General features: G+C 37.3%; 53 protein-coding genes and 1 riboswitch (1 of these 54 running past the window's edge). Of the genes, 13 read left to right on the forward strand and 40 right to left on the reverse strand.

The features are described from left to right. Positions 1-164 precede the first annotated feature (164 nt). The 4 genes from speE to rpe form a co-directional block, all read right to left on the reverse strand. Positions 165-1,016: a polyamine aminopropyltransferase gene (gene speE, locus ACTS4L_RS04245; RefSeq protein ID WP_440615523.1), complete on the reverse strand. Its 852-nt coding sequence runs from the start codon at positions 1,014-1,016 to the stop codon at positions 165-167. Further along, positions 1,016-1,483 carry an adenosylmethionine decarboxylase gene (gene speD / locus ACTS4L_RS04250; protein ID WP_440615524.1) on the reverse strand — a complete coding sequence of 156 codons (468 nt, stop codon included), beginning with the start codon at positions 1,481-1,483 and terminating at the stop codon, positions 1,016-1,018. Before speD ends, speE begins: the two co-directional genes overlap by 1 nt. A 266-nt stretch (positions 1,484-1,749) precedes the next feature. Continuing rightward, on the reverse strand, positions 1,750-3,135 hold the full coding sequence (locus ACTS4L_RS04255) for an amino acid permease (RefSeq protein WP_440615525.1): 1,386 nt from the start codon (positions 3,133-3,135) through the stop codon (positions 1,750-1,752). Positions 3,136-3,272: 137 nt separating this feature from the next. Continuing rightward, positions 3,273-3,932 carry a ribulose-phosphate 3-epimerase gene (rpe, locus tag ACTS4L_RS04260; RefSeq protein WP_440615526.1) on the reverse strand — a complete coding sequence of 220 codons (660 nt, stop codon included), beginning with the start codon at positions 3,930-3,932 and terminating at the stop codon, positions 3,273-3,275. Positions 3,933-4,108: 176 nt separating this feature from the next. On the opposite strand from rpe, the gene ACTS4L_RS04265 reads away from it, so the two are divergent. Continuing rightward, on the forward strand, positions 4,109-5,437 hold the full coding sequence (locus ACTS4L_RS04265; RefSeq protein WP_440615527.1) for an NCS2 family permease: 1,329 nt from the start codon (positions 4,109-4,111) through the stop codon (positions 5,435-5,437). 1 nt (position 5,438) lies between these two features. Here the strand turns inward: ACTS4L_RS04265 and ACTS4L_RS04270 are convergent, their stop codons facing one another. The 10 genes from ACTS4L_RS04270 to ACTS4L_RS04315 all read right to left on the reverse strand — a co-directional run bounded on the left by ACTS4L_RS04270 (position 5,439) and on the right by ACTS4L_RS04315 (position 17,367). Next, the gene (locus tag ACTS4L_RS04270) at positions 5,439-6,737 is read right to left on the reverse strand and encodes an ABC transporter ATP-binding protein (RefSeq protein ID WP_440615593.1); all 1,299 of its coding nucleotides are present in this window, start codon (positions 6,735-6,737) and stop codon (positions 5,439-5,441) included. A gap of 68 nt (positions 6,738-6,805) precedes the next feature. After that, a complete protein-coding gene (locus ACTS4L_RS04275; protein ID WP_440615528.1) occupies positions 6,806-7,183 on the reverse strand; it encodes a hypothetical protein in 378 nt (125 codons plus the stop codon). After that, positions 7,180-8,889, reverse strand: coding sequence for an Hsp70 family protein (locus tag ACTS4L_RS04280; protein WP_440615529.1), 1,710 nt, complete (start codon positions 8,887-8,889; stop codon positions 7,180-7,182). The genes ACTS4L_RS04275 and ACTS4L_RS04280 overlap by 4 nt, the downstream gene beginning before the upstream one ends. Before the next feature lie 23 nt (positions 8,890-8,912). Next, positions 8,913-9,560, reverse strand: coding sequence for a nucleotide exchange factor GrpE (gene grpE, locus ACTS4L_RS04285; protein WP_440615530.1), 648 nt, complete (start codon positions 9,558-9,560; stop codon positions 8,913-8,915). Continuing rightward, positions 9,550-9,855: a J domain-containing protein gene (locus tag ACTS4L_RS04290; RefSeq protein WP_440615531.1), complete on the reverse strand. Its 306-nt coding sequence runs from the start codon at positions 9,853-9,855 to the stop codon at positions 9,550-9,552. The genes grpE and ACTS4L_RS04290 overlap by 11 nt, the downstream gene beginning before the upstream one ends. Before the next feature lie 15 nt (positions 9,856-9,870). Then, positions 9,871-12,135, reverse strand: a complete 2,265-nt coding sequence (locus ACTS4L_RS04295) for a hypothetical protein (protein ID WP_440615532.1) — start codon at positions 12,133-12,135, stop codon at positions 9,871-9,873. A 74-nt stretch (positions 12,136-12,209) separates the two neighbouring features. Beyond that, positions 12,210-14,012: an ABC transporter permease gene (locus tag ACTS4L_RS04300; RefSeq protein WP_440651741.1), complete on the reverse strand. Its 1,803-nt coding sequence runs from the start codon at positions 14,010-14,012 to the stop codon at positions 12,210-12,212. Between the two features lie 74 nt (positions 14,013-14,086). After that, on the reverse strand, positions 14,087-14,629 hold the full coding sequence (ampD, locus tag ACTS4L_RS04305) for a 1,6-anhydro-N-acetylmuramyl-L-alanine amidase AmpD (protein WP_440615534.1): 543 nt from the start codon (positions 14,627-14,629) through the stop codon (positions 14,087-14,089). Between the two features lie 71 nt (positions 14,630-14,700). After that, positions 14,701-16,119, reverse strand: a complete 1,419-nt coding sequence (locus tag ACTS4L_RS04310; protein ID WP_440615535.1) for an exonuclease domain-containing protein — start codon at positions 16,117-16,119, stop codon at positions 14,701-14,703. Between the two features lie 57 nt (positions 16,120-16,176). Further along, positions 16,177-17,367, reverse strand: a complete 1,191-nt coding sequence (locus tag ACTS4L_RS04315) for a YihY family inner membrane protein (RefSeq protein WP_440615536.1) — start codon at positions 17,365-17,367, stop codon at positions 16,177-16,179. 13 nt (positions 17,368-17,380) lie between these two features. Between ACTS4L_RS04315 and wrbA the strand changes: the two genes are divergently transcribed. The 3 genes from wrbA (at position 17,381) to feoB (ending at position 20,571) form a co-directional block, all read left to right on the forward strand. Further along, positions 17,381-17,965 carry an NAD(P)H:quinone oxidoreductase gene (gene wrbA / locus ACTS4L_RS04320; protein WP_440615537.1) on the forward strand — a complete coding sequence of 195 codons (585 nt, stop codon included), beginning with the start codon at positions 17,381-17,383 and terminating at the stop codon, positions 17,963-17,965. 78 nt (positions 17,966-18,043) lie between these two features. Continuing rightward, on the forward strand, positions 18,044-18,265 hold the full coding sequence (locus ACTS4L_RS04325; protein ID WP_192484387.1) for a FeoA domain-containing protein: 222 nt from the start codon (positions 18,044-18,046) through the stop codon (positions 18,263-18,265). Next, a complete protein-coding gene (gene feoB / locus ACTS4L_RS04330; RefSeq protein WP_440615538.1) occupies positions 18,262-20,571 on the forward strand; it encodes a Fe(2+) transporter permease subunit FeoB in 2,310 nt (769 codons plus the stop codon). Before ACTS4L_RS04325 ends, feoB begins: the two co-directional genes overlap by 4 nt. A 77-nt stretch (positions 20,572-20,648) precedes the next feature. Here feoB and ACTS4L_RS04335 read toward each other — a convergent pair whose 3' ends face one another. Further along, the gene (locus tag ACTS4L_RS04335; RefSeq protein ID WP_440651743.1) at positions 20,649-21,566 is read right to left on the reverse strand and encodes a LysR family transcriptional regulator; all 918 of its coding nucleotides are present in this window, start codon (positions 21,564-21,566) and stop codon (positions 20,649-20,651) included. 277 nt (positions 21,567-21,843) lie between these two features. On the opposite strand from ACTS4L_RS04335, the gene ACTS4L_RS04340 reads away from it, so the two are divergent. After that, the gene (locus ACTS4L_RS04340) at positions 21,844-24,066 is read left to right on the forward strand and encodes an NADH-quinone oxidoreductase subunit 5 family protein (RefSeq protein ID WP_440615540.1); all 2,223 of its coding nucleotides are present in this window, start codon (positions 21,844-21,846) and stop codon (positions 24,064-24,066) included. A gap of 11 nt (positions 24,067-24,077) precedes the next feature. Beyond that, positions 24,078-26,282 carry a putative inorganic carbon transporter subunit DabA gene (locus ACTS4L_RS04345; RefSeq protein WP_440615541.1) on the forward strand — a complete coding sequence of 735 codons (2,205 nt, stop codon included), beginning with the start codon at positions 24,078-24,080 and terminating at the stop codon, positions 26,280-26,282. Positions 26,283-26,297: 15 nt separating this feature from the next. On the opposite strand, the gene mnhG is transcribed toward ACTS4L_RS04345, so the two are convergent. The 7 genes from mnhG to mbhE are packed head-to-tail and all read right to left on the reverse strand — an operon-like array spanning position 26,298 to position 31,618. After that, positions 26,298-26,594 carry a monovalent cation/H(+) antiporter subunit G gene (mnhG, locus tag ACTS4L_RS04350; protein WP_440615542.1) on the reverse strand — a complete coding sequence of 99 codons (297 nt, stop codon included), beginning with the start codon at positions 26,592-26,594 and terminating at the stop codon, positions 26,298-26,300. Continuing rightward, positions 26,594-26,866 (reverse strand): monovalent cation/H+ antiporter complex subunit F, encoded by a 273-nt coding sequence (locus tag ACTS4L_RS04355; protein WP_440615543.1) that lies wholly within the window; start codon positions 26,864-26,866, stop codon positions 26,594-26,596. The genes mnhG and ACTS4L_RS04355 overlap by 1 nt, the downstream gene beginning before the upstream one ends. After that, the gene (locus tag ACTS4L_RS04360; RefSeq protein WP_440615544.1) at positions 26,850-27,341 is read right to left on the reverse strand and encodes a Na+/H+ antiporter subunit E; all 492 of its coding nucleotides are present in this window, start codon (positions 27,339-27,341) and stop codon (positions 26,850-26,852) included. Before ACTS4L_RS04360 ends, ACTS4L_RS04355 begins: the two co-directional genes overlap by 17 nt. Positions 27,342-27,347: 6 nt before the next feature. Beyond that, positions 27,348-28,823, reverse strand: coding sequence for a complex I subunit 5 family protein (locus ACTS4L_RS04365; protein ID WP_440615545.1), 1,476 nt, complete (start codon positions 28,821-28,823; stop codon positions 27,348-27,350). Beyond that, entirely contained in the window at positions 28,816-29,109 is a 294-nt protein-coding gene (locus tag ACTS4L_RS04370; protein ID WP_440615546.1) for an NADH-quinone oxidoreductase subunit K, read from the reverse strand. Before ACTS4L_RS04370 ends, ACTS4L_RS04365 begins: the two co-directional genes overlap by 8 nt. Further along, positions 29,106-29,513: an MnhB domain-containing protein gene (locus ACTS4L_RS04375; protein WP_440615547.1), complete on the reverse strand. Its 408-nt coding sequence runs from the start codon at positions 29,511-29,513 to the stop codon at positions 29,106-29,108. The genes ACTS4L_RS04370 and ACTS4L_RS04375 overlap by 4 nt, the downstream gene beginning before the upstream one ends. Beyond that, on the reverse strand, positions 29,513-31,618 hold the full coding sequence (mbhE, locus tag ACTS4L_RS04380; RefSeq protein ID WP_440615548.1) for a hydrogen gas-evolving membrane-bound hydrogenase subunit E: 2,106 nt from the start codon (positions 31,616-31,618) through the stop codon (positions 29,513-29,515). Before mbhE ends, ACTS4L_RS04375 begins: the two co-directional genes overlap by 1 nt. 391 nt (positions 31,619-32,009) lie before the next feature. On the opposite strand from mbhE, the gene ACTS4L_RS04385 reads away from it, so the two are divergent. Beyond that, the gene (locus ACTS4L_RS04385; protein WP_440615549.1) at positions 32,010-32,954 is read left to right on the forward strand and encodes a calcium/sodium antiporter; all 945 of its coding nucleotides are present in this window, start codon (positions 32,010-32,012) and stop codon (positions 32,952-32,954) included. A gap of 51 nt (positions 32,955-33,005) precedes the next feature. On the opposite strand, the gene ACTS4L_RS04390 is transcribed toward ACTS4L_RS04385, so the two are convergent. From ACTS4L_RS04390 to dgt, 9 genes are all read right to left on the reverse strand, one after another. Then, positions 33,006-33,893 (reverse strand): universal stress protein, encoded by an 888-nt coding sequence (locus ACTS4L_RS04390; RefSeq protein ID WP_440615550.1) that lies wholly within the window; start codon positions 33,891-33,893, stop codon positions 33,006-33,008. Between the two features lie 96 nt (positions 33,894-33,989). Then, a complete protein-coding gene (locus tag ACTS4L_RS04395) occupies positions 33,990-35,156 on the reverse strand; it encodes a cation:proton antiporter domain-containing protein (protein ID WP_440615551.1) in 1,167 nt (388 codons plus the stop codon). 114 nt (positions 35,157-35,270) lie between these two features. Then, positions 35,271-36,410, reverse strand: a complete 1,140-nt coding sequence (locus ACTS4L_RS04400; protein ID WP_440615552.1) for a cation diffusion facilitator family transporter — start codon at positions 36,408-36,410, stop codon at positions 35,271-35,273. A 97-nt stretch (positions 36,411-36,507) separates the two neighbouring features. After that, positions 36,508-37,215 (reverse strand): PQ-loop repeat-containing protein, encoded by a 708-nt coding sequence (locus ACTS4L_RS04405; RefSeq protein ID WP_440651745.1) that lies wholly within the window; start codon positions 37,213-37,215, stop codon positions 36,508-36,510. Then, positions 37,212-37,308: riboswitch (TPP riboswitch) on the reverse strand. It overlaps the preceding gene by 4 nt. A 39-nt stretch (positions 37,309-37,347) precedes the next feature. Further along, positions 37,348-37,632, reverse strand: a complete 285-nt coding sequence (locus ACTS4L_RS04410) for a chaperone modulator CbpM (RefSeq protein WP_440615554.1) — start codon at positions 37,630-37,632, stop codon at positions 37,348-37,350. 2 nt (positions 37,633-37,634) lie between these two features. Continuing rightward, on the reverse strand, positions 37,635-38,579 hold the full coding sequence (locus ACTS4L_RS04415; RefSeq protein ID WP_440615555.1) for a DnaJ C-terminal domain-containing protein: 945 nt from the start codon (positions 38,577-38,579) through the stop codon (positions 37,635-37,637). A gap of 56 nt (positions 38,580-38,635) precedes the next feature. Beyond that, positions 38,636-39,694 (reverse strand): ThiF family adenylyltransferase, encoded by a 1,059-nt coding sequence (locus ACTS4L_RS04420; RefSeq protein ID WP_440615556.1) that lies wholly within the window; start codon positions 39,692-39,694, stop codon positions 38,636-38,638. A 140-nt stretch (positions 39,695-39,834) separates the two neighbouring features. Continuing rightward, on the reverse strand, positions 39,835-40,932 hold the full coding sequence (recF, locus tag ACTS4L_RS04425) for a DNA replication/repair protein RecF (RefSeq protein ID WP_440615557.1): 1,098 nt from the start codon (positions 40,930-40,932) through the stop codon (positions 39,835-39,837). Positions 40,933-40,945: 13 nt separating this feature from the next. Beyond that, entirely contained in the window at positions 40,946-42,322 is a 1,377-nt protein-coding gene (gene dgt / locus ACTS4L_RS04430) for a dGTP triphosphohydrolase (RefSeq protein ID WP_440615558.1), read from the reverse strand. A 257-nt stretch (positions 42,323-42,579) separates the two neighbouring features. Here dgt and ACTS4L_RS04435 point away from each other — a divergent pair, with 257 nt between their 5' ends. From ACTS4L_RS04435 to ACTS4L_RS04450, 4 genes are all read left to right on the forward strand, one after another. Next, complete coding sequence (locus tag ACTS4L_RS04435; protein ID WP_440615559.1) at positions 42,580-43,062, forward strand: hypothetical protein; 483 nt, start codon at positions 42,580-42,582, stop codon at positions 43,060-43,062. Between the two features lie 95 nt (positions 43,063-43,157). Beyond that, the gene (locus ACTS4L_RS04440) at positions 43,158-43,619 is read left to right on the forward strand and encodes a hypothetical protein (RefSeq protein WP_440615560.1); all 462 of its coding nucleotides are present in this window, start codon (positions 43,158-43,160) and stop codon (positions 43,617-43,619) included. Between the two features lie 28 nt (positions 43,620-43,647). Further along, the gene (locus tag ACTS4L_RS04445) at positions 43,648-44,163 is read left to right on the forward strand and encodes a hypothetical protein (protein WP_440615561.1); all 516 of its coding nucleotides are present in this window, start codon (positions 43,648-43,650) and stop codon (positions 44,161-44,163) included. Between the two features lie 3 nt (positions 44,164-44,166). Continuing rightward, entirely contained in the window at positions 44,167-46,638 is a 2,472-nt protein-coding gene (locus ACTS4L_RS04450) for a TcfC E-set like domain-containing protein (RefSeq protein ID WP_440615562.1), read from the forward strand. Between the two features lie 4 nt (positions 46,639-46,642). Here the strand turns inward: ACTS4L_RS04450 and ACTS4L_RS04455 are convergent, their stop codons facing one another. Together ACTS4L_RS04455 and ACTS4L_RS04460 are read right to left on the reverse strand one after the other, a co-directional pair. Beyond that, positions 46,643-47,404, reverse strand: a complete 762-nt coding sequence (locus ACTS4L_RS04455) for a hypothetical protein (protein WP_440615563.1) — start codon at positions 47,402-47,404, stop codon at positions 46,643-46,645. A 102-nt stretch (positions 47,405-47,506) separates the two neighbouring features. Next, positions 47,507-48,841, reverse strand: a complete 1,335-nt coding sequence (locus ACTS4L_RS04460) for a chloride channel protein (RefSeq protein ID WP_440615564.1) — start codon at positions 48,839-48,841, stop codon at positions 47,507-47,509. 111 nt (positions 48,842-48,952) lie between these two features. On the opposite strand from ACTS4L_RS04460, the gene ACTS4L_RS04465 reads away from it, so the two are divergent. Continuing rightward, on the forward strand, positions 48,953-49,264 hold the full coding sequence (locus tag ACTS4L_RS04465; protein WP_440651747.1) for a YciI family protein: 312 nt from the start codon (positions 48,953-48,955) through the stop codon (positions 49,262-49,264). Here the strand turns inward: ACTS4L_RS04465 and sufD are convergent. The 4 genes from sufD to ACTS4L_RS04485 all read right to left on the reverse strand — a co-directional run bounded on the left by sufD (position 49,261) and on the right by ACTS4L_RS04485 (position 53,269). Further along, positions 49,261-50,499 carry a Fe-S cluster assembly protein SufD gene (gene sufD / locus ACTS4L_RS04470; protein ID WP_440615566.1) on the reverse strand — a complete coding sequence of 413 codons (1,239 nt, stop codon included), beginning with the start codon at positions 50,497-50,499 and terminating at the stop codon, positions 49,261-49,263. The genes ACTS4L_RS04465 and sufD overlap by 4 nt on opposite strands. A gap of 10 nt (positions 50,500-50,509) precedes the next feature. After that, complete coding sequence (sufC, locus tag ACTS4L_RS04475) at positions 50,510-51,253, reverse strand: Fe-S cluster assembly ATPase SufC (protein WP_440615567.1); 744 nt, start codon at positions 51,251-51,253, stop codon at positions 50,510-50,512. Positions 51,254-51,331: 78 nt separating this feature from the next. Then, positions 51,332-52,774 carry a Fe-S cluster assembly protein SufB gene (sufB, locus tag ACTS4L_RS04480; RefSeq protein ID WP_440615568.1) on the reverse strand — a complete coding sequence of 481 codons (1,443 nt, stop codon included), beginning with the start codon at positions 52,772-52,774 and terminating at the stop codon, positions 51,332-51,334. Positions 52,775-52,813: 39 nt separating this feature from the next. Beyond that, entirely contained in the window at positions 52,814-53,269 is a 456-nt protein-coding gene (locus ACTS4L_RS04485; RefSeq protein WP_440615569.1) for an SUF system Fe-S cluster assembly regulator, read from the reverse strand. Positions 53,270-53,982: 713 nt separating this feature from the next. Here ACTS4L_RS04485 and ACTS4L_RS04490 point away from each other — a divergent pair. Further along, a complete protein-coding gene (locus tag ACTS4L_RS04490) occupies positions 53,983-55,194 on the forward strand; it encodes an MFS transporter (RefSeq protein ID WP_440615570.1) in 1,212 nt (403 codons plus the stop codon). On the opposite strand, the gene ACTS4L_RS04495 is transcribed toward ACTS4L_RS04490, so the two are convergent. The 3 genes from ACTS4L_RS04495 to bioD all read right to left on the reverse strand — a co-directional run. Then, positions 55,191-55,361, reverse strand: a complete 171-nt coding sequence (locus ACTS4L_RS04495; protein ID WP_440615571.1) for a hypothetical protein — start codon at positions 55,359-55,361, stop codon at positions 55,191-55,193. The two genes, ACTS4L_RS04490 and ACTS4L_RS04495, sit on opposite strands and share 4 nt — an antisense overlap. Position 55,362: 1 nt before the next feature. After that, positions 55,363-56,826, reverse strand: a complete 1,464-nt coding sequence (locus ACTS4L_RS04500; protein WP_440615572.1) for an amino acid permease — start codon at positions 56,824-56,826, stop codon at positions 55,363-55,365. A 252-nt stretch (positions 56,827-57,078) separates the two neighbouring features. After that, positions 57,079-57,671, reverse strand: the 3' portion of a protein-coding gene (bioD, locus tag ACTS4L_RS04505; RefSeq protein WP_440615573.1) for a dethiobiotin synthase. Its footprint extends 61 nt past the window's final position; only the last 593 of its 654 coding nucleotides appear in the window; the start codon falls outside the window, past its right edge — the gene reads right to left on this strand; the stop codon is at positions 57,079-57,081.

The following is a 57,671-nucleotide window of genomic DNA, read 5'->3' on the forward strand; positions in this document are numbered from 1 at the left end:
TCAGTTTTATTTATTTCACTCATAATCTGTGGTCGTATTTCTTAAATTCAAACATCAAAAGTGCGTAACTTCAGTTAAATGAAAATATATTGCTCATAGAAAATCTCCTTCTATGAAAATTTTTTGGCAAACCAAAAAGGTCATATTAACAGTTCATTGCGTGATTAATCGCACAATGCATCAATAACGTACTGTGGTAATGCAAATGCGCCAAGATGAAGCTCAGGCGTATAATAACGCGTTTTAATACCACTTTCGTCAAAACGTTTCGTCAATGTTTCAAATGTCTGCATTCGATGGTTTAACTCATCAGTCCCCCAACCGAATGCCATATCTCCACCAACATATGTGGGCACTGCTGCCTTATAAAAGGTATAGTCTTGGTATAATTTTTCAAAACTTTGCTTGGTATTTCGCAATTGCTCAAGTTGAAAATACATCACACCATTTTGAGTAACCATAATCCCTTTATCATTTAAAGCTGCTTTACATGCACTATAAAATGGTGTCTGGAATAAAACTTCAGCACACCCCATAGGGTCCGTGCTATCACAAATAATCAAGTCATATTTCTGTATTGTTTGCTCGATAAATTTAGCGCCATCGTCAATGACTATATTCACACGTTTATCATCAAAAGCACCCTGTGAATGCATAGGGAAGTAGCATTGACACATCTCAATCACTGCTTGATCAATCTCAACCAATGTTACGGATTCAACAGTTTTATGATGCAATACTTCACGCAACATGCCACCATCACCGCCACCGATAATTAAGACACGCTTAATCCCACCATGCGCAAACATGGGCACATGTACGAGCATTTCATGATAAATAAATTCATCTGCTTCAGTTGTTTGCACGACACCATCTAATGTCATTACACGCCCAAACAGAGGATTGTTAAAAATCATTAGATGTTGATGCGATGTATTATGCTCAAACAATACATTTTGTACCTCTAAACTTTGTCCATAGCCTTTATGTAAGGTCTCTTGAAATACATGAGACATCAGATCAATCCCTCATTGCCACGCTGTAACTCATCAACCAAAACATTTTGCGGATTAAATGCTGATTTAAGCACTTTAATCGCCTCATGGGGTTTGGCATCACCACACATAAAAATATCAAATGCCGCAAAGCCAAACTCAGGCCATGTGTGCACACTAATATGTGACTCTGCTAAAACCGCAACACCTGAAACACCTCCATTAGGCGTAAAATGATGCAGATGAATATGCAATAAAGTTGCACCTGCTGCAATCACTGCATCGCGCATTGCTTGCTCCATTAAATCAAGATCATTGATTTTACTGCATCCCCAAAAATCAGCAATCAAATGATAGCCTGCAAAGCGCATACCATCTTTGGTAATAAAATGATCTTTGGGAAGTGCATCTTGAGCGGTTTGATGCTTTGGCAAATTGCCGGCTGCCAGATTTGGCAACTCAGTAGACTGGGTTGTCTCTATAAACATAAGGTTTCTCCTGTATATTTCTAAAGCGCACGCTAAGTAATCAACTCATGTGCGCCTTACTCACTAAAGGCCATGTAAACTCCCGTTTTGTGCCAATTAAACAATGTCTGACCTTCGTCAGACGTATTTAATTTCAAGCGCTGAATTCATGTTTGAATCAGTGTTTGAAATCAAGACTGCTAAAAATTTTGCATAAAGTAACAGCAAGTTATTTCACTGTAAATAAATATTTTTGCTAAAAAAATAAAAAGATTATTTGCAAGATACTATTTCACACAGGTTGTGCTCATACTGCATTTTTTATAAACCCAATAAACAACCATTGGCAACAATACCGCAGGCACCCCAAAATAAAAGGCGGGTCTTAATTCTTCATTGAAAAACAGTAGCACCAAACAAGCTACTTGCAACCAGATTCCTAAGAGTGGCACCAACGGATAAAATGGCGTACGGAACTTGCCTTTTAATTCAATTTTATGCTTTTTACAATGTTTCCTGAAATTGTACTGTGACCAGCAAATTGATATCCAGCAAACAGCACCGGTAAATCCTGAAATACTTAAAAGATAAGAAAATGCCGTACTTGAAGCAAAAAAATATGACAAAATTAGAAATATCCAAATGCAAATCAAAGTAAATACCGCTGCAGGCATGGGCACTTGATGACGATTTAATCTTGAGAAAATTTTAGGTGCCATATTTTGATTGGACAAACCATAAAGTGCGCGCACTGTTGCATACATGCCACTATTAGCGCACGAAAAAGCCGCTGTTAAAATGACAAAAGTAAACACGCCAGCAACCCAATGAAAACCATACTGCTGTAGCGCTAACACAAATACAGATGTATCACTTTCCATTTTATTCCAAGGAAATATCAGCACTAAAAGCAAAACCGGAACAAGGTAAAGTAAGACAATACGAATAGCGATATTGCGTGAAGCCCGTGGAATTGCCACATCCGTATCCGTCGATTCAGCTGCTGCCAAACATACAATTTCAGAACCTTGGAAATTGACAAGTAACATAACCATCAAACTAATCACTACAAGTTTTCCATGTGGGAAAAATCCGCCATTCCCAAGTAAATGCTCAGTACCGATTATCGGCATTTTACCACCGCTTTTATACAAGCCAAAAAAGATAAAAATTGCTAATACACTAAACATGACAATCGCGGCAATTTTAACAATCGACAGCCAAAACTCCATCTCACCAAAAATACGCACTTTGGATAAATTAATGATAGTAATCATCAATCCAAATATCATCGCCCAAGTAAACGCCGACACACTCGAGATAATATAGTGCATAATAATACCAGCTGCCGTACACTCTGCTGGAATATAAGCGATCCAATTAAGCCAATAAGACCAACCTGTGCCACATGCCCATGTTGGCGAGATATAATCACTTGCATACTGAATGAATGAGCTTGAACTGGGCATTGCCACCGTTAACTCACACAGACAAAGCATCACTAAAAACACAATTAAGCCACCTAAGGCATAAGATATTAAAACCGCGGGTCCCCCTTGGGCAATAATATATCCTGTTCCAAGGAAAAAAGCTGATCCGATGATACCACCTAAAGAAATTAATTCTAAATGGCGCAGTTTAAGGTCTTTTCTTAATGTTTTTACTTCCGTCATTGTGATCATGCCTTAAGTTAGAGAGCGACAGAAAGTGCGAATATTAGAACCAATTTTTTTACGGGTCAATCAAAAAATAAAGGGTAAAAAATATTTTTTTCATCAATGCTTTTTCATCCATTTTCACTACGGGTTACTCAGCCTAATTGTTGGCGCATTTTATCAATAACTTCCTTATAGTTTTGCGCATTAAAAATAGCAGATCCAGCGACAAATGCCTTGGCACCACAACGCGCGATTTTGGCAATATTATCGACTTTTACACCACCATCAACTTCTAGCAAAATATCGCTTTTATATTCTTTAATCCATTTTGCTGTTGTGCTGATCTTATCATACATCGCATCGATAAAACTTTGTCCGCCAAACCCTGGATTCACCGTCATGATCAGTAGTCTATCAATCTTTTCAAGCACATGTTCACACACATTGACAGACGTTGCCGGATTTAAAGCAAGACCTGCATCAATACCAAAGGACTTGATCAAACCAAGACTTCTATCGATATGCTTTGATGCCTCAGGGTGAAAGACAATACTCGTTGCGCCTGCTTTGGCAAAATGCTCAATCATCGAATCAACGGGCTCAACCATTAGATGCACATCCATGCCAGCATTGATACCATCATCGCGCAATGCCTTTAATACCATTGAACCAAATGTTAAGTTAGGGACATAATGATTATCCATCACATCAAAATGAATATTATCAGCGCCTGCTTTTAATACTTTTCTAACATCATCACTTAAATGCGCAAGGTTTGCTGATAAAATAGATGGATTAATTTGAAAATGCATTTTAATAATTACTCCTTATAACAACGCAATAATGAGTAAGATTGTACCTCAAAGCATCGCAAAATACTTAAGCTTTATTTGAAGCAATTTGCATGTTGAATCAATGAGATTTTACAATAGTATGTTTTGTATTTCATGTTACAATAGCGCGCTTGGGAATCAAGCTTTAATCCGTTATGAATTTTTTACATTTTTTACGCCGTTATTTTGAGTTTACTAAATATAACACCACACTACGCACTGAGCTTATCGCGGGTGTCACAACTTTCTTAGCAATGCTTTACATTATTGTTGTTAATGCCAAAATTCTCTCACAAGCAGGTATGCCTGAAAATGCTTTAGTAACAAGCACAGTCATCATCTCCGCCTTTGCTTCTATTGCCATGGGCGTTTACGCGAGAAATCCTTATGCACTAGCTCCGGCGATGGGTATGAATGTATTTTTTACCTATACCATTGTTAAAGCGTGGGGCATCCCTTGGCAAGTGGCATTAGGTGCTGTGTTCTGGTCGGGGGTTATCTTTGCTCTTTTGGCTCTTTTTAATATCCGCACCAAAATTCTTGCAGGGATCCCTGATGGGGTTAAGCACGGCATTGGCGCTGGTATCGGCATTTTTATTGCTTTGGTTGGTTTTTATAATGCAGGCTTTATCCATCAAGCACCTTCAGGTTTATTGGAAATCGCGCCATTAACCGCTGAAACGCTCATATTCTTAATCTGTTTTTTTGCACTTCTTATCTTTTTAGCATATCGCTTTAAAGCGGCTATTTTACTTATGATCATTTTAGGATGTATTATCTCTTTTCCTGTGGGACGTCTCTTTGGTGATCACATTATCATGCATACGCCTGATCACATATTTTCACTGCCTGACTTCTCGCTATTTTTCTCAATTGATTGGTTGGGTAGCTTTAAAGTTGCTATTATTCCGGCGGTTTTCACCTTCTTGTTTATTAATATTTTTGATAGTACGGGAACGTTAATTGGCTTAGCACAAGCATCTAACTGGTTTGATAAAGACGGTCAACCCATTCGTATTAAAAGATCACTAATCGTAGACTCTTTTGCTTCAGCCTCTTCTGGTCTTTTGGGTAGCTCACCCACTTCTGTTTATGTTGAATCAATCACAGGTATCTCTGTAGGCGGGCGCACCGGACTAGTCGCGGTCGTGGTCGGCATATTATTTTTGCCTTTCCTCTTCTTAGCGCCTTTAGTCATGATGGTACCAATCTTTGTTGTCGCCCCTGCCCTTGTGATTGTCGGGAGCTTTATGCTGTGTTCTGTTAAACAGATTCATTGGGATGATTTAACACAAGCCATTCCTGCTTTTATGACGATTATTCTTATGCCACTGACTTTGTCAATATCAGAAGGTATTGTTTGGGGTATGGTCAGCTGGTTTGTGATCGTACTTGTTCAAGATCGTAAACAACTAAAGCCAATGCCAGTTATAATCACCTTCTGTTGTTTTTTAATCATGCTTAATTCACTAAAAGTGATCTAAGTTAGGTATTCGTCTCATCAAGGCTTAACACGCCAAGTGCCGCATCATATTCAATAATCTCAGCATAACGTGCCCAACCAATAAATGTATTAAATACGCGTGCTGCTTCATCATCACTCAAATGATCCTCAAGCTCTGATAAGAAGCGTGATTCAGGCGCTTTCTTATTGGGCCGCTCTTTTAATACTTTAACCACATGGCGCGCTAATGGAATGTGCTGCACTAGCAATTTAGAAAATACCACTTTACGCTCTTCAATATCAGCATTCATAAACTGCTTACCTAAAGCTGTCATGGTGATATCTCCGTCAGAAACACTCGCCAAATGCAGTACAGATAGCGTTTCAATAATCGGGAATAAATCATCAATATCCAAACGCACATGATCTGCCAAGTCTGGTAAGTCAATTGATCCTCTGGCTTGAAGATCATCCATCTCAGTTAAAAGACCTGTTAATTCAGAGACTTCAGCATCCGGTAAGCGATAACCAATATTAAGGGCTTTGCGCTTATTCATACGCTCTGTTAACTCACGTGTTTCTGCCGTTGTCATCATTCGATAAACTTCATCAATCAAATCTCCAACCGCCTCATCATTTGAGTTGCGCGGATGAGGTAAGTCAACCTTCAACTCACCACGAATAAAGCCAGGATTACTCCCAAAAATAATAATCCTATCCGCTGTTAATACCGCTTCTTCAATGTTATGTGTGACATATAAAATGCCCTTCATCGCATCATTTTTTTCCCATAGTTCAAGCAAATCCTCACGCAAGTTCTCAGCAGTCAACACATCAAGTGCTGAAAAAGGTTCATCCATCAATAAAAGATCAGGTTGTAACACTAAAGCACGTGCAAAACCAACACGTTGACGCATACCGCCTGAAAGCTCTTTAGGATAGGCATTTTCAAATCCATCTAAACCAATCATATCAATCGCTTTTAGCGCTTTTTCCTTGCGCTCTTTAGCATTTATATCGCGTGCTTCAAGCCCTAGCTCTACATTTTGCAAAACAGTCAACCACGGCATGAGTGCGAAACTTTGAAAGACCATCGAGATATCAGGTACCGGTCCTGAGACTTTTTTCTCGCGATATGCCACCTCACCTGTTGTTGGTGCTGTTAATCCGGCAATAATCCTAAGAAGTGTTGATTTACCCGAGCCTGATTTTCCCAAAAGGGCGACAATCTCGCCTTCTTTCATCGAAAAATCAACATGATCCAGTACGACCAAATCTTGGCGATCTGCTTTTTTAAATGCTTTGGAGACTTTATCTACACTCAAAATGGTACTGGTCATATTATTTGACACTTTAGCTTTTACTTGATTTGTCACATTGTTCATTATGGCTTACCTCTATAATTTGCTTAAGTTTCTGCATTATAACCAAGTATAATAACTGTTCCTCGAAGGCTGTTTGCTAAATGATAAGGGGATGGAGCATAAAACTCGGCACATAAGCCACTGTGCAAGTTTAATGATCCTGTTATCCCATCATGATCAACTAAATGATCAATAAAGCGCTTTAATAAAGTATAAAAACGCTTTGATCGTATCTGGCATAATTTGGCAACCAGCAGTTGTGCTTTTGTATAATCTTCATTAAGCAATGCAGACTTGCACTGTTGTAAAAAATTATGCTCTTCTTGCAGCAACGTGTCTACTAACGAGAGATCCGCTTTGCAACGCACACAAATAAAGTGCTCTATTTTTTTAGAACGGCAAATGGGGCAGCTTTGAATCATATTTCACTTTCTAAATAATAAACTAAATCACTCAACGCTTCTTTGAGTGAATTAATTTCATCCTCGTCATTTTGAGCAATAGCGTAATTAAGATTATCTAACAACTCCTCTGCACCTTCCTGATCTTCTTGTGAGAAAAGCGAAAGCTTTGATTGTATTTCTTTGATGAAGTTTTCTATCTCCAAATTATCCGACTGTTCCGTGGTCTCTTGATTTAATTGTGCCAATTTTTCTTTGGCTTCTGCCAGGGATTGCTTTTGTGTTTCACTGGCATAATCCACGGTAATAGAAGATGTTTTACCTGTTGATTTTTCTGTTGCGCTCACCGTTAAGATACCGTTTAAATCTAATTTAAAGTCACAAATAATTTCCATATTGTCATGGTTCTTACTAAACTCCAGCCAAAAATCACCTAAGTGTTTGTTTTTCTTATAGTCACTATTGTCGCCTTGATAAACATCCATTTTCACTTTCTCTTGCTTTTGATGAAGCTTATAATAAACCTCACTTTTATGGGCAGGTAAAGGTGAATTTTTTTCAATGAGAATATGATAGGACTCTTCCAAATTCCCGTCTAAAGTGGTTGTGCCGAAAGCATATGGCGAAATATCGATTAACGTGCGAGTTTGTTTCTCACCAGCTATAACACCCGCCTGAATTGAAGCGCCCATGGCAACACACAAATCAGGATGTAAATCAATTCTAGGTGCTCTCTCAAATAACGCCTTTAAAGACTGGCGTATCATCGGTGTTCTGGTGCTACCTCCTACTAAAAGTACATTGTGAATATCTGAAGTCGTTATATTGGCTTCATTCAAAGCTTGATGCACACTTTTCAGAGTTTTATCTACTAAGTGCTCTATCTGATCCTCATATTCACCTTGAGAAATTTCGATATCAAGATGAACCGCGTTACCTTCGCTATCTTCAGCAAAATAGTCTTCCCGTATATGTGTAAAAGCATCCTCAGATAAAGCAATTTTAGCATTCTCTGCTGCCATTTTTAGTCGACGCATTGCCTTAGAATCACCTTCAACATCAATCTCATATCGTTCTTGAATCTTATTTTTTAGAATCTCTAATAAGCAAGCATCAAAATCATCTCCACCAAGGTGATTGTTTCCCGTGCTTGAAATAACTTCAATTAACCCATCTTTAACTTCAATAACTGAGACATCAAAGGTGCCACCTCCTAAATCATACACAAGCATAGTTTGAGCGACTTTGTGATCCCCTTCATAGGCTATTGACGCAGCAGTTGGTTCATTAATAATACGCACTACTTCCAAACCTGCAATATCACCTGCCTGTTTTGTAGCTTGGCGTTGAACATCATTGAAATAAGCCGGTACTGTAATAACGGCTTTGTTCACGGCATAGCCTAGCTTATTTTCTGCTATTTTTTTTAGTTCTTTTAGAATCATCGCAGAGATTTCTGTTGGTGTATAACTCTCACCCAAAATAACAATACTTTCATCAGAACCCATTTTGCGCTTAATTGAATGTATGGTTTGCTCAGGGTAAAGCCCAGACATGTTTTTGGCCGCATGACCTACCAATGTTTTTTTATCCTCAGTAAAGTGCACTACAGATGGAATGACTTGATTCCCTTGCTCATCACTAAATAGTGTAGTCTGACCATTGATCAATACGCCTACCTCAGAGTTAGTAGTTCCTAAATCTATGCCTATAATCGTTTCTTTCATAACCTTTTTCTCCTTAGATTAACTTATAATTTATTGACAATAACTTCTGCATAGCGAATTAATTTACCCGATTGATCACGATAGCCTGCAATCAATTCACTTAGGACTACCATGTTTTCTTTATTTTCATGTTTTTCAAGTGCATGTATTTTCATATATTTAGGGTCAAATACTTCACCAATAGCTTCTGTTTTTTTCACGCCATAGGTTTTCAAATCTTGATCCACCTGCATCAAAGCCATCTCCAAACCAGTTATCAGATTATTGACTAAACGCTTTGACTCTTTGTTAAAATAAGTTTGTCTCAGCTGTGTTTGCAACATTTGCGCGACTTCAAAATTGCGCAATAGCCTATCACGATAGCTCACTATGTTTAAAACGCTTAACTTAGCCTGCCTTTCATGTTCAAGATCTAGATATTGCTTTAGCTGTGCTTGCGAATTTTCTTGCGTATTTATCTGCGTTTCTAACATTCCAATGGTCTGATCATAAACAGCTTGTACTTGCTGCATTTGTTTAGCCGATCGTTTTGTCTCATTTTTAACTTCAGCCATCAGCACAAACAGATCATATAACCCAGGTGGTAAAGAAGCATTACATTGATCTAACAAAGCATCATTTTTTTCTATGAAAGCGCTAAATTCATTTAACAAATCATTTTTAGTCGCCATATGACTGCCCTATATTAAAATACTCAAGAAGATGCTGCTCCCTATTAGTAATATCAAATACATTGTTTGATATTAGTTGCGTACAAAGATCATGTTTATCTACCATATCTACTGAGAAATACTCATAATAAACACGAACATTTACATCTTTTATTTTCTCGTAGGCTTCTTGAAGCTTCTGGTAAATTTCAGGAAATTTTTCAGGAGAATACTGCTTAATAAGTGTTTGATAGGAAGACTTAATCTGCTCATCTGTATCCTCTGGTGTCACATTTAAAATTAAATAAGGGTTCATCATGTATTCCTTCGATTAATAATCCAGTTCCGGTAAAAAATTCTCTAGTTTCTTTGCATAACGCATCAATAATTTCGTTATGCGACTACTTAATGCATGATCTTCAGGTAAATCCTGAAGATGTGCATTTAAAGTATCTCCCGTGGTTAAATAGGAAAATGGGTCTTTATTTTTATCATTACTTTCGAGCGCAGAATAATAACATTGCGCTGCTATAAAGAGTTTGCTGCGCCCTGATAATAATTTATTTTTGTTGCTTTTGGTCAGATAAGACAACAAATGCATATCCTCTAACACAAAGCATAATTCAAGGCGAGTATCATCACTCATTTTATCACTGTTGACTAAGTTAACAAATGCAGGAAACAACAGTTTTTGGTATTTAAGAAGATCTAAAATACCACCCAACCTATGAAGTGTTTGGCGGACTGCTTGTGGCATAGTAGATAAATACTCAGCATGCTTTTGCTTTGCCATCGCTGAGAGCTCTTTCGGATAATCATTAAAACTACTATAACCAAGTAAAGCTGCCAATATGACAAAGCAATAAAAATGATCAGCTGTTTCAAAGTAATCCTGCCATTTTGAGTCAACGTTTGTTTTTGTCTTATTTTTCCCTAGACTAAATTTCAATAGCGAGTAATTTGAAGTTCTGCTTTCTTGATTGAGCAAGCAAGACGCAGCCTGCTTAAGGATATTGAAAAAATCCTGATCATTCTCATCAAGGTAGTGGTAAATGACTGAAATGTGCTCATCGATATCCTCCGGTGTTAGACGTGCTAGCTTGAGTTGCTCAACAAGGCTAAATAACATACACTTAAGCACACTAGATTTGATCTTCATTATAGGGTATTTGAACTTTTGAGAAACGAGGTTAAGTGCCTGTACGTTTTTATTCTGAAAATGTAAACTCTGCAAGTGATTTTCCAGCATCGTGAGGTCATCTGGGTGTTTATTATGGGCTTTAGCGATCATTAATTGAACTTTTTTGTCAGTATAGCCTTTCGCATCAATTTGACTGCTTACCCATTGTGACCGCGCCATCAGGTTATACTCATCACATAATAATGCATCTTCGTAGTATTCATCTTTTTCCTCTTGATCCAAGAAGTCTTTAAACTCTTCAGAAAGATAATAATAAATTAAGCTTGCATGGCGTTTAGCAGTTTGGGTATCTTTTTGAGCAAGCTCACTTGCCAAATCTTCATACATTTCTAAACAATCATAAACATCGTCAAAATCACGTGACTTCTTTGCTACCTTTAAGCTCTCAAGCGCTTGATTTTTTGACGTATCAAGTTCATTTAACTCACCATACTTAACACAATACATGTTGAACTTACTTTGTTGATTGCAATTAAAAGTTTTCAATAACATTTGATGAAGCTGTTCTTTTGAAAATGAGTCTATATTGTTTTGCAAATAGCGCTGCAGGTGGCTATTAGTGCTTAAATCACTATCAATAAGCTGTGTTAAAGCTTTTGTTGCTTCTGAGGTTAAGTTATTAAGTTTACAATAAAGCGATACGCCCGTTTTGCTTAAACAAGACAGATATTCAATATGCATGAACTTTGGCAATAGACCAATATACAAAACCATCGCAAGTTCTTTAAAAGGGCTGCCCTCCTTGACTCTTTCAAAACAATGAATATTTGCAAGCGTATAATCCTGAATCCCTTTAACAACCAAACGTAAATCACGGTACACCCCGAGAGCCGATATGTTGCTTTGTGGCACATTTTCATTTATTTTCTGGTGCAATGCATGCTTGAGTTGGTTTTCTGCAATCATGGTTTCACGGAAGAGGTAGGTCTCACCGTCCTTTTTCTTACTAAGCCGCTTTTGCAAAAAAACATAGGGTATTAGAGTACTTATGGCATCAAAATCCTGTTTTTTATGCACAGAAAACTGCATGTGGTGCTCACGATAATACGCTATTGCTTCATCAATAAGCTGACACTTTGCCAGTAGCGTTAATGTTATAGCAGGAGATATTCCATCCTCACTATACTTGGCACGTTTTTTGTAAGCAGCATAGGCTTTATCAAACTCATTTGCTTCAAGTTGTTGACAAATCAGTCCATCATACCCTTTTATCAATGTGTCAACGAATACATCACGATCTGGAGAACTACGTTCTAAATTAGAAATCAATGCCACTGCGGCACTATAGCAGCCCGACTCAATTAAGGTTTTTGCCTTATTTAACTTTTGTTTTGGCGTCATAGACTGCTCTTTAATTACTTCAGCCTTGCGTTGTCTCTTTGTTTTTTTTGCCATAGATTTGATTCCTTAGAAAATTTTAAATCTCGTGCATCACGGTTTTTTAAAAGTTTACATTTATGCTTCTATATTTACATATTCATGCTAAAGCGCTTCTCAGCATAGTTATATAATCTACGCCAAAAGAGCTTATTGGTCAGAACCACCAAAATACACATCACAACCACACCTAACGCAATATTGGCAGTGTGGTCTCCTGGTGCATTATACTGCTCAGAAATATAAGCACCAATACCTGAGGCCATAATCACTGAGTCTTTACCCCAGTTGATATACTCACAAACAATACTCGCGTTCCAAGCACCACCTGAGGCAGTAATCGCGCCTGTGACATAAAATGGCATCACAGCAGGAAATAAAAACTTAAACCATTTAACCATACCTTTTAACTGCATATTTTTAGCTGCCATTTTTAACTCATAAGGGATGGCTGAGGCACCGGCAATCACGTTAAATAAGATATACCATTGCGTACCTAATGCCATAAGCAAGACACACCAGATATTAAAATTCAAATTAAACGCAATAACAACTGTTCCAAATAACCCATATAGCACATTCACAGGGAAGGCGGCAAAAATCTGCGCATAAGGCTGTACTTTCTCAGCAACCTTTGGCCTTAAGCCAATCCAAATACCGATTGGCACCCAAATAATGGAAGCTAATATAATAAGTACGAAAACTCTCAATGCGGTTAATGCACCATAACCAAAGACTTTGGCAGTCTCAGCAAAGGTGATTGGATCTTGCTTGTTACCATAGATAAACTGCCAAGATAGATACAAAAACAAAGCAACACTTAATGCCACACACAGCTGCCAAATGGCCGCTTGTAATCGCGAGTTTTCACGCTCATTCTTTTGATGATTGACTTGATTATAGTTTTTACTTAAGTCTTTTTTAAGATAGGAAATATTAACCAGACGATTAGCTTGTACTGCCATAAAATGACTAAAACTTTGCAGGATTGTTGAGCGTTGTAATAACGTTAAAAACCATGAATTGGACCCTGTTTCTTGCTGCATATCACTAACGACAAACTTCTCAGACCATTTAACAATCGGACGAAAGATCAGTTGATCATAAAGCACAATCACAATCAGCATGACAACAATAGCGGCTATCACTGCCGTGAAATTCCTTTCATTATTTGCCTGATCGATAAAAGTACCGATTCCTGGTAAGTTAATTGCAGCTGACGTTGTCGCTGAGAAATTAACGACAATACTTTCCGATGCCACAATCATAAACCAACTCGCTGACATCGACATCATCGTATTCCAGATAAGTCCAGGCATTGAAAAAGGCACTTCAAGCTTCCAAAAACGCTGCCAGCCTGATAATTGATACATATCAGCCGCTTCACGCAACTCTTTAGGAATGGTTTTAAGTGATTGATAAAAGCTTAACATCATATTCCAAGCTTGAGCGGTAAAAAGTCCAAAGATTACTGCCAATTGCGCCCCCCATAACGAATACGGAAAAATAGCTAAAAATCCAGTGATGGTAATGGCTAAAAAGCCCAAAATAGGAATTGATTGAAAAATATCAATAATTGGAATAATCACGCTCTCAGCACGCTTGCTTTTAGCCGCCCATGCACCGATAACAAAGCTAAAAATAAATGAGCAAAACAATGCGATAAACATGCGCACCGTAGTGTCAGCTGCGTATCTTGGCAGATTCCACAGATCCATGGAGATATGCTCATATTGTGTCACGCTAGTAAGATTGCGGTAATCAACATTTCCACCTAGCGAGCTACATACCCAAGCAACAACAAACACCATTGAAAGTACAAAAAATAAAGAGAAAATATCCCACTTACTTGGCAAAAGCCGTGTGGCAGGAATGTTGTAGAATGATTTTTTCATTGTTATTAGGTCTTAGCCTTCCATCATGGGATGAGATTCTACCTGAAGCGCTTTACAAAGGAAACAATCAGCCATTAGATATATTCCCGAAAATGCACCCAATCAAACCCACTACCTGGATCTGTTTTGCGCGTTGGCGCAATATCACTATGACCAACAATATTACCTTTAATTGCAGGGTATCTTTTAATAATTGCTTTTGTAAGCTCAATTAAGCTTATGTATTGCCCTTTAGTAAAAACTGTCTTATCAGTACCTTGCAGCTCAATACCGATCGAGAAGTCATTGCAATTACTTTTACCTTTATAAGTACTCGCTCCGGCATGCCACGCGCGATCTTCAGTTGCCACGAACTGGATAATCTCACCGTACCTTGTGATATAAAAATGACTTGAGACTTTAAGGTTTCTAAGATCTTTAAAGCTTGGATCTAAGTTGCAATCCAAATCATTTAAAAAAAGTGATTCAACATAATGGTTATCATATTGCCCTTCTGGTAATGAAATACAGTGAATCACCAATAAATCAATGTCCATATCATCTGGGCGTGCATTATAATTGGGGGACTTTATCATCTTGGCTTTATTTAGCCAGCCACTGGTATCTAATTGCAACATTGTTATTACCTTATCAAAGTGGGTATCTACATGTATAGGGCGTATGCAATACGCCCCTACATTATTGTTTTTTATAATGACAAATATGCCTCTAACTCATCAAGTAAGTATAATTGCTCTTCAGTAAGCTCACTTTCACGCAGTTTTTGAATACGTTCATAAACTTCAGGGATTGAGACTTTGCGCCCGCCTTTAAAGTCAACCGGCATATTTTCAGTTTCAAAGCTGGCAATTTTCTCCAAATACGCCTGAAACTCACCCTGCATCTCAGTTGTCAATATATCTGGTTCCATTCTACCGATAACACGCAATGCACGCTCATACAGACCACGATTCATCTCACGCATTAACTTAACTTTGTCAACAACGCCTTTTTGGTGAAAATGCTCACACAATGCCTGCTCAGCATAATTCATAAATCCTGCCGTATAAAGTGAGGCATCAACATCAATGTTTTCAACCTCTGGATATTTAAAGTCCAACGCTGATTCTTTAATGTCTATAAATAAGCTTGGGTTTTGCATTAAGAACGCTTTATTGCGTTTAATCAATGCGATACGCTCTGCTGATAAATGCGCTAAAAAGCGCTTTTTCGCAGGTAACACTATCGGCAAATCGCCCCATTTTTTATTCACCGTTAAGAAATGCTCTGATAAATTATCAATACTCACTTCCGTTAGTTCAGCATAATCAAGACGTAAAAAGCACCATTGGTTCTTATAATGCCAATGCTGCCCTAAATTAAGCACTGGTAACATAAATCGCTCATTGTAGCCAAAGCGCCCTGAAATCATTAAAGCTTGCTGATAATCCTCACCATTAATCTGTAGACCAATATCCAATTGCGACAAAACCTTTTGATCTTCAGTTTTATTAAAGCGTGCAGTTAAATAATCCCACATCTTAGGTTGATGTGACTTTAATTTACGCGCTAAGGCTAAAGTCACAAGCACATCGGTTAATGCATCGTGCGCGCGCCCTTCACTATGAAGACCATTTTGCGCATTGATATCTTCCAACTTCAATGACACCTTATTCTCATCATTAATAGGCCAACTAAGTACGTCATTGGCAAATAAATAAAAGGAAGCAACCATTGGATATAAATCCATGCGTGAGCAATTATTTTTATACTGATGATCATACGCTGGAAACAAGTTCTTAAAAAAAGCAAAGCGCAAAAACTCATCATCAAAACTTAACGTATTATAGCCTAAGCTCACTGTTTCAGGCGTGTTGAACAAGGCATAAATTTTTTTAATCGCTTCATATTCAAACAACCCCGTATTGGCTTGTTCAATCGAGATATGATGGGTAATTGATGCCTCAGGGTTTGGGATCGTATCGGGGTTTAATTTGATTAAAAACTCATAACGCTCAATTTCATTTAGCGCCTCATCTGTGCGCACTGCTGCAAATTGAATGATTTGATCAAAACATTTATTAATGCCTGTTGTTTCCAAATCATAAAAAAGAAAAGTTTTTGCCATGAGTTTTTTTATTCCTTACTATCAATTGATACAGTGTAATCACTTTGCCGTTGGATGTCAGTGCTCATTCAAAATAAAATCAATCAAAGGTTCATCCATTTGCTGATAAATGGTTTTTCTTAAGCTATTTAACGCCTGATTGCGATCATCTTGAAGTGACAAAAAACAATGCATATTTTGATAAAAATCATTTAGCCTTTCTTGTGATAAATCACAACTTAAAACGTATTTTTGTTCTTGAGTAATGCTAACATATTGATGCTTTACTAATGTGACAAGAAGCGAATCCAACACTTTCAAGTCAGCATGCGGCAAATGTTTAGCGCACATCTCTTTATCAACCGCACATTTGCTTTTTTGTTTGATATACAAAAGACGCAACACATCAATCGCTAAGCTAAATTGTGGTGTTTTTTGCGTCACGCGTAACGCCGGTGGCACACTTAACATCCGCACGACGATAGCACCTAATAAAAACAGCTGCCATGAAATTGCAATCCACAAAATAAACAATGGAATAATCGCTAATGTACCATAAAGCATTTCATAGGTTGGTAAGTTTAGCGCATACCATGCAAACACTTTTTTTGCTAAATCAAACACGATTGCCATCATTAAGCCACCCAATAGCGCATGCTTGAATTTGACACGTGTATATGGCACGACTTGGTAAATAAACGTAAAAGCAATAAGGTTAAAAATAAAAGGTAAAATCTGTAAGAAGCTTATCAATTGACTAAAACCCTCATTCAACCAATGCCATGATAATAAATAAGAGCTCAAGCCTAAGCTTGCCCCAACGAGCAAAGGTCCCAAGCTTAATACCGCCCAATATAATAAAAAAGCCTGTGATAAGGGTCGCTCTTTTTTGACCTGCCAGATATCATTGAGCACTTTCTCAAGCGCGCGCATCATCATAATGCTAATGAAAAAAAGTACAACAACCGCCGTAATCGGTAATCCTGCACGATTCTTCATAAAGAGCTTTAAATACTCATTTACAGCTTCGCCTGAACTTGGCAGCATATTGTGCAAAATAAACTGTTGAAACTCACCTTGGATACTTTTAAATGCAGGCAACATGCTTAAGATTGAGATTGACACCATAAGAAGTGGCACTAAAGCAAAAAGACTAGTCAACGCTAAGCTTGATGCTTTCGTTAAACAGTTTTGTTGCAAATATTCCCTAAACACCGATACCCAGAAACGGCTAAATCGCTTACTATAGTTTTGTGTTAACTTAGTCATAAGGATCCTTTTTATGCAAAACATCTTGATACTTTATTATAGTCAAGGCGGTTCAACAAAAGCAATGGCAGAGAAAATTGCGCAAGGCGTCGAACTTGGCGGCTTAGAAGCCATCGTTAGAACCGTACCAAATATCTCAGCCAATTGCGAAAAAACCGAAAGTGACATTCCCGATAGTGGTGCCATATATGTTACTAAAGAAGATCTTGTAAACTGCTCAGGTATTATCATGGGCAGCCCAACCCGCTTTGGTAATATGGCAGCACCGCTTAAATACTTTATCGATACGACCAGTGACTTATGGTTTAAAGGCGCATTAATCAACAAACCAGCCGCTGTTTTCACCTCCACAGCGAGCTTGCATGGCGGTCAGGAAACCACTCTACTTTCGATGATGCTACCACTTTTACACCATGGCGCGATAATCGTTGGTATCCCCTACAGTGAACCCTCGCTACAAAACACACAAACCGGTGGCACGCCTTATGGCTTAAGCCATTACAATGGCATCAATTCTGATCAACCATTGTCGCAAGATGAGATTATCTTAGCAAAAGCCTTAGGTAAACGAGTCGCTGAAATCGCCAAACAAAAATGATAACTCTTCTCAATTACATTGACTTAAAGAAAACGCCTGTTTATAATCAGGCATCCGTTGATTGATATACCTACTCTTATGAATATCAAAACAAAACAAACTTATAAAATCCTTGGGTTTAACGATAATTGTCCACGCAATTACATGCAGAAGCTTTTGTCATTAGGCTTTATTCCTGGTGAGACTTTTTATATCGCTAAGAAAGCACTGTTTGGTAACCCTTATCACATTTCGATTAAAAACTTCTCTGTGTCATTACGTAAATCAGAAATCCTTTACATGCAGGTACAAGCCTTATGAAATATGCAATTATTGGGAATCCGAATTGTGGTAAAACAACACTTTTTAATGCATTAACGGGTCTTAAACAAAAAGTTGGCAACTGGAGTGGCGTGACCGTTGATAAAAAAGTTGGCAAGGTTGATTTCAATAATCAGCGCTTAGAAATTGTTGATTTACCGGGCATCTATACCTTAACCGCCAGTGATGAGTCATCTATTGACGAGCAAATTGCCGCACGCTTTATCGTTGAGGATAAGCCTGACGCAATTATCAATGTCATTGATGCTTCAAATCTTGAGCGCAATTTATATCTAACCACACAATTAATGGAAACGGGTATCCCGTTGATTCTCGTCATTAACATGATCGATGTTGCTAGCAAAAAAGGTATTGTTATTGATTATCATAAGCTTGAACAAACTTTGGGATGCACCGTTATCCCCGTCATTGGACGCAAAAAGGTCGGCATCAGTCAGTTAAAAACTGCATTATTCAAACCTCAAAGCACCTCAAGTTATGATCTAAGTCATTACTACCCTGAAGCAATTAATAAGCTTGCCAACCAAATTACTGAAGCTAAGTATAGTTATCCTAGTTTATGGCTAAGCAGCTCAATTGCCGAAGATAATTATCTACTTAAACAATTGCTGTCATCCACTGATTTTAACCGCTTACAAGCATTAAAAAACGAACTAAATCTTGATCATACTGCAGATATCACCTTATCAAGTGCACGTTACCAAGCCATCGCTGACATCGTTAATAAAAGCACACAAAAAAGCCAAGTTTCACAGCATAAAACAACTGAAATGATTGATAAAGTATGCATGAATAAGTACTTAGGCATACCAGTATTTTTATTTGTCATGTATCTAATGTTTGAATTCTCAATCACCATTGGTGGTGCGCTGCAACCCTTGTTTGACAACACATCAAGTGTCATATTTGTTGAAGGAATGACACATTTAGGCGTTTATCTTGGTTTGCCACTATGGCTTGTCGCTGTGATTGCCCAAGGTGTTGGCTTAGGCATTAATACCGTTTTGACCTTTATTCCACAAATTGGCTGCATGTTTTTATTCTTATCATTTTTGGAAGACTCAGGCTATATGGCACGTGCTGCTTATGTTATGGATCGTTTTATGCAGGCGATTGGACTGCCTGGCAAAGCCTTTGTGCCCTTGATTGTTGGCTTTGGTTGTAATGTTCCATCGGTCATGGCAACAAGAACATTGGAAACTCGTCGCGATCGCTTAATGACGATCATGATGGCACCTTTTATGTCTTGTGGTGCGCGCTTAGCAATCTTTGCTGTATTTGCTGCTGCCTTTTTTCCACAAAATAGTGCGCTGATCGTGTTTAGTTTATATATTGCGGGTATTTTAGGTGCTATTATTACCGGATATGTCGTTAAGTTTGCATTATTGACCGGTAAAAGCGCGCCATTTGTGATGGAGTTACCCGTTTATCATTTACCTAACTTTAAAACCATTGGCTTAAATAGTTGGAGCCGTTTAAAGCGCTTTATTTTTAGAGCAGGTAAAGTCATTGTCCCAATTTGTGTTTTAGTTGGGACTTTAAATAGTATCCAAACCAATGGAACTGTCGTTGCCGGTGGCTCACCGGATTCAATTCTGGCGCAAACTGGGCGCACGATTACCCCAGTATTGAAACCAATGGGGGTGACTGAAGACAACTGGCAGGCAACCGTTGGTCTTTTAACTGGCACATTAGCAAAAGAAGTTGTTGTTGGGACTTTAAATACACTTTACACACAAGAAAAGCCACAAAGTTTAGCCGATGCTGCGAGTGAGAAATTTGATTTTTGGGGTGGAATTGCCGCTTCTTGGCATGATACTGTTGATGGCTTTAAAAACATGAGCTTAAGCGCATTTATCAACCCATTTGCTGCGAATGAGGCGGATGCCAATATGGATAAAACTGCCATGGGCTCAATGGTTGTTGCTTTTGGTTCATTAGCTGCAGCATTTGCGTATATGTTGTTTGTCCTTTTATATGTTCCTTGCGCCTCTGTCATTGGTGCAATGGCACGTGAGGCAACACGTGGTTGGGCATGGATGTCGGTACTTTGGAGCACCTCAATTGCCTATGTTGCAGCGGTTATCGTCTATCAATTAGCACAACTTGCAACTACGCCACTTCATGCACTGAGTTGGATTATCGGAGTTATTATTTATATGATTCTATTGGTACTTGCGATGAAATATTCTTCACAAAAATTCCGCTTTGAATTAGAATTAAACCAAGGCTGTGGCAAAGGATGTGCTGTAACGGTTAATAGTAAAGAATCAGGTTGTCACTAGATAATAAGTTATTTCATTTGAACTAATAAAAGTGCGTAACTTCAATTATTTTCTGCCCTTGGTATTGGATTCGCAATTTATTTTTGCCAATTGTAGTAATGGGCATCATTAGAATGTGTGTGAGCAAATGCTAGAAATTCTGTCATCAGTAACGATTGAACTTTAGGCTTATGTGCTACCCAATACCATTCGTGAAATAATGGGAACCCTTTAACAGATAAAGTTTCAATCAACCCCAGGTCTAATTCAAACTCTATACTTTGCATAGAAACAATGGAAATACCCATATCAGCCATAATGATTTGCTTAATAGATTCATTATTCCCCACTTCCATAACAATATTCGGTTTTATCTCATTTTCATCAAATAACTTTTGCATTACTATTCTTGTACCTGAACCTTCTTCACGTATCACCCAGTTCTGACTCGCTAACTCATCCAAGCACCAATTTTGTTTCTTTAACAAATCACTTTTAGACGACACAGCAACAACCAATTGATCTTCAAAAAAATCCTTGATTAACAATCCCTTGTCTTTAGGAGGTTGACTCATGATAACAAAGTCATCTAAATTTTCATTGAGTCTTTCTATTATTTCCTTTCGATTACAAACTTTGAGTTCAATGTCAAAATTTTCAGTGTGATTTTTTTTGAACGCACCTAACAATCTAGGGATGAAGTACTTTGCTGTCGATACGGCAGAGACTTTTAGTTTGCCACTGATTTGCCCATTAATATTTTTAATTTCAGTTTCTGTATTGACTAATGTTTCTTGTATTTGTGTTGCAGAATCATAAAGTTTTTGACCAGAAGGTGTTATGAACACTTTCTTACCAATTAACTCAATTAACTTACAACCATAATAATTTTCAAGTGCTTTCAAAATATTTGATACCGCTGGTTGAGTCATATGGAGTGCTTTTGCTGCAGCAGTAATACCTGATTTTTCAACGATTTTTTTGAATACTACTAATTGGTGAACTGATATCTTCATAATTAACCATCATTTTTTTATTATGTTTTACATAAAAATTTAGAATTTTACAAATGAATATTGTGTTTTATAATCCTACTTAAATTTAACAATAGGCGATCTTGTGAATAATAGTATCATTTCAGACTCCAGAGCAATCAATTTAACTCTAATTATAACAAAATACGCTAACAGCTTGCTCCTTATTATTGGTTCTCTCTTTGTGACCTAAAGATATATTAACTGCTCTCAAGTATGTTCAAGCAACTAAATTTTCTAAAAAAACAGGTCTAAAAATATGAATATCTTATTATTAACTCTTATCGCAGTGTCAAGCATTTTGAGCTTTAGTGCCAAAGGTGATCAAAAAAAATTTTTTTCACTTAGTAGGCTCATTTTACTAGCTGTATTTATTATTTCACTTTTTTTACTCATTAGCCCAGTAATATCGCTCGGCGCAACAACAATTAATGTTCTTAAATATGCATCGCTACAACTAGAAATCTCATTCAAACTAGACACTTTAGCTGCTTTAATGCTTTCTGTCGTCACTTTAATTAGCTTGATCATCTATCAATATGCTGTGCGTTATCTTGAAAGTGATTTAACCAGAGCACGATTTTTAGGTCAACTTGGATTAATTACCCTCAGTGTCAGTATTCTTGTGCTTGCTAATAACTTATTCACCGCTTTTATCGGCTGGCAGTTTATTGGACTGTCGCTTTACATTACCCTAAACCATTACCATTACGATGTCTTCGCAAACCGCTCAGCCAAGAAAAAATTCGTTATTAATCGTGTTGGTGATCTGTCTTTTTTAACTGCTGTTGTATTGTGCTACCAACTTTACGGTACATCTAGTTTTGATGTCATATTGAACCAAAGCAATAATGCACTTATCGGATTCTTAGTTTTTATTGCAATTATGACCAAGTCTGCACAATTCCCATTTCATATTTGGTTGCCCGATACAATGGAAGCACCAACACCGGTTTCTGCTTTAATGCATGCAGGAGTCATTAATGCAGGTGGATATCTACTTGCATGTCTAGCGCCAATGTATCTTGAAAATACTAGCTTATTACTATTTGTTTTCACTATCGGATTAATTACGGCAATTTTAGGAAGTTTGTTTGCATTTTCCCAATACGATACTAAGAAAAAACTAGCATATTCGACCATGTCTCAAATGGGCTATATGATTTTACAATGTGGAACAGGTGCATTTTTATCAGCAGTCTATCATTTAATTGCTCACGGCTTTTTTAAAGCCAGTTTATTTCTAAATGCAGGCAGTACACTCAAATTGAGCGAAGAACCTGAGAAGGAAAACACCTCATGCAGACCAATAGTAAGCATCATTTTATCGACAGTATATCTATATGTTGCCTATAGTATTCTAAAACTATTTACGATTGACTTTCCATTTGTTATTTGGGGTTTTATATTTATCACGCTGTTACAACTCAACTATAAAATATTCAGTGCCAAACACTCGGCTAGATCCATTTTTTTATCATCTGGCTTTGTGCTTATCACACTAATAATTTATACAATAATCATTAGTTCTTTGAACTTTCTAATTCCTAACCTTGAAAGTTCAAATAGTTATTTTCAAATATTTCAAGTGAATGTAGTATTTATAGCAGTATGCCTACAAATTTCAAGTTGGTTTATTCCATCCATCAAATCACCTACAAGCAACAATCAGCTGATAGAACAATTATTTATGCGCAAACTTTACATTGAAGAACTATATAGAGGGTCAGTATTACAGATTATTCGCCGACTTGGGGATTATTTTACCAGACGCAAGCTATCAACTAATAACACAAGTTACGCACATGCAATACTTATTATTAGTGTGTTAATATTTGCTTCAGGGTTATTTTTTTCATCAACAGGTCAAAATCAAACACAGATTGTTAATCTGATGGTCACTGGCGTATTCGCGTTAATTTTAATACTTACATCGATTTCGGCAAACAGAGCAAACACATTGCCTTGTATTTTTTACTGGCTAGGTATATTTGAATTGACATTTATTGGCTTAGCCCTTTTTACTGATAGTATTGCTATACAAAAAGTTGCATTATACCATTTGATAAATATATTGCCTTTAATGTTAATGACTTTTGCTTTAGCTAAAATGGCGTCACACCGTAAATCGGTTAAGGCTAACTTAAACAAACTAAGTTGGCATAAATTATATATAGGGATATTACTCATACTCATGCTTGGCGTCCCAGGAACAGCAACTTTTATTACTGAAATATACATATTAAACGGGTTAATTATTATGAATCCAATGTTAGGATTTATCTTCGCTCTAGGTGTTATTCTACTGAGTATCAGTATATTGCATTGTTTACAGCTGTATATATTTGATCGCAATGCGGTAACAAATCATAGTCCACAACCAAAACTCATCACACACATACTATGTTGGACCGTTATTTTATTAAATGTGTTTAGTGGATTTTTCCCGAACTTTATCCTCTCAATATTCAGTAATATTTAAGGCAATTAACTATGCAAAATACGATTAAAAACGCAATTTTTGAGGCATCTAAATACGTTTCTACCTATTGGCCACTACAGGCGTTTATTACAGTAAATCCTTTATGGGATATGACAGATAAACCATTTGCCACTGTGATAAAACAAATCAATGACCGCTCAGCAACTATGCCACACAATTTTTATCTTGAAAAGTATGCATCAGGTGAAATTAATGATGCTAATCTTAACAAATCATTAAAATTTCACGGTTTGCATAAAACCATCGAAGATGAGCAGCTGAAACAAAGCTTATTTAACGAAATAGCAGAAAACAATATCAACCTTAGATTATATGCTCAACAGGTTGAATCATTTAACTATTATCAACCGCTTACTTGGGTTCAGGAACAATGTAACCATTGGCTTTTACAGTATTTTGGTAGACTTGCTCAAAACAACATTAGTAAAACGAATCAACAAAGCTTAGAAAGTTTCTGGAAGGGATATGTTATAAATGAGCACAAAACCTTGGGGCAAATTTTTAATGCCAGCGTTAATACATTTGAACTGATTGAAGAAATGTTAACTGACATAGGCGTACCTGAGTCACAATTGACGACATATTTTAAAGAAATATTTTTTCAGCAATATGGATGGAGTAGTCTCATAAAATGGGTTCGCTCTCGCCCAGATAATCCTTGGCTAAACACCACAACTTCACTTGATTCAATTCTGTTAATGTGGGTAAGTTACGAGTGGATTATTTTTAAGAGCAATAAAAGTGTGTATAAGCAAACTGAAATGACTTCACATGAGGAATTACCAATATTAAGCATTTGGCAAAGTGCCTATGAATATAATCTACATAATCAATTACTACAAAAGCTCAAAGATAAGACTATTAATGAGAAAATCACAGATTCTCCACCCAGCGCCCAATGGGTGTTCTGTATTGATACCCGCTCTGAAGGAATAAGACGCCATATAGAATCACTTTCAAATCACCAAACCTTTGGTTTTGCAGGTTTTTTTGGTTTTGCTTTTAAATTTAAAGAGGGTAATAACAGCCGTTACCAATCACCTGCAATACTTGACCCATCAGAGGTTATCGCAGTTAAAAGGAGAAATAAGTCTTTAGCAATTTCAACTAAAGACTTAACCAACAAAGCCATTAATGACAGTAAAAATCATTTAAGCTCTCCTTTTGCCTTATTTGAGATAATGGGTATTTTCAAGCTTTTTAAACTGTTGAAAAAGACATTTATTCACACCTCTAAAGCAAGATATGCGCATCAATTATATGATGTTTCACAAATTGATGACGCTGTAGCAGCTAACTCTGCACTAGGTTTCTTAAAAACCATTGGATTAACAGATGATTTTGCAAGTGAAGTCATTATCTGTAGCCATCAATCTGTTAGCGATAATAACCCTTATGCTGCTGCTTTAGATTGTGGTGCTTGCGGCGGTAATTCTGGTATACCTAATGCCATTATTGCCGTTGAATTGCTAAATAAAAAAGCAGTTCGTAAAAAATTAGCAGAAAATGGCATTGTGATTCCTGATAACACAAAATTCTTTGCTGCTTGTCATTTTACCACCTATGACAATATTACCTTTTTAAATGATCAACCGAGTGACCAAACAATAGAAGTTGCTAAAGCTGCATCTCAACAATTAAGAATTGAGAAATCACGAGGTCTGATTTATCAAGAAAATGCTGACATGTTACGCAAAGAAAGTGACTGGGCTGACCTTATTCCAGAAACAGGTCTTGCCAATAATTATGCGCTTATTATTGGTCCAAGAAAATTAAGTAAACATGCTAATCTTGAAAGACGCACTTTTCTACATTCTTATGAGCCAGAAAATGACCCAACAGGAGAGATATTGACTGGGATTATTGCTGCTCCAGTAATTGTTGCCCATTGGATTAATAGCCAATATTATTTTTCTACCGTCAACCAACAACAATTTGGTGCTGGTAATAAAGCCATTCATAATGTCATACCTGGCATTGGTGTCATGGAAGGTAACCTGAGCGATTTAAAAATTGGTTTACCACAACAAAGTATTAGCTATCAACAGCAATTTATCCATGAGCCCAGGAAGTTATTAGTGGTTATTTATGGTAACAAATCAATAATACAAAATACGGTTGCACAAAATGAAAAAGTGAGCCAGTTAATTTCCGGTGGGTGGTTGACGCTTGAAGTTATAGATATAAGTACATAATATTGAAAAAAACTCTCACGTATCCTGCTTCTTATTCAAATATAAGTAAGTCTTAGCAATTATATGTCCGCTAATAGGGTTGGTAATCCCAATGAACAAAATTAATAGGATCACTTCAGTGATAATATGCATATCTCTTGCATAGAGTGCTACACCCAACAAAACCAAACCACTTCCTAAAGTGCCTGCCTTAGTTGCAGCATGCATCTTTAAATAAAGGTCTTGAAAACGATACAAGCCAATGGCTGCAATTACAATAAATAATGCGCCTAAAAATATACTTAGGCCGCCAATCAATGCTAACATATTCATTATACCCTCTTGTTTGTAAGTAATTGACAATAAGCGACAGTGCTTAAAAACATGATTAAGGACAGAGCAATACAAATATCAAGCAACAAATAAAAATCTATTTTCAAAGCCCACAAACCAACACCGCCTATAAATAGGTTAACTAGCATTTCCAGACATATGAGCTTAACAAAAACACAACGATCCTTTAACACAGTCGCTAAGACGAGAATAAAAGCTATCGCTAAAAATATTACACTGATCGCGTTTAAAGTATTAATCAGTAACTGCATATCTAAACACCTTCATAACTTTTGGTTCCAGTTGTTGCTTTATAAACTTTCTTACCTCTTCAGGCTGTTGACCAAACATCACATGAAGCTTCAATTGATGCTTATTCTTAGTAATATCAATTGATAAAGTCCCTGGTGTTAATGAAATTAGATTTGCCAACAGCGTAACCTCAATATCTAGCTGACAATCTAAATCAATATCTATGATAATAGGCGTATGATATTTCTTAGGTGTGATAACATCCCAAGCGACTATAATGCTTGATTTAAACAGCTCTTTTATACAAAAAAATAGCAGTAATAATAATGCCCATAAGCGAATTTGATAACTTATGTCATCATGCTTTGGAATGACAAAATGGCATATCAAAGCAACAACAAAACCTAATAAGATATTCAAAGGCATGAAGTTATTACTAAACCCACACCAAATAAATGTCAAAAAAATAATCATCAAGGTATCATTTCTCATCATCATTCTCTACCTGTAAAGATCAAGCGGTTGAATATGTGTTAGTTGCGAGGCGATTGGTGTTAACAATTGCAACAGGCTATCTGGAAAAAGTCCAATGATAAGCATGATCACAAACAATGGCAAAATAGCCAGATTCAAACTCAATGAGAAAGGAATGACTTTTTGTGGCTTAGACTGTGGCAATTTTGGTGTTTGTGAAAAAACATAACGCCATATTTTGATCATTGAATACAGCGTTAACAAACTAACAATTATGGCAATCGCCGCACTGATATAAAAACCGTGAATAATCGCAACTTTCAACAAAATAAACTTAGCCCAAAAACCAGATAGTGGTGGGAAGCCAGCTAACGACATTGCGGCAATGAAAAAAACAAATGCCAGCCATTTGTGATGTTTAAGCATACTTCCTAGCTTCTTGAAGTCATCTGTGCCAATGTGCTGCTGAATAATTCCTGCAATCATGAACAAAATTGTTTTTACCAGTATATTGTGCACAATGAAGTAAATTGCAGCAATCACCGCCATAGGAAAAGGTAATACAATTGCCAATACAATGTAACCAATTTGACTAATAATATGAAAGGCTAAGATATCCTTAAATCGAAATTGACTAGCTGCCCCAATCACACCAAAAAACATGGTTGCTAAAGCAACACAAAGCAGACTATTTAAAAAGAATTTGTGCTGCAATATTGGCCATAGCCAAACGAATCTTAATAGAATGATCATAACTACCTTTGTCACCAAGGAAGATAATAACATTGTTGAACTAACACTGGTTTTTGGATAGGATCTCGGTAGCCAAAAATACAAAGGAAATAGAGCCCCCTTGACGCCAAGGGAAAAGATAAACAAACAAAGTATCGGCAGTATGCGTGATGTATCTTGTGTTAAATAATGAGAAATTTCATCATAGCTTAACGCCCCATTCAGCCCATAAATCAAAGCAATAGATAATAACATCAACAAAGTTCCAACAATATTCATCATCGCATAATTAAACAGGGCATGAAGTTTAGGATGGCGCGTAGTGCTTAATAAGATCAAGGAACTAACTAAAATCACTTCAAACCACACATACAGGTTGAAGATATCACGCGTCAACAACGCACCGGATATCCCTAATAATAACAGCCAAAATCCCGCATAAAATATTGGGCGTTTAGCACTTAATATGTCTTTATCCGAGTAACTATAAAAGTTGATGCAAAAAGCGACCACAGCAAATATAGCAAGCATAAAGCTACTGAGTTTATCAACAACGATCGTAATCCCAAAAGGTGGCGCCCAATCACCTAGTCTTATGAAAATTGACTGTTTTAATTGCAAGAGTAGCAATACACTAACAACCAGCCATAAGAATACTAAGCAAAGTTGTAATCGATTGCTAAAGCGAGTATGTGCTTTGGCAATCATAAGATGAATAAAAGCGCCAAATAACGGAATGACAATAACACTTGAAGTAAGATACTCAATCATCTTGCTTGTCCATAATTGACTTTATTAATGCGCATAAAAATGCTAACAAGCCAAAACCAATGACAATAGCCGTTAAAACAAGTGCCTGCGTTAAAGGGTTTGACAGAGCATGCTGCTTGTCGATAATAAAAGCAGGCATTGTATTACCAAGTCTGCCACAAATCAAAATAATAATATTGATCGTGCTACCTAAAAGAATGATGCCAAATACACGCCGAATAATATTTCTGTCCAACAATAAATAGATACTTATGCTAATCAGTACACCACAGGCAAAAACAATCATATTTCTTTCCCCTCTAAGTTAATAATTAACCATGATAAGCTGCCTGTAATTGTAAAATAAACACCCAAATCAAAGATCAATGGAGAACCTAATTTAATCTCACTGCCGAACACCGACCAAGTTAACCATAATCCAGTGAGCATGGGTTTACCAAAAAATAGTGGCAAACAAATACTTAACAGCAAAAAAAACAATCCTAAAGTCATTAATTTACTTGTCCAATGCCTAAGACCATCGACACTGATCTCATGCGCTAATGCATATAGCGTGATCGCCAAACTGGCACAAAGAGCACCAATAAAGCCGCCTCCAGGATAATTATGCCCTCTTAAGACCAGAAGTACAGAAAGAAGCAACATAATCTGTGTAAGCAATCGTGTCGTTGTTTTAAGTAAAATAGACATCACACATTTTTTTCCTTTTTACACAATGATTTCATAGTGATAATGGGATAAACAGCCAAAGCTGTGCCTAAAATAACAATCACCTCACCAAAGGTATCAAATGCTCTGAAATCAACCAAAATAACATTAACGACATTGCGCCCATAAGCAGCAATAGAACTGTTCTCGATAAAGAAATCACTCAGCTTTGTATTCATTGGCATATTGGTTACTATCAATAACATCGCTGTAATCATCGCACCAAAAATAATTGCAATTGTAGCATTAATTATTTTGCTTCTACTTGTCGTTTTGAGTGTCGGTAACGTCGATTTACGCAGGGCGATTGCTAAAATAATGGTACTTAATATCTCAACCAATAATTGTGTCATTGCTAGATCAGGCGCTCCTTGCAATACAAAAAACGCACTAATTGCAAATCCTAGTAAAGCAAAGCCAATCATATTGATCACTATTTTGCGACTTACAAGAAAACTTACCACAATAGCAATTAACAATAAACTAACGGTATCATTAATACCAATACTAAATGATCCAATGATACTCGTGCTTAAAGGTTTGAATATCACCCAAAAAGCAATAAGCAACCACAGGATCAAGCTTGAAAGTATGATCACTAATTGCTGTGATAATGGTTGTCTTTGGGTTAAATAAGTAATAATGCGTCCAAGGTAAAGAAACCGCTCAAAAAGATATTCAAATAATTGATTGAAATTAATATGAAAGCGTAGTTGTGGTAGATGATCTTTGAGTGCTTTGACCAAAATAAAAATAACCATTCCGCCAACCACTGTCATTAAAGTCAATAACGTTGCCATCTGTGAATATATGGGTTCCAAGGCAAAACGATTACCAACGATACTGTCGATGGCATTGGCTATAACATGATCTAAATAATAGCCCAAGCCACTGAGCGCGACAATAAACAAACTCAACACCAAGGCATAACCAATACCTGTTGCATTTGCGTTATCTGGGTATACGTTTGAGCGCCCTTTGAATAAATAAAATAGGCATTTAAAACTCGTTGCCGCAATCAACATACTACTGAGTATACTTAAAAACATAAGCAGATAAGATACTGAGCCTGAAGCTAATTTCGCCTCATAAATCATTTCTTTAACAACAAAGCCGAAAAATGGTGGTAGGCCTGACATCGCTGAAAAACAGATAATAGCGACCAATGCGCCCAATATCCAGTTTTTTGCAATGCCTCTTAAACTATAAATATCACGTGTGTGATAACGCTTATCAATGGCACCAACTAGCATAAAAGCCGATGCCTTGTATACGCCATGAAAAATCAAAAAAATGATAAATGCTTCAATAGCTTGCCATTTAGGACTTGCCAAAAGATAAACCATAGAACCTAACGCAAAAAGAGTTGTATAGGCTAAAATAGCTTTTAAATCTTTTTGAAATAGACTTAGTATTGCCGCTAAAGTCATGGTGCTCATACCAAAAAAAGCTAATACAGGATACCAATAATCAAAGGAACTAAACAAAGGGTGAAAGCGTGCTAACAGATAAATACCTGCATTGACCATTGTTGCTGAATGCAAATAAGCACTTACTGGTGTTGGTGCTTTCATTGCTTGTGGCAGCCAGAAATGAAAAGGAAATTGAGCTGATTTTGTCACCACACCGAGCATGATTAATATAAAGACACTTAACAGCGAGCCTCTATTATTGAGATAAACGGCATTTTGTAGTGACCAATTGCCTGTTTTCTGATACAAGAGAATGAAACCTGCAAGCATCACGAGTCCACCTAACACTGAAATAAACATGGCATTGAATGCTGCTTGATTAGCACTTGCATCTGTTGTATTAAACTGTATCAACAGATAGGAGCTTATAGTGGTCAACTCCCAAGCAAGAAATAGTACGATCATATCGTCAGTAACAACCATGGCTAACATACTGATGGCAAAGATTTGCAACAGTGATAATAATTTAGCTTTTTTAAAACGATTTGACTGCATGTAATTTGCAGCATATAAAAAAACGCAAATACCGATCCCGCTAATGAGCATAACAAAAACATTGCTTAATCCATCACAATGCCAACTAAATGATATATCAAGAAGCTTTGACCAGTGCATACTGTGAAAGCTAAAAGGTTCGATAATTTTTAGTGACCATAAAAAAGTCAATAACCAGTATATCGACTGGATTAATCGCCACCATTTATTCGGTTGTATATACAATGGTAGCGCCAAAAGGAAACCAAAAAGTAAGAAAAGTGTAAAATCCATTTTGTTTTATATTGTATAAATCATCAGCTTAGTAATTTACTATATCCGTATCTGTAAAACATGCAAATAAAAAATACGGATAACATCCAATTTATAAATATGAAGATACTTTTTCTTTACGTCATATGTCAAAATATCAAAAACATGTTCACACAAAATCGGCTATATTCTTCTATGAATTTTCCATAAATCATAGATACTATCAATAATAAAAATACTAACTGATAGAGCTAAATATATGCTATTAAGTAGTCTGACTGTCGTTATCAGTTTGATAGTAGTTATCTATAGCGCCGAGAGACTCGTGCATCACGCTGCTGAAATTGCAAACTATTTCAAGGTATCACCATTGATTATTGGGATGGTTATCTTAGGTTTTGGTACATCAAGTCCTGAAATAGTGATTGCCATTGTTGCTTCTTTAAATGATCAAAGCACATTAGCAATTGGTAATGCGATTGGTTCTAATATTGCTAACATTGGTTTAATTCTAGGATGCGTACTATTGCTTAAACCAATTAAAGCACCTGAAGAAAATACTTTTTTACACGAGTCAGTGACTTTATTAATCATTACGCTCTTTTTATCGATGATGACTTATAATTTATATTTATCGAGATTTGACGGTATCATGCTTTTGATGATTCTACTGTTATTATTTGGTATAAAAATATTTAACAAAAAACACCTATCTGATGACACAGTAACAGCAAAAACACATCATACCACCCACCCCTTAAAATCAGGCTTATGGGTTATTTTTAGTTTACTATTGCTTATTATTGGCTCAAAACTACTTGTGTTTGCGGCAACTAATGTGGGTAAATTTCTGGGAATGTCGGATTTTATTATTGGACTTATTATTGTAGCAATTGGGACATCAATACCTGAGCTAGCTGCCTCTGTTGCTGCAGTTTTCAAAAACCAAGGCGGTCTTGCTATTGGCAATGTCATTGGTTCTAATATATTTAACACACTTGCTGTAACTGGTGTTGCAACGATTATTACTCCCACTGCAGTAAGTCGTACGATCATTTATCGAGATCTCTCTTATATGGGCTTATTGACTGCTTTTTTAACTTACCTACTTCTTATGAGAAAAGGTAAACTAATAACGCGAGCATATGGTGCTGCTCTGATTATATCTTATGTCATTTATATCTGCGTGACTGGCTTATTATAGTGACTAGCAGACAACGAAAACTTTATAGAAAATATTGGGAGGGGGATGTAACTATTTAGTACGAACTAAAGGTGACACAAAACCGTCTGGTTTTATCGCCATAATAGAGCACTCAAGTTGATTAATTATGGCTTCAGCAGTATTACCCATAACAAAACCATGAGGCCCACTGCGCGCTAGAGTCCCCATAATAACCAGATCAATCTTATGCTCAACGGTAAATTCACTAATTGCTTTGACAGGCTCACCATAAATTAAGTGCGTTTGGCAATTAGTCAACCTGTCTGCAAATTCCTGTTGTAACGTTTGATATGCTTTTGCTACTTCGACTTTTTTATTCATTTTAAGCTGATTAATGACATGCTCTGGCGTACGAATAAAGGGACTTTTAAGTGTGCTTTCTTCGGGCAAATTCCACGCACAAACCATATGACATTCAGCCATTTCATATCGAGCAAAGGAAGTACCAATTTCTATTAACTTAGTATTTAAGGTTTTTTTGTTAACATCCTCAGCACATGGGTCAACACAAATAAGAATACGTTTGTAGTGGTTTCCTTGAATGGGTCTCGTAACCCATATAGGGCAAGGCGCTTTGCGCATTAAAGACATAGATAAAGAGCCGAAAAAGAATCGCTTCATTCCTTTAGCGTTATCAGCAGCTAATATCGCTAAATCTATTTTATTGGCATGGCAGTAGGTTGTGATTTCAACCACAGGATGTCCTGTCAAAAAAACCATATCATACTTAACCAATAATTGTTGTTTTAATGTATTATCAATATGCTTTTGATCTGAATCAGAGAGTTTGCTTCGATGAGCACAGATGACGATTAAATTAGCATCATTAGTCGTTGTAATTGATGCGGCATATTCAATGGTCTGGGCATTATTTTGATCTAATTGTAATATTAGGGCAATTTTATTGAATCGTTGCATAGTTATTTTGTATCCTTACGATTAAGATGAGTAGCTTCGAGTATAGCCGAGCTTATCTCATTTTTCTATTTCCTTAGCTAATAAATAATGACCGTATCAATCTCTTCTTAAGCGATCTGAAACAGCAATCGGACTTGGGTAACTTAAAACGACAATATAAGACGATACAATAAAGCTTAAAATAGCCACCGCTTCGACGATAATCTCAGAGCTTACGGTGGCAATGCCAGCGGTATTTGCTAATGCGATTAACATCAATGAGAACTCACTACCCTGCCCTAAACGCATACCAATCTCAAAAGACTCTTTTGGCGTTTCACGCACTAACCATAGCGTGGCAAAGTGAACGACAGGCTTTAGCACTAGGATTAAAATAGTTAACGCTAACACAACGCCCCATACCGAAGGCAACATTCCAATTTGAAAGCCTGCGCCAACGGAAAAGAAGAATAATATCAAAAAGAAATCACGCAGTGGTTTGAGGTTCTCATAAATATATTTAGCAATTGGTGAACTTGCAACGGTGACACCTGCAATAAAAGCACCGATTTCATTGGATAGTCCAAAAACAATCGCTAACTGCGCCATACCAAGACACCAACCAATCGATAATAGGAATATATACTCTTGGAAGCGGCTAAACTTTCTAAACAGTTTAAAGAGAAAATAACGTTGTGCTAAAAAGCCAACACCACCTAAAACCGGTAGTGCCAGTATTAATTTAACTAATGAAAACAAATGGAAGCTTTCGGTTTGTGATGACCATAAGCTTATAAAGGTGAGCATTAAAATCGCAATTAAATCCTGTATTAATAAAATAGCAATCACTAACTCACCAATACGCTTATGATGTAACGCCGTTGTTGGTAAAAGCTTCAAAGAGATAATCGTACTTGAGAAGATTAATGCAGCCCCAATAATAAACCCTTGTGCGCCAATACCAAAAAAATGACAAATCAGTACAGTAGCGGCAATAAACACCACACTACTGGTGATGCAAACAAACATCGCCTTACCGAGCATTTTTATCATGCTTTTGATTTCTAAATTGAGCCCCAATAAGAACAGCAGAAACATAATGCCAATATCCGATATCTCATGTACCGTTGTGGTATCAGCAATAAACCCTAAACAATGCGGACCAACGATAACACCCAAAGCAATATAAGCAACAATGATAGCCTGTCGTGTATAAAGTGCTAGTGTCGCAAAGACTGAAGCCCCAAAAAACACTAAAAAGAACACAAATACCAAGCTATGCATACCCACATCATCCTTATTTTTTACTCATTATATTGAGAAACCTGATAAATAAAAAATAGCGATTGATCTAAAGCAATTACGCACACACTTTAGTGCATATACGCATCTCTATTATTAATTACTACCAAACAGCTTCACATTAGTTGATCCAACACCATTGATCTGGAAACGCTCCACATCAATTAACTGCAATATTTCCAGCTCCTTAGCCGGCGCCAGTAAGTATAACTCAATCCGTTTAGGATAGTAATAAACAAACATCTCAATTTGACATAAATCAACGTTTTGATGCTTTTCGTCAATATAAGTTGCTAATTGTTGCAAGATCTCTTTACGCGCTGGCGGCATATCTTGAGGGTTAACAATTTCCTCAGGGTGCTCAGCAACATCGACATGGACTGTAATATCTTTAATATTGTCAATTGCTAAGGTCAGAGCACCGCGAACATGTTCCGCAATATAATGCCCTTCTGATGCCGTGATATGCGAATCAACCAAAATATGCACATCAAGTACCACTTGTCCTGCCATTTGACGCGTGCGTAAGCAGTGATGATGTTTAACACCATCAACATTTCTAATAATCTCTTCAATTTGATGCAATAATTCATCATCCACACCGGTATCTACCAACTCAGATAGTGCTTTATAACACCACTTAACACCCATCTTACCAATCATAATAGATACGACAATTGCTGCTAATGCATCCATCCACATCAAACCAAGCATACTACCAATTAAGCCAATAAGTACGACAACAGATGACCACATATCTGATCGACTATGCCAAGCATTAGCACGTAAAAGATCAGAATCAATGCGATTAGCTGTGATCATCGTATAACGAAAAAGTCCTTCATTGGCTAAAATCGAGAAAATAGCAGCATAAATGGTCCATTGATCGGGAATCACTAATTCTCCCGTAAACCAATTAGCTAACGCATGATAAGTAATGAGTAATGCCACCAGGATTAAAATGATTGATAAGATAACGGTTGCTAAAGTCTCAATGCGCTCATGTCCATACGGGTGATTGCTATCAGCGCCTTTATTGGCATGTTTTGCGGCAAACAATACCATAATATCACTTAATAAATCCGAAAATGAATGCACGCCATCGGCGAATAATGCAGGCGAGCCACCGACTAGACCAATCAACATTTTTAATAGCGCCAGAATGGTATTAACAAACATCCCAACAATGGTGACTTTTTTACTTGCTTGATAGCGTTCTAATTCAGAAACAGCCATATTTAAACTATCTTATGCTAGATCAATTGATAGTGCCTAGCATACTGAAGTTTCTTGATTTGTATATCAAAATTATTGATATAGCACCAATTTAGTACTAATCAATAATCATTCTCAGACGTTGGTAGTAATAGTATTGCCCAACCATAATAAATAGTAAGCTTAAAATCACAATAGGACTGATAATACTCGGCAGTGGCCAACCAAAGCTTAATGCAGATATTTCATCACAAACCAGTGCTAACACGTTTAATACTAGAAAAATTAAGCTAAACCCTGTGGCATTTTTCTCTTTGATATTTTTTATAATTTGCGGCAGCCAATAAACCGCATAGCAAAACATACTGATAAAGCCGATGTTTTCTAACATTGTATTGTTTAAGTTATGTAAACTGACCAAAGCAATACCAACAGCAATAATAAGCAAGCATATAATATGAAAGTTATAATTTTTAGCGTTTATATTTGCTCCTTGATTTGAATGTTTGCTATCACGGTATATTTGCCACTGTTGGAATAACAAACATGCCAAAGTCAACATCGTGACGGCACGGTATTGCCATTGCAAATCAAAACCAAAACCATAAATCAGATCCAAAACATTAGCAACAACCATCAACAAATGCGTGCCATGACTAATATGTCCTGCTTGGTGTTTTAATTGGTTATGAATAATCTGTGGCAAAAAATAAATGCAATAAATAACAAATGATATGTTAATGCTAATATGACCGATCACGCTTTGATTTCCCCCTTGGCTTGGCTTTACATATGCACAGGAAGATAGAAAAATAATGCACGACACACACTTTAGCAACTTCCTACGCTAGGATTAACTAGTTCAGGTACAAAGGGTTAGGTAAAACCTTCTCAGCAAAATGCACCCCTGTTGTTGGCATCATTCTAGTATGTATTTTTGACCTAAACAAGCCTGAGATTAGCTTATATTTACAGAAACAACCGCCTCTAGTTCTTTTATTTTTTCTCTTAAACTTAAAATAATTGAAATGCCCGATGGATTAACACCTAAATCACGCATTAAACGCATCGCTGATTTAGCGCGTGCAATATCATATGCTGAAACATAATAACTATCCGCTTGCAATTTAGCACTTACCACATCATGCTCAATCCATTCGATAATAATAGTTTGTGGCACACATAACATTTCGGATAACTCAACAATGCTAATATAGTCACTTTTTATAATCATCTCCGTCATCTTTATGCTCCTAATAGATCTTTACGCGGATCAAACGCCATCTCAGTGGCCATGTTTTGATAAAATGCTTTTTGTGCTGCTGATACCGCAGGCGGCAATATAACATCTAGCACCACATAAAAATCACCACCTGCCAAGCCTTTACCTTTTAAGCGCATTTTTTTACCACTTTGGGTATGCTCTGGCACCTTAAGCTTTATCTGACCATGTGGTGTTGGTAAATTAATCTCAGCACCTAACGCCGCCTCCCAAGGCGCTATGGGGATATGACTATAAATATCATTACCAACTACTTTGTATTGTTTATCAGACTGAACAATGATCTCAAGATATAAATTACCACTTAAGCCACCGCCAACACCTGCTTCTCCTTGGCCTTTTAGACGGATTTGTTGATGATTGCCAACGGCTTTAGGAATTTTAACTTTTAGACGTTTCGTTTTCTCAACAACTAGCCCCTTTTCATTAACTGCCTGATAAGCAAAATGCAGCTCACGCTCAACACCTGCTAAAGCATCGTTTACGCTAATTTCAACCTTGGTATGCAAATCCTGACCGTTCATTGCAAAACCTTGTTTACGCCCTTGACGCTGGTTATGCTGTTGGCGGAAAAATTCACCAAAGATATTCTCATAACCACTAAAATCACCTTCTTGGTAAAAGTGTTGTTGGCGATTGCCATGCCCTTGATGCGTATTTCTGCCTTGATGAAAGTCGCCGGCTTTAGCATGCTGCCAATTAGCGCCATATTGATCGTATAGCTTGCGCTTTTCACTATCTTTCAGTACTTCATAAGCATCTTGCACTTCTTTGAATTTCTCTTCGGCATTGGCTTCTGTACTGACATCAGGATGATACTTTTTAGCTAAACGACGATAGGCTTTTTTAATCTCAGCATCGGTGGCTGTTTTGGCTACACCTAACAGCTGATAGTAATCTTTTTCCATAGATCAATTTCCTTTTACTTAGTTTTTATTTTGTCAATACCGCTTAATAATTTAAGTTAATAACATATCTCTTTTTGTTGCTCTTTAAAGTAACGAGCAATGCCGCCTTCATAGTTATAGACGTTTTCAAAGCCAAGCTCAATAAGCTTTTGTGCAGCCTTTTGACTTCTAACGCCAAGTTTGCAAATCACTATAATTTTTTGTGCTTTACTTATACCTTCTGGCACAACACCTTGCAACACTTGCGCCAACGGCAGATGTTCTGCTTTAACGTCTAAGGCAGCAATATCAAGCTCCCATGCTTCGCGCACATCAATAATCAATGCCTCTGGATCAAGCTGATATGCCTTTTGTACTTCGATTACTGTATTATTGTTTTGCTCAAGACCAAAATCATGTGTTACACAACCCTTGCAATTTGGATTGCGTCTAAACCCATAATTTTGCCAAGTCAATGCATCACTATCAAATATCATTAGATGCTGCTTAATCTCTTTGCCTAAAAAGAAATTCACTGCCATATTTGCTGCCATCGTGCCAACGACACCGACACTTGCGCCCAACACCCCTGCTTCTGAGCAATTTGGCACTAAGTGAGCCGGAGGTGGCGATGGATATAAACAACGATAGCAAGACTTTGTGGGATCAAAAAAACTTAATTGCGCCTGTGATTTAAGCACACTGGCACTAATAAAGGGTTTATTAAACTTGCAACATGCGTCATTTACTGCATAACGCGTTTGAAAATTATCACTGCCATCGATGATTAAATCATAGGTTGTAAAAAGCTCGCACGCACGCTCAAAATCTAAGCGCTCATTATATTCGATCAACTCAATATCACTATTAATTGCTGATAAATGATTTACTGCAGTCGTTGATTTTGCAACGCCCAAATCATTTTCGGTAAATAAGATTTGTCGTTGCAAATTAGATAATTCAACCACATCAAAATCAACAAGTCCTAAAACACCAACACCAGCTGCTGCCAAATACATCGACACAGGAGAGCCAATGCCACCACAACCGATAATACAAACGCGCGCATTTTGTAATTTTTGCTGTCCTTCAATCCCCATAACCGGAAAATGACGTTGATAACGTTTATAATTCATAAGATATATTCATCAAACTCTATATGATGCCATCAATTATAACCGCTCTAAGCAAGCTATCAATTCAACAACTAGCACTTTCGATCTAAAAACCTTGTAATATTGTTGTTACGAGCAGGCAAACTAAATAGTTATAATAGCTAATCCAATTTTTCACAAACATTATTTTGTAACTGAAAATGTGCAAACTCAATATTATTTAGCAAACTTTGTAAATGCTCTAATTTAATTGCTGTCATAATGATTTGTGCATTAATATGCATCAACTTATTAAGCACTTTTTGTAAATGCATTTGATCTAGCTCTGAGTGCAGGTCATCCACAAGATAAATACAACCGGTTTGATGTTCTTTTGAAAATATCTCACCTTGTGCTAGTTTCAACGCTGATATCAAAATCTTCTGCTGACCGCGCGAAAGAATATCTTGCGCTGGATGACCTTTGACCTTAAAGCGTAAATCGGCGCGATGCACACCATGACTGGTAACACCTGTTTTTGCATCACTGACATAGCTCGATGTTAATACTTCCGCTAAGCTTTTATCCTGTGACCAACCACGATAATAGCTCATGTCAATAACAAGTTCGCTGTTAAATTCTTTAAGAATTGACATGACTTTAGGCATTAAAATCTCAAAGTATTCAAGTCGTGCCTGATCTAAACTTTCTGATTTAGCAACAAGCTCTTGATCCAAAATTTCTATATAGCTTAATGGATAACCTTGCTTTAATGCCGCATTACGCTGCTTAATCAAACGTTTTGATTGCTGCCATAATGTTAAAAATTGAGGCTTATGATAAAAAGCCCCCCAATCTAGAAGTTTAGAGCGTTGTTGCGCGCCACTATTTATTAAGCTAAAGCTCTCAGGATTAAACAGTTGTACAGGCAATGCACGTGTTAACTGTGCTTGCGATTGTGCATCTTCAGCATTTAATTTCACGATACTTTTACTGTGTTTGTCACGCATGCTAGCAAGCGTTTTTTCTTTTAAATCATTCGCTCCATAACCACTATAAAATTTAGCAAACAGTTGAAAATTATCTTTTTCATGCTCGATGATTCGCGCAAGCTGTGAGCTTCTAAAAGAACGCCCCATCGATAAAAAATATATAGCTTCTAAAATAGAGGTTTTGCCACTGCCATTTTGCCCACAAACAACATTCACTCGCGGATGCAATGCCAATGAGGTATTGGCTAAATTACGAAACTGAAAGATATTAAGTGCGCTGATATACATAAACGAGAAAAGCTTAAACCGGTTTAAAAATGCTTTGCACAGATGACGAGGTTAAACGATTATGTAGCTCAATCGCATAGCGATCAGTCATGCTTGCTATAAAATCACTGATGACTCGCGCACGATTAATCTGATCATCTGGGTCAAAGGCATAAAAAATCTCACCAATATCTTCAGGCAAAAGGGATGTCTCTATCTGTGAGTTAATTAATATATCAAATAATGAAGAGATAATCTCACGCCCTTGATAACGCACAACATTCATCTTGGGTGAGCTAATCACCATAAAGTAGACAAAAAGCTTTAATACTTCGACTTGTTTGTAAACGTCTGACTCAAGAGAAACTGAGGATAATACTGGACAAGTCTCATCATAATTAAGGGATACATGTGAAATACAATAATGCACAAGGTTTGAAGTGAATTTTGTGCGTAAATAGCTTGAAGTAGCCAGTTTTTTTGCCTGCTGATAAATATCGTCAAATTTAGCATCAAAATCGATAATCCCTTCAAATATTGATTTTAAAATCGCTTTAATCTCTGTGATTGATAAATAAAGCCCATCAAGCTCAGCTTGCTGCTGTACTTTTATAAGTACTTTTTCTTCGGCATTAACCATTGATAATGGATCTAAAAAACCACCCTTGAAAGCGTCCTCAATATCATAAGTCGAATACGCAATATCATCTGCCAAATCCATAATTGAGCATTCTATTGTCTTAAACTTGCTCCCATGCAAGGCATCTAGAGGATAACCAAAAAGCACATGTTGTTTAATTTTCTCAACCATTGCCTTTTCGCTGGCATAGTACCCTTTTATCGGTCGATCACTCGAGCTAATAATATAACTAGGAATCTCTTTGTCATATTTGAGTGTTGCCGCCAAGGTACGATGTGTTAAATTCAAGCCAAAACGATTATCCTTACCTGAATGAATAGGTCCCTCGCCTTTAAACACTTTTTTCTCGGTTTTTGCTAATAACCTTAACGTTTGCGCATTGCCCTCAAAACCACCAAATTCACGCATTTTAGCATGTAATGCTTTCTCGCCATTATGGCCAAAGGGTGGGTGTCCAATATCATGACACAATGCTGCTGTCTCGACTAAGTCAGTATCCAAGTCTAAGTCAAAGCGTGAGTTTAATCCTGTTGCAATGGATTTGGCAACTTGCGCCACTTCCAGCGAATGCGTTAATCTGTTTCTAAAAAATTCACTTTCAGAACAAGGAAAAATCTGTGTTTTGCCTTGCAGACGCCTAAAAGATGCTGAGTGAATGACACGTGCATAATCACGACGAAAGGCAGAAAAATGCTCTTTTGGATGTGATTCATACACACCACGATAATAATCTTTTTCCTGATAAAGTGATCTTTTTAGCTTGCTTGACATAACTGTCAATATTTCCTGTTGTTAACTTAATTTCTAACACAACAGCAGTGTAACTGATTGTTTGTGCTTTTCACAGCGCTTCGTGCACTGTCAGGCATAGTATTGACGTTTTTTTGTTTGTCATTACTTTACAGAGTTAATAAATCTACGTAATAATAAGCGCGTTGTTGCATAAGCTGTTATTAGCCGAGCATCAGCAAATTAGGTTTGATAAATCCTTAAGGAAAATAATAAGAATACACAAAGGAGCATAATTTATGAAGAAAGTTTTAGTTGCAGTATTCACAGTAGGTGCGTTGTTATCGATTTCAGCTTTTGCTAAAGAGGCAGGCAAATCTGAAGTTGTTGTTGAAGCAAAAAGCATTCTTGGTGATCTTAGCATGAACCAAAAGATTGTTATTTCAGCTGCTGACGTTGCTGCAGGCAAAGACAAAACTTTTGATTTGGCCGAGTTCTGCACATATACCAATGATAAAAATGGCAAAGTAACGGTTGATGTTTCAAATAATGAGAAGAAATTTGCAGTTGTCGGTACCAAAGGTGAAGGTCAGCTACCTTACACGCTTGTGATCAATAAAACGCCTGTCAAATATGGTAAAAATGAACTGGTTGTTGATGCTAATGATTTACCATCAGGCTGTAAAACCAAAGAAGCGGTTTCTATGACATTTAAAGGTGCTGATATTCGCAATGCAAAAGCTGGGACATATAATGCCTCTTTGAATTTAAGTGTTGCTTAACAACACGTATTCAATTAAATTTTTCAGTACATAAGTAAAACCATAAGGGATATCTTTTTAGAGAGTCCCTTTTGTTATTTATAAGGAATAAAGCCATGAAATTAATGCGTATATTCGCAGGTCTTTTGTTACTGACCATTAGTACATCTTCTCTTTTTGCTGGTGCGGTACTTGATGTTGTTAAACCTGATGTTGTCATCAACCAAAAAGTTAAACGTGATTATATTCCACTGACTAACATTGGTAATAGCAAGGGTACCTTTATTGTACAAGTTAAGAATGTAACGGATCCTAAAAACATTATCACTTATAGCAATAAAGAACTTAAAAATCTACCTGTTATTATCAGCCCGATATTAATTCGTAATTTAGGCGCTGGCAATAATAAGCGTATTTCAGTGCGTGCAAAGGGTAAAGTCACTAAACCTATGAAACTACAGTTAGTGATTAGTGAATATAAAAAGTCAGCTGATGACAAAACGGCAGTTGCCGACGATGCAGCAGGTATTGATGTGCAAGGATCTATCCATTATATTGCCAACATTGTAATTGGTTAATAATCGATACTAAATCATGGGAGGCTAAATGACAGCATCAAGCAAACGTCTTGCTTTTATTTTTTTTCTTGCTGCCTTTACCCCTGCAACCCTAACGGCTTATCAGTTCAAGAACAACTCAAAATACTATGAGCGCCCAACTAAAAAAGAACAAGAAAACCCACGTTTCGTGGTTGGCAATCTGACACTCAATGAAAAAATCGTTATTAGTGCAGATATGATCACCAAAGGTCGGGATCAAATTATTCCTATAGGCACTTTCTGCGCTTATCACAAGGGTAATAAAAGCTTTCCTTTACGCGTTACCACAAATGAAGGTAAATTCATTGCTAAAGGTTTAAACAATCAAGGCAATCTACCTTATCGTATTTTAATTAACAAGATACCAATGCCTTACAACCAGATTCAGGCCATTCAAACAAATAATCACAACGTTAATGAATGTCAACTTTATGAAACCATTGCCATTAAATTCTCCAAACATGCGATTCAAAATGCCAAAGCTGGACGTTACCAGCTGTCATTAATTCTGCAAAGCAGATAAGTCATGCCTATTATTTATCAGCTCTTTTGCAAGAATAAGGTCAAGCAAATTGCTATCTATTTGAGCATCGCGCTATGCCACTGTTTATTTTTTGGCATGACACCTAAAATTTCTGCTGCCTCAGATTTACCGCCTGGCTTTGAAGACTTTATTGAAGATGATGAAACAAGCCTTGTTACTATTGTTTTTGGTAAAGAAAAACTACTAGAGACAACAGCCACTTTTAATGATGATGAAATTACTTTTGATGAACCTGATCTTATATTACAAAAACTTAAACCCTATATTGCAAAAACTGCCCAACATTTACTATTGCAGGAGATATCAACACCACAAAAAACCAATGGCGAACGTAATTGCAGCAATGGTCCCAATTGTGGCTTTATTCGTCCACAAACATTGGGCGTTATTTTTGATCGCAATAATTATCGTGCGCAACTGTTTATTAATCCCAAATATCTTCTGACACAAGATGCCGTTCCTGCTAAATTTCTGAAAGATTCAACCGCAGGCTTTGGCATGCTTAATCTATTCCAACTGGGTCTATCAGGTAATAATGATCAGAACCACTCGATGGCTTTAAATCACAATGGTTATTTAGGCTATGGTAACTGGCATTTGGATTATAAGGATAACTTCACCTATTCCGTCACCCCTGGGCAGCCACCAATTAAGCAATTTCAGTTTCGTGACTTTGATCTAAATTGGCGCCATAAACAGTATCACCTATCAATAGGCTTACAAGATACAGTAGGCACAATGATCATCCCAAGTTTACAAATTATCGGCGCTAGCGTTCAAACCAATCTTGAGCTTTTGACTAACTTAAATGAGCAAATTGCCACACCAGTTGAAGTCAATATCATTGTGCCTAGCTATGTTGATGTTTATCGTGGTAATACCTTAATTGATACCCAGTATTTCCCACCAGGGAATCATTTTCTTGATACACGTAGTTTTCCCTCAGGTGCTTATATGCTACGCCTTGAAACACGCACATTGACCAATCAAACCTCTAATAAACAAGTTTATTTTATTAAGACCAACGCATTACCACTTTTGACGTTACCTAATTATTACATAAGCTATGGGCGTTTGGCTGAACTTGTTTCAGGGACGACTTTTCCTACCCTAACCGATCTTAATGTACTGACGTTTGAAGCTAAACAGCGCTTAAGTAAATCTTTTGGTATTGGTGAGCATATAACCATGTTTAATCAACAAGAAGCCATTGGTGAGTTTATGTTCATGATGGAGTTGTCACATTTAAGTTTGTATAACTCACTTGCTGTGAGTAATTTTGGTGATCTTGGTCTTGCTTTTTCTATTGCGGGTAACGTATCAGGCGTGACATTGAATACTTTTTTCCGACAAACCTGGGTTAAAGAAAATAGTAGTAGCTATATCAATCAGTATTTTGAAGACACACAAACCAGTAATACAAATATTGGCACATCATTGTCCTTTAATTGGCATGACATTAACTTCACAACTTCATTAAGCTATGCCTATATCGATAATAACTTCCAACACGATATTGGTTTTGGTATTGCTAAAACGCTAAGCTTCGGAGACAACAATGACTTAACACTCTCGTTATCTTTAGATCACTCAAAAAGCAACAAAAGCGCCTTCTTACAATTAACATGGAGCTTTGCCACACAAAATGGCTGGTATATGGCAGCAGGTCTTGAAGGTCAAGTAAGTCAACAAAGTGAGAAAGAAGTACAAAGAGAGGAAAACATTAAACTCAATATTGGCAAAGAGTTTGCAGGTAGTGACTATCAAAATGATGTAGGTGTCAGCACTGAAGTCAATCACAACACCCAATACTATTCACAATATGCAAGCACTAGCAATCGCTACTTTAATTCACTACAACAGCTTAATTTGGCACAATCAAAACATGATAAATCTGTCATTAGCTACAACATTCAAACATCAAGCTCACTTGCCTACACACCAATAACCAACTGGGGAATTAGTGGCTCAGATAATCGCAGTGGTGTACTTATTTATGTTAATGCAGATATTCCTAGTAAATATACCATCTATGTTGATGGCAAAGAAAATGCAATCATCGATAGTAATGAGAGTTACTTTGTACCAATGTCAGTATATAAAGAGCATAACGTACAAGTTCAAGCGCATGAAGTCACCTTAAGCGTTCCTAACAATGACCGCGATATTATCCTTTATCCAGGTAATGTTGAAACGATTGAGCTTAATGCTAAACCTGCTGTTTTAATCATGGGCAACTTTGTGAATAGACAAGGGGAAATACTCAGTTATGCCAAAATAACGGGTGGATTAGAGCCCAGTGAAACTGATGCCGATGGCTTTGCACAAATTGATGTCATACTAGGAGATAAACTTACCCTTGGGACCAAGGATGGACAAACTTGCACAGTCAACGCTAATGATTTAGAGGCAGAAGATGGCATTGCTTTCCAAGATGAAATCATTTGTGAGTAATCAACTACTTCTTATGCTTAAGCGCATTTTTTAATTGATCAAAGCTAATCATTGATTCATGATCGGTTTCTTTTCTTGCAATCAGTTCATTACCTTTATAGCCATAGCCATAAAACACTTCATAACTTAGCGACAACCCGAGTTTTTCCAGTCGCTGACAAAAACTTTGCCAACGAACTTTACCCGTCAAGGTTTTACGCATTTTGGTATCAGCTAAAGGCTCATTTAATGCGCGAATATCAGAAAATAAGGTGTCGATGGTTTCATATTCGAGCCTTAACGTTTCAGCATCCATTACCACACTTTGATATTGCTCCTTTTTTAATACATCCCCAACATCATGCATATCAAGCATTTGATTAATATGAGCCATACCATCAATAAGCTGCCAAGCTTTTTTGATCTCTTGCAAACTGCTACTTCCAAAACTGGTAAAAACCAAGACCCCTTGCGACTTTAACTGCTTATACCAGCTTCTTAATTGTGCATTGATATTTGCTGCCTGTTGAATTTTACACTGTGAAATAATCACATCATAAGCTATCTCTGAATTTAGCGTGTGATGTATTGTTGCATTCGGATAAAGCTTTTTAATTTCTGACAAATGCAAGTCTAATCCTTCAATAAAAACATAGTTAGGGTTTAATTTAATAAAGCTTAATTTATCTAATAAGCGCTCAGCAATTTCATTTTTTATAAAGCTATCATTAACAAAACGCCGCTCATATTGTTGATGTTTTTTTTGGAATAATGATTGATCAAACATATTTATTAAAACCTATAGCAATTACATTTATTTTTTAACTTCCACCCTCCGACTTCGCTCAGGGTCGACTATCAAAACTGTTGAACGAATATTTGACTTAATCTATTTCTGTTCACGCAACTTATCTAAATAGCGCAATGACAGCATATGATAAATGGGTTCTTTACAGATCACACGTGAAGAAGCCGTACCTAGAAGAGCTGCCAACATAATGGGTAATAGCATCCCACTTGAGACATTTTGTGTCATCTCAGACACGATGATAAAGCAAGTAATTGGACTTTGCACGACACCAGAGAAATAAGCAACGGTTCCAATTAAGATAATTGCTCCAGCATATTTAGGATCAAAAAAACTACTCATCATGTGTCCAAATCCAGCCCCTGCTGATAAAGATGGCGCAAAAATCCCCCCTGGAATACCACTAACAAACGACAATAAAGTGGCAATCATTTTCCATAAGCCAAAGAAAATAGATACATGGACATCATGACCATTTAATAGTGCTACCGCTGTTTCTTTACCACTACCGTAAATAACGCCACTCGTGCACACACCAATTACCGCAATAACAAAACCGATGCTCCCTGCGAATAACACCGGATGCTTGCGAATAATTCCAACGACCGCGGCTGATACAAATAATAGCATTCGACTGAATAATCCACCCAAAAAACCACAAACAACAGCAACAATAATAAGCACGATCCAGCCACCGCCTAAAATATCTAAGGTTGCAGAACTTGCGCCAAAGTAGGCGTAATTGCCCATAATCTCTAAAGATACAAAACCACACAATACGACGGTGGTAATCATCGTACCGGTAATGCCTTTATCAAACGACCCTGCTAACTCTTCGATCGCAAAAACAACCCCTGCCAAAGGTGCGTTAAAGGCCGCAGCAATCCCAGCAGCACCTCCGGCTAATAATAAACCTTTTTCCGTGTCTTCACGGTTAAACTTCTCTAATCGCCCTAGAAAGTGCATAACTGATGCACTTAATTGAATCGTCGGTCCCTCACGCCCAATCGAGGCGCCACTTAAAAAGCCTAATGCGGTTAATAAAAATTTGCCCAATGCAATACGCATTGACACCATCTTGCTACGTCGTTGCATATTTTTAACTTTGAGGGCTGTCATCACTTGGGGAATACCACTACCTTCAGCCCCATCAAAATAGGTTTTAAGCAAATAAATAATCACCATAAAGCCAATTGGCATAATAAATAAAGGCCAATAAGGATGATCTTGACTTAACTCATTAAAACTGTCGTTGAGATTGTCACATAGATAAGCAAACAATACACATATCAATCCAACAAGAATCGCCCCACCCCAGAAGATCAAACGCCTTCGCCAAAGTGATAGAGACATGAGTTTGCGTGATTCAGTGAAAATCTTATCTTTTTTTAACGCTTTTAAATCAAAATATTTCATGAAAACTGTCTTTACCACTCTAAGCAAAATTGCTGATGCTATTTTACGCTTTAGTTTCTTGAAAAAAAAGTACAAACAGCTTAATAACTATGACAAAATTAACCACACATCATGTTAACTCAAGTGAAATCGATGAAACAAACGCATATTATTACCATCACCTATACTTCACCTGCTGAAGTTATAGACCAAGTGAGAGCAAAACATCGCACGTTCTTAGATCGCGGTTATGAAAAAGGGCTATTTATAGCCTCAGGACCTAATAGTTCACGCAATGGTGGCGTGATATTAGCCTCAGGCGATTTAGATGAAATCAAAGCATTACTGCAGGAAGACCCCTTTATTACTGAAAAGGTAGCAAGTTACAGCTATCATAGTTTTGATCCTGTTAAGCATGCAGAAGCCTTTAAGGCCTTTATTTAAACTAAGTGTTTAATATGCCCCTCAAGACTATCAAGATAGCTCTCAATCGTTGATTCATCGCGATTTAATAAAGTAATGAGCTCCTTGACAAATCCTTCGATAAGTAGGCTTGTTGCTTGATCTTTATTAATACCACGTGATTGCAGATAAAATAGCGCCTGTTGATCAAGTTGACCAATCGTGGCGCCATGACTACAAACCACATCATCGGAATAAATTTCAAGTTCAGGCTTGGTGTTGATTTCTGCAGTATTTGTTAGCTGAATGTTGCGATTATTTTGTAATGCTTTGATGCTGTGTAAACCTTTAGCAACATATGCCTTTGCATTAAAGGTTGCCGATGCCTTACCACCAACAACACCACGAAACGCGACATCACTTTGCGTATTTGATGCATTATGTTTGACATTAATGTGATAATCGGTTTTTGCATTATGCGTTAAAGCGTAGATACCCTTTGCATTAAAAACAGCGCCTTCACTTTGCAAATCCACATCAAACTCAATGCGCTTAAGGGCGGCATAAGCTGCCATTTGAAATGTTTCATAATAGGCATTTTTAGCTATTGAGAGTTTTAGTTTATGCGTCACCAATAACTGCTCCAGACTTTTGTTTGCCAAGGCATCATAGCAGCACTTCGCACCCTCTTTCAGATTGATATTGCTACAGATATTGGCTGCTGAATAGGTGTCACTTAATGCGATAAAATTCTCACAAATCATACACTCTGCATATTCATCAATCATCAAAGTATGTTGATAGTTAACCAACATCTTCTGACTATTATCGGTATGTAAATACGTCATGACAATAGGTTTGGTCAAACACGTATTTTTCTTAACCTGAATCGTCACACCGCCTAAATATGAGGCGATGTTTAGATTAGACAGTGCATCATTATTTTCACGCTTAGGCTCTAGTGACAAACTATCATTAATAATTACACCATCAATGTCATCAACATAAGCAAGCTGACCATCAACAAAAACAATATTATGCATATCCGTATTTAGATTAATCATTGACAATGTTTCGTCAATATTTGTACTAACCTCAAGCTTAACTTGAGTAATACCATACTTTCTATACAAAGCAGTTAAATCGGTATAGCGCCACTGTTCATTTTTTTTATTTGGAAAGCCTTGATCAATAAATGCCTGCCATGCACTTTCACGCTGTTTAATCGCACCATCTGGCAGATTAAGCTTAGAAATTGGCTGTTCTAATTGCAACATATTGCGCTCCTTAGTCATTAATCCAAGCATAACCTTTATCTTCAAGCTCAAGTGCGAGCTCTCGACCACCTGATTTAACAATTTTGCCATCTGCTAAAACATGAACGAAATCAGGTGCAATATAGTTCAATAAACGTTGGTAATGGGTAATAACAATAAAGCCACGCTCACCATTGCGCATATGGTTCGCACCTTTTGATACCACCTGCAACGCATCGATATCAAGCCCTGAATCTGTCTCATCTAGAATACAGACTTTAGGCTCAAGCATCATCATTTGCAGCATTTCATTACGCTTTTTCTCGCCACCTGAGAATCCTTCATTTACACCACGCTTCATATATTTTTGATCCATTTCGAGGATATCCATATTCGCACGTAGTTTTTTCATAAAGCTCATTGCATCAAGCTCGCTTTGCCCTTTGGCTTTGCGTGTGCTATTGACGGCTGTTTTTAGAAATTGCGTGTTACTCACCCCAGGGATTTCAACTGGATATTGAAAACTTAGAAACACACCAGCATGCGCACGTTCTGAAGCATCCAATTCAAAGATATTCTGACCATTTAATAATACTTCACCTTCAGTGACTTCATAACCTGGTTTACCCGAAAGCACATTACCCAATGTACTTTTACCTGCACCATTTGGTCCCATAATTGCGTGGACTTCACCTGGTTTAATCTCAAGATTAATTCCCTTTAGCAGTACTTTATCTTCTACTCTGGTATGTAAATTTTTAATCTCTAACAACATATCGTTACTTCGCTTTTTTTATTTTGATTTATTTCTTACTCTTGCATTTTCTAATGCTTTTGCACCTAGTTTATTTCACTAGCCTATTGCACCCTCTAGGCTAACTTCCATCAATTTTTGTGCTTCAACCGCAAACTCAAGGGGTAATTTTTTAAAGACATCTTTACAAAAGCCATTGACTATCATTGCCACGGCATCTTCTTCTGACATGCCGCGTTGTCGACAATAAAAAAGCTGCTCATCAGAGATCTTTGATGTCGTTGCTTCATGTTCAATTTGCGCTGATTTTGATTTGTTCTCAATATACGGATAAGTATGCGCACCACACTCATGCCCAATAAGTAAAGAGTCACATTGTGAAAAATTGCGTGCATTATCCGCTGTTGGCAGGATGCGCACTAACCCACGATACGCATTTTGCGCGCGTCCCGCGGAAATCCCTTTTGAAATGATCGTGCTTTTGGTATTTTTGCCCATATGAATCATTTTGGTGCCGGTATCAGCTTGTTGCGCATGACGCATTAATGCCACAGAATAAAACTCACCGACACTGTTATCTCCGCGCAAAATAACCGATGGATATTTCCATGTAATAGACGAACCGGTTTCCACTTGTGTCCATGAGATCTTAGCATTACTTCCCATACACACTCCGCGCTTAGTCACAAAGTTGTAAATTCCCCCTTTGCCATCTTTATCTCCAGGATACCAGTTTTGTACAGTGGAATATTTAATTTCAGCATCTTTTAATGCAACCAACTCAACTACCGCCGCATGCAACTGATTTTCATCACGCATCGGGGCGGTGCACCCTTCTAAATAACTGACATAACTGCCCTCATCAGCAATAATTAAGGTGCGTTCAAATTGCCCCGTATTTGAGGCATTAATCCGAAAATAAGTTGATAACTCCATCGGGCAACGCACGCCTTTAGGAATATATACAAATGAGCCATCACTAAATACAGCAGAGTTTAATGCCGCAAAATAATTATCCGTTTGCGGTACCACTGAACCAATATATTTTTCAATAAGCTCAGGATATTTCTGTAATGCCTCTGAAATTGGGCAAAATATTACACCCGCTTCAGCGAGCTTCTCTTTAAAGGTAGTCACCACAGAGACAGAATCAAATACCGCATCTACAGCAACACCGGCAAGCATTTCTTGTTCATGCAATGGAATCCCCAGTTTGTTATAGGTCTCAATTAATTCTGGATCTACTTCATCTAAACTTTTCGGCTTATCAGCTGCTGACTTGGGCGCCGCATAATAACTAATCGCTTGATAGTCAATTGGCTCATAATCAACATGCGCCCACGTTGGCTCTTTCATCTCTAGCCATTTATGATATGCCTGCAGGCGCCATTTAAGCATAAATTCAGGCTCATTTTTGCGCTTGGAAATCTGCCGAATAATATCCTCATCCAAGCCGTCACGAAAACGCTCTTGTTCAATCTCAGTCACAAAGCCGTGCTTATATTCCTGATCAAGCATTTTATTTATTTTTTCATCCGTCATGTCGCATGATCTCTTTACTGGTTTGTTACTTAATTTCTTTTACTTAGTTTGTTTTATATTATTTACTTTGTTTGATACTTTTAATTCATCCACTGACGTATTCATTAACTCTAGCACCTTAAAGCCATTTAATGTCTCACGCACTTTTTTATTAATCACATGCCAATAGCCACCCATATGACAATCATTGACAGAACATGACACAAATCCCGCACTGCAACACTCAGTAAAAGCAAGCTGCCCATCAATTGCTTCTACAATATCAAGCACTGAAATTTCACTCACTTCAGAAGCCAAAGTATAACCACCTTCAGCGCCGCGCTTGGCAAGCAATATGCCCTTTAGGCTTAGCAGCTTAAGTAGCTTACGCACAGTCGGCAAATTCAACCCCGTAAGACCAATAAGGTCAGTGGCACTGTATAATCCTTGCGGATTCTGCGCAAATTTAAGCACGATCATCACGGCGTAATCAGCAAGTTTACTGACTTTTAACATCAAAATAGTACTGACTTGGTATCATATGCGCAAAGGTTAATGGGTTTTGATGTTTGTGTCAACGGATTAAGGATTTGTTTTCCAGCAATGACAATATCCCAATCCACTTTGGTTATATTAATAACACTACCTTTAGGCTTTAGGAGGATCACTAACCATCCATGGCAGCTTCGCACTGGATCCTCACGCCATCCTGACTCAGGATGACAAATCATAGGATGTCATTGCGAGCATGGATGCGTGTCAATCCATTTTGTCAGGGATGGTTAATTTAACTTCATTGCAAACCCTATATTTACAAGCCACCTCTTAAGGTAGTAACATTACTTTGATTCTATAAGCATTGGCTGAGCGTAAGTCGAAGCCTCTATGGAGTGTGACTTTCCTTTAGCCGTATTGACAAGAATGAATGGATACAAAAAATATTTTGCATTTTGTTTTTTTCAAGGTAGTCTATCTTCCTAATCACTGATCTTTCGGGCAAGAAAAACTTAAATGCAGCACAATAAATATCTAAACACACAGTTATCTAGCTCAAATGACTGTGCTGCTATTTTCCATCCTATTTGTTGTTGTCGATGTATTAAGCCTAATTAAGTTTTGCTGCACTTCTATTTACTCTATTGTTAATCATGTTCAGCTTATCTTTAATTAGGCATCTTAATCTTTCATATTTTAAACGTAGAAACATAACCAATAAACAGGACAACCTTATGTTTAGATCAGTATTTTTATTTATTTTAGCCGCACTGTTTCTTTTTTTTGAAATGGCACTTCAAGTCTCACCTGGCATTATGACCGAAAATCTAATGAGTAGTCTGCACATTGACATATTCTGGCTTGGCGTCACCTCTGGCGCTTACTTTATTACCTATACTTTAATGCAGATTCCGGCAGGTCTTATCTATGATCGATTCTCTGCACGCAATGTGATTATGTTGCCCCTTTTGATTTGCGTCATTGGCGGATTTCTGTTTGGATTAGCACCAAATTTTTATCTTGCAGCTTGTGCACGTATTTTTATGGGCTTTGGCTCAGCTTTCGCCTTTATTGGCGTGCTTGTCGTTGCTAGCCACGTCTTTAGCAGGCGCTATTTCACCCTAATTGCCGGTGTTACGCAAATGCTTGCAGCATTGGGTGCCATGTGTGGCGCTTTGCCACTGATCCCACTGATTGATCACCTTGGCTGGCGTGCAACGATGATGATTATCAGCAGCTTTGGTTTGATTCTCTTGATTATCATGTTTTTCTATTTAAAGCTTCCTAATAAACATTTAACAACAAAACCCGTGACAAGCTCATGGCTTGCTTTTAAATCGGTTGCGCGCCAATCGCAAACGTGGATGATCGCAATTTATGCTTGTTTATTGTGGATGCCAATGGCCGTTGTTGCCTCACTTTATGGCATTCCTTTTGTTGAGCAATACTTTAACGTTCCTTTTTCAGTCGCCGCAACTGTGGTTACGTTTATGTGGATTGGTATTGCCGTTGGCAGCCCTTTGTTTGGGTTTCTTGCCGACAAAACAGAGCATATCAAACGTGTGCTTATACTTTGCGCACTACTTGGTGTCATTTCTTTTGGGTTTATTACACTAGCACCAATTAATAGCGTCATAATCCTTGTCATATTGTTTTTTGCCGCGGGCGCTGCATGTGCGGGACAAGCATTAAGCTTTTCTTTGGTTTCACGCAATAATCAACTAGAGCATCGAGCCACTGCCATTGGTTTTAATAATATGGCTGTTGTTATTTCTGGCTTTATTTTTCAGCCATTTGTTGGCTATGTCATCCGTGCAAGTCAGTTACAACCCACAACAAACTACCTATATGATGGTTCAAGCTACCATAATGGTATGATGGTTGTGTTATTTTCCTATTTTATTGCTACTGTTGCAGTTATCTTCCTTATCAAACAAAAAGCTTAATATGTGACAGGCGATATTTTGACACTTTCGATATCCAAAAGCCCGCCAAGGCTATCATTGGCACCTGTTTCTACAATTCTAAACTCTTTAGTGGTACTGTTATCTAAATTATCAAGATCAATTGAAATTGTTTGCCATTGTTTATTAAAGTCACATTGATTTCTCAATTTAAAACGCGCTTTGATGGGCTTCTTTATGGAAAAAATCAATATCTGATGTCGCAGAGCGTGCAAACTTGGTACGCTTACGCCATTTGTAACCAAGATACAAAATAATAAATAGAATAACACCACTATATGTCGCAAAGAAAGCGCCCCACGTCGCAGTGCCTGATAGCATCTGCTCAACTTGCGCACCAAACATCATAATCACCAAAGCAACAATCGAAATAATAGGTCCATATGGATAAAATTTTGACTTATAAACCAAGTCATCAAGTGACTTCCCCTGTTTGATATACGCGCGGCGAAAACGCAAATGGCTAATTGAAATACTTAACCAACCAATATATCCAGATAAACTAATTAAATTAACGAGCCAGTTGAAAATTGCGCCATTGCCGATGAAAGATGCTAAGAAAAACGTCGCTCCCAAGATCGATGTCACTAATACACCAATCACCGGCACACCACGACGGTTCGTTTTCGATAAGACTTTAGGCGCTTGTTTTGATTTAGATAAATACCATAACGTACGTGATGAAGTATAAATACATGAATTTGCAGCTGACAATACTGCCGTAACTAACACAATATTAACAAGCGTTGCAGCATAGGTGAATCCCGTACTTTGAAACACCATCGTAAATGGACTCATAGCCACATTAGATTCAGGGTTTGCCAACCAACTTGCCGTATATGGCACCAAAAACCCGATAATGCCTAATGCGCATACATAAAATAAAGTCAAACGCCAGAATGTACTACGAATGGCTTTGGGTATTGCTTTTCTTGGATTTTTTGCCTCGCCTGCAGCAACACCAACGATTTCTGTCCCTTGGAATGAATAACCGGCAATTAAAAACACACCGAGTATCGTAAATATTCCACCATTAAATGGCGCATCCGCAACATGCCAATTACTAAAGCCAACGGTATGACCATTCTCACTAATACCGAAAATAGCCAGCGCACCAACCAAAATAAAAATAATAACAAATGATACCTTTATAAAGGATAGCCAATATTCTGATTCACCATACATTGAAACTGAGAACAGGTTTACTGCAAGAATAATAACAAAGAAAATCGCACTCCACATCACGACAGGGGTACCCGGAAACCAAAACTGCATCAAGAGTCCAGCTCCTAATAAGTCAGCAGAAATAGTCATTGCCCAGTTAAACCAATAATTCCAGCCCATGGCAAATCCAAGTGCTGGATCAACAAATTTTTCTGAGTACTTATTAAAAGACCCTGTACATGGTGCGTATGTTGACATCTCACCTAGACTAGTCATTAGCATATATACCACAATCGCAACTAATGCATAACCTATTAACGCGCCACCTGGTCCTGCCTGTGAAATGGCTGAACCACTGGCAAGAAACAATCCCGTGCCAATAGTACCACCTAACGCAATCATCGTTAAATGGCGCGTTTTTAAATCACGTTTCAATTTAGTTGATTTCATACCTTCCCCTTTTTAATGTAACACACTCGAATTTAAGTGTACTTGATAACATTCATTAATATCCTATTAATTATCCTTATAGTAATTTACCGAAAAAAATGAGCATGTGCGATAGAAAATATCTTAAATTTTATAAAATTTATCTAAAAAAATAAAAATACATGATTAAAGAAGGAAATAAACCAACAATAATCAAAATAAGGCATATCTTATAATGAAACTAAACTGCTGACATCATTATAGGTTAACTATTTACAGATCAAACTGAATATCTGCTACTTTTGAGGTTGTTAACATTTGCTCCAATGTTAAAATATTTTCTTGCAAAACAGGCATATCAGGATTAATGCAATTAGCGACCCAACCAATATAGGGTATGTGTTGCTGCTTAAGATAGTGTTCAGTTAACAAGGCATGGTTAATACAGCCAAGCTTCATACCAACGACTAAAAGCACTGGAATATCCAAAGCTTTTAAATAGTCCGCCCAGGTTTCATTATAGTTTAATGGTGTTAGTAGTCCGCCTGCGCCTTCGATAAAAGTAATATCACTGTTAATTTGCTCTAAAGAATGCTTGGTTTGCTCAACCAATTTTTCAACAGTTAACAATGTATTGACTTGTTTTGCGGCAATATGCGGAGCAATGGCAGGTTCAAAAACATTAGGGTTTATTACTTCATAAGGAAGTGACACCGAAGATGCTTCTTGTAAAGCCAAAGCATCCTCATTAACTAAGTGACCATCTTTAATAAAAGCGCCTGATGCCATTGGTTTTAATCCAGCAACTGTTAAGCCCTGATTTTTTAATTGATTCATCAAGTGAACACAAACGTAAGTTTTGCCCA

The sequence above is a fragment of the Cysteiniphilum sp. 19S12-1 genome (assembly GCF_052030685.1).
Taxonomy (GTDB): domain Bacteria; phylum Pseudomonadota; class Gammaproteobacteria; order Francisellales; family Francisellaceae; genus Caedibacter.

What these genes read in the sequence shown, in the direction of transcription:
- speE (WP_440615523.1), bottom strand. Translation starts at nt 1,016, where the DNA reads ATGTCTCATGTATTTCAAGAGACCTTACATAAAGGCTATGGACAAAGT.
- speD (WP_440615524.1), bottom strand. Translation starts at nt 1,483, where the DNA reads ATGTTTATAGAGACAACCCAGTCTACTGAGTTGCCAAATCTGGCAGCC.
- ACTS4L_RS04255 (WP_440615525.1), bottom strand. Translation starts at nt 3,135, where the DNA reads ATGACGGAAGTAAAAACATTAAGAAAAGACCTTAAACTGCGCCATTTA.
- rpe (WP_440615526.1), bottom strand. Translation starts at nt 3,932, where the DNA reads ATGCATTTTCAAATTAATCCATCTATTTTATCAGCAAACCTTGCGCAT.
- ACTS4L_RS04265 (WP_440615527.1), top strand. Translation starts at nt 4,109, where the DNA reads ATGAATTTTTTACATTTTTTACGCCGTTATTTTGAGTTTACTAAATAT.
- ACTS4L_RS04270 (WP_440615593.1), bottom strand. Translation starts at nt 6,737, where the DNA reads ATGACCAGTACCATTTTGAGTGTAGATAAAGTCTCCAAAGCATTTAAA.
- ACTS4L_RS04275 (WP_440615528.1), bottom strand. Translation starts at nt 7,183, where the DNA reads ATGATTCAAAGCTGCCCCATTTGCCGTTCTAAAAAAATAGAGCACTTT.
- ACTS4L_RS04280 (WP_440615529.1), bottom strand. Translation starts at nt 8,889, where the DNA reads ATGAAAGAAACGATTATAGGCATAGATTTAGGAACTACTAACTCTGAG.
- grpE (WP_440615530.1), bottom strand. Translation starts at nt 9,560, where the DNA reads ATGGCGACTAAAAATGATTTGTTAAATGAATTTAGCGCTTTCATAGAA.
- ACTS4L_RS04290 (WP_440615531.1), bottom strand. Translation starts at nt 9,855, where the DNA reads ATGAACCCTTATTTAATTTTAAATGTGACACCAGAGGATACAGATGAG.
- ACTS4L_RS04295 (WP_440615532.1), bottom strand. Translation starts at nt 12,135, where the DNA reads ATGGCAAAAAAAACAAAGAGACAACGCAAGGCTGAAGTAATTAAAGAG.
- ACTS4L_RS04300 (WP_440651741.1), bottom strand. Translation starts at nt 14,012, where the DNA reads ATGAAAAAATCATTCTACAACATTCCTGCCACACGGCTTTTGCCAAGT.
- ampD (WP_440615534.1), bottom strand. Translation starts at nt 14,629, where the DNA reads ATGTTGCAATTAGATACCAGTGGCTGGCTAAATAAAGCCAAGATGATA.
- ACTS4L_RS04310 (WP_440615535.1), bottom strand. Translation starts at nt 16,119, where the DNA reads ATGGCAAAAACTTTTCTTTTTTATGATTTGGAAACAACAGGCATTAAT.
- ACTS4L_RS04315 (WP_440615536.1), bottom strand. Translation starts at nt 17,367, where the DNA reads ATGACTAAGTTAACACAAAACTATAGTAAGCGATTTAGCCGTTTCTGG.
- wrbA (WP_440615537.1), top strand. Translation starts at nt 17,381, where the DNA reads ATGCAAAACATCTTGATACTTTATTATAGTCAAGGCGGTTCAACAAAA.
- ACTS4L_RS04325 (WP_192484387.1), top strand. Translation starts at nt 18,044, where the DNA reads ATGAATATCAAAACAAAACAAACTTATAAAATCCTTGGGTTTAACGAT.
- feoB (WP_440615538.1), top strand. Translation starts at nt 18,262, where the DNA reads ATGAAATATGCAATTATTGGGAATCCGAATTGTGGTAAAACAACACTT.
- ACTS4L_RS04335 (WP_440651743.1), bottom strand. Translation starts at nt 21,566, where the DNA reads ATGAAGATATCAGTTCACCAATTAGTAGTATTCAAAAAAATCGTTGAA.
- ACTS4L_RS04340 (WP_440615540.1), top strand. Translation starts at nt 21,844, where the DNA reads ATGAATATCTTATTATTAACTCTTATCGCAGTGTCAAGCATTTTGAGC.
- ACTS4L_RS04345 (WP_440615541.1), top strand. Translation starts at nt 24,078, where the DNA reads ATGCAAAATACGATTAAAAACGCAATTTTTGAGGCATCTAAATACGTT.
- mnhG (WP_440615542.1), bottom strand. Translation starts at nt 26,594, where the DNA reads ATGAATATGTTAGCATTGATTGGCGGCCTAAGTATATTTTTAGGCGCA.
- ACTS4L_RS04355 (WP_440615543.1), bottom strand. Translation starts at nt 26,866, where the DNA reads ATGCAGTTACTGATTAATACTTTAAACGCGATCAGTGTAATATTTTTA.
- ACTS4L_RS04360 (WP_440615544.1), bottom strand. Translation starts at nt 27,341, where the DNA reads ATGATGAGAAATGATACCTTGATGATTATTTTTTTGACATTTATTTGG.
- ACTS4L_RS04365 (WP_440615545.1), bottom strand. Translation starts at nt 28,823, where the DNA reads ATGATTGAGTATCTTACTTCAAGTGTTATTGTCATTCCGTTATTTGGC.
- ACTS4L_RS04370 (WP_440615546.1), bottom strand. Translation starts at nt 29,109, where the DNA reads ATGATTGTTTTTGCCTGTGGTGTACTGATTAGCATAAGTATCTATTTA.
- ACTS4L_RS04375 (WP_440615547.1), bottom strand. Translation starts at nt 29,513, where the DNA reads ATGTCTATTTTACTTAAAACAACGACACGATTGCTTACACAGATTATG.
- mbhE (WP_440615548.1), bottom strand. Translation starts at nt 31,618, where the DNA reads ATGCACTGGTCAAAGCTTCTTGATATATCATTTAGTTGGCATTGTGAT.
- ACTS4L_RS04385 (WP_440615549.1), top strand. Translation starts at nt 32,010, where the DNA reads ATGCTATTAAGTAGTCTGACTGTCGTTATCAGTTTGATAGTAGTTATC.
- ACTS4L_RS04390 (WP_440615550.1), bottom strand. Translation starts at nt 33,893, where the DNA reads ATGCAACGATTCAATAAAATTGCCCTAATATTACAATTAGATCAAAAT.
- ACTS4L_RS04395 (WP_440615551.1), bottom strand. Translation starts at nt 35,156, where the DNA reads ATGCATAGCTTGGTATTTGTGTTCTTTTTAGTGTTTTTTGGGGCTTCA.
- ACTS4L_RS04400 (WP_440615552.1), bottom strand. Translation starts at nt 36,410, where the DNA reads ATGGCTGTTTCTGAATTAGAACGCTATCAAGCAAGTAAAAAAGTCACC.
- ACTS4L_RS04410 (WP_440615554.1), bottom strand. Translation starts at nt 37,632, where the DNA reads ATGACGGAGATGATTATAAAAAGTGACTATATTAGCATTGTTGAGTTA.
- ACTS4L_RS04415 (WP_440615555.1), bottom strand. Translation starts at nt 38,579, where the DNA reads ATGGAAAAAGATTACTATCAGCTGTTAGGTGTAGCCAAAACAGCCACC.
- ACTS4L_RS04420 (WP_440615556.1), bottom strand. Translation starts at nt 39,694, where the DNA reads ATGAATTATAAACGTTATCAACGTCATTTTCCGGTTATGGGGATTGAA.
- recF (WP_440615557.1), bottom strand. Translation starts at nt 40,932, where the DNA reads ATGTATATCAGCGCACTTAATATCTTTCAGTTTCGTAATTTAGCCAAT.
- dgt (WP_440615558.1), bottom strand. Translation starts at nt 42,322, where the DNA reads ATGTCAAGCAAGCTAAAAAGATCACTTTATCAGGAAAAAGATTATTAT.
- ACTS4L_RS04435 (WP_440615559.1), top strand. Translation starts at nt 42,580, where the DNA reads ATGAAGAAAGTTTTAGTTGCAGTATTCACAGTAGGTGCGTTGTTATCG.
- ACTS4L_RS04440 (WP_440615560.1), top strand. Translation starts at nt 43,158, where the DNA reads ATGAAATTAATGCGTATATTCGCAGGTCTTTTGTTACTGACCATTAGT.
- ACTS4L_RS04445 (WP_440615561.1), top strand. Translation starts at nt 43,648, where the DNA reads ATGACAGCATCAAGCAAACGTCTTGCTTTTATTTTTTTTCTTGCTGCC.
- ACTS4L_RS04450 (WP_440615562.1), top strand. Translation starts at nt 44,167, where the DNA reads ATGCCTATTATTTATCAGCTCTTTTGCAAGAATAAGGTCAAGCAAATT.
- ACTS4L_RS04455 (WP_440615563.1), bottom strand. Translation starts at nt 47,404, where the DNA reads ATGTTTGATCAATCATTATTCCAAAAAAAACATCAACAATATGAGCGG.
- ACTS4L_RS04460 (WP_440615564.1), bottom strand. Translation starts at nt 48,841, where the DNA reads ATGAAATATTTTGATTTAAAAGCGTTAAAAAAAGATAAGATTTTCACT.
- ACTS4L_RS04465 (WP_440651747.1), top strand. Translation starts at nt 48,953, where the DNA reads ATGTTAACTCAAGTGAAATCGATGAAACAAACGCATATTATTACCATC.
- sufD (WP_440615566.1), bottom strand. Translation starts at nt 50,499, where the DNA reads ATGTTGCAATTAGAACAGCCAATTTCTAAGCTTAATCTGCCAGATGGT.
- sufC (WP_440615567.1), bottom strand. Translation starts at nt 51,253, where the DNA reads ATGTTGTTAGAGATTAAAAATTTACATACCAGAGTAGAAGATAAAGTA.
- sufB (WP_440615568.1), bottom strand. Translation starts at nt 52,774, where the DNA reads ATGACGGATGAAAAAATAAATAAAATGCTTGATCAGGAATATAAGCAC.
- ACTS4L_RS04485 (WP_440615569.1), bottom strand. Translation starts at nt 53,269, where the DNA reads ATGTTAAAAGTCAGTAAACTTGCTGATTACGCCGTGATGATCGTGCTT.
- ACTS4L_RS04490 (WP_440615570.1), top strand. Translation starts at nt 53,983, where the DNA reads ATGTTTAGATCAGTATTTTTATTTATTTTAGCCGCACTGTTTCTTTTT.
- ACTS4L_RS04500 (WP_440615572.1), bottom strand. Translation starts at nt 56,826, where the DNA reads ATGAAATCAACTAAATTGAAACGTGATTTAAAAACGCGCCATTTAACG.